A 54,416-nucleotide genomic window follows, 5' to 3' on the forward strand; every position below is an offset into this window, starting at 1 on the left:
CGAAACGGAACTTGCCCGCTGCTCGATGCCGCGTGCTTTTCGGCATATTCGACAATGCCCGCCGCGGCCTCTTCGCTGGCATCAAATTTGCCGAGCGTATATGCGAGCTTGCCCGGTGCCTGAATGGCGATGTTGCAACTGTGCGAGCACCCCATCAGACAGGACACGCGGCGCGTTTTCACATCGCTGCCAGCAGCCGCGGCCTCCACGGCAAGGGCGAGCAGCTCACCATCCGTTTGCGTGTCTGTTTCAGCGTTCCAATCATCGCGCTTGCAGGTGTCGCAAACTGTAATCCATGTGGTCATCGTGGATTTGCCCCTATGCAAAATTCTTATCCACAGCGTTCAAGCGGAAAGCCGCCCGAGCTGCAAGTGTTTCTATTTAAATTTAGGACAACCCTTCACTTCGCTGTCCAAAATTAACGGTTTGTTAAGGCTTACGGGAGAAACCCGAGAGTAATCAAAAAGAATACAAGCGGTTGTCAGTCATGGAAGTACTTATCGTCGAAAGCCAGCCGGAGCTGGGCTATTTGTGGCAGGCCTGTCTGGAGCGTCAGGGCATGAAAGTCACTGTGGCTGTTGATCATGACGAAGCGCTGGAAGCGCTGCGCAAGACGCCGTTCGAAATGATTATCCTCGACTTGATACTTGCGAAGGGGCAAGCATTGGTAATTGCTGATTATGCGAGTTACCGGCGTCCCGAGGCGCGGATCATTTTCGTGACCAACACTTCGTTTTTCTCGGATGGCTCGATTTTTCAACTTAGCCCCAACGCCTGCGCCTTCGTGCAAAGTGCGACGCCGCCAGAGGATTTGGCGGCGATGGTGCAACATTATGCAAGCGCAACTTAGCTGCGCCCGTGGGGCTGTGCGAAATCAAGCTCTGGATTGGTCGGGATGATCCTATTTGGGTTAATCGTGTCGTGACTGTAGTGATAATGGCGCACGATATGGTGCATATTGACCGTCTCTTCGACGCCCGGCACTTGAAATAGATCGCGCGTATAGGCCCAGAGGTTAGGGTAATCAACGATGCGGCTGCGATTACATTTAAAGTGCAAATGATAGACCGGATCAAAGCGCACGAGCGTGGTGAACAGGCGCCAATCCGCTTCGCTCAGGCGATCGCCCATCAGGTAGCGTTTCTCGCCAAGGCGCTCTTCGAGCCAGTCGAGACTGTAGAACAAAGGTGTGATCGCGGCGTCATAGGCCGCCTGCGTGGTCGCGAAACCCGCTTTGTAGACGCCATTATTAATAGTGTCGTAGATGCGCGCGTTGACCTCCTCGATGTCTGCCCGCATTTCTTCAGGCCAGTAGTCATCGGTATTGCCCGTGATCCCCTCAAAGGCGGAATTGAACATGCGGATGATCTCGGAGGATTCGTTGGACACGATGGTTTCGCGCTGTTTGTCCCACAGGATTGGCACAGTAACGCGCCCTGAAATCAAAGGGTCCGCCTTGGTGTAGATATCGCGTGCGAAGGGCAGACCATAGAGCGTGTCGCCGCTTGCGCCATGCGCGTCCGTCTGGAAAGTCCAGCCTTGTGAGAGCATGTCTGGATGCACGGCCGAAATGGTGATGTGCTCGGTGAGGCCCTTGAGCGCGCGAAAGATCAACGTGCGATGCGCCCAGGGACAAGCATAGCTGACGTAGAGATGATAGCGCCCGGATTGTGCGGCAAAGCCGCCTGCGCCGGAGGGTCCTGCGCTGCCATCGGTAGTGATCCAGTTGCGAAACTTGGCCGTGCTGCGTTTGAACGCGCCGCCCGAAGATTTCGTATCATACCATTGGTCCTTCCAGACCCCATCGACGAGCAAACCCATTTTTAATTCCTTCAGTGTCGCGTTGCCCAAGATGTACCCCGTCGATAAGCGCACAGAAACACCGGTTTGCGCGCAGCTGCCGTGCAAACCTGCACATGTTGAGCGCAAAGCTGATCTCCGTGGGCGGACCCCTGTGTTCCCCTGCAGTTTGCACGCGGCGCCGCACATGGGCCTTCAAAGGCCGCGAATCCGTTTGAACCTAATATTGTGCGCGCCTATACGGGGGCGAACGACGCCCCTGAGGGGCCGGATCGGTGTGACGCGGCGGTTGACCCAAACAGGGGGCTTATGCGTCAGTGGTGATAGGCTTGCGCAGGCTTGCCTGCTCTCCTGTTCGGCCCGCAACTATGCCTGCCGATATGAAGGAAACCCAGCTGATGAAACTGCTTTTGATTGCCTGCCTTGCCCTGCTTTGGACAAGTGCTGCATTTGCCCATCCCGGTCATTTGATCGAGGTCGCGGGACATGGTCACTGGCTGGGCGCAGCGGCGATCGGTGCGGCGATCGCGCTGGGGGCTTGGGCGGCGCTCAAGGGGAAGAAATCGGGTTCTGACGATGCCGAGGCGGCAGAGCAGGACGACGAAGAATTGCAGGAGGCATAGAGGCGATGAGCAAAATCGGTGTAATGATTTGCGGGCATGGCTCGCGTAGCCAGTCGGCGGTGGATGAATTTTCGACATTGGCGGAAAAACTGCCGCCCTATCTGCCCGAGGGATGGGAGATGGAGTATGGCTATCTGGAGTTCGCCAATCCGGTGATCCGCGATGGTCTCGACAAGCTGCGCGATGCGGGCTGCGACAAGATTTTGGCGGTGCCGGGCATGCTCTTTGCCGCGATGCACTCCAAGAACGACATCCCGACGGTCTTGAACACCTATGCGGCCAAGCACGACATCGAGATTTCCTATGGCCGCGAGCTTGGGGTTGATCCCAAAATGGTCGCAGCGGCTGGGGGTCGTATCAAAGAGGCGGTTGAGCGCGCGAACGCGGAGCATGGCGAGGTGGCTTTGCAAGACACCTGCCTTGTAGTGATCGGGCGCGGCGCGTCTGACCCTGACGCAAACGGCAACGTCGCCAAGATCGCGCGCATGTTGCAAGAGGGCATGGGCTTTGGCTGGCTTGAAGTCGGTTACTCCGGCGTGACCTTCCCGCTGGTTGAACCCTGCCTGCAACACGCCTCCAAGCTGGGTTACAAGCGGGTCATCGTGTTCCCGTATTTCCTGTTCAGCGGCATTTTGATCGACCGTATTTACGGCTTTACCGATCAGGTCGCGGCAGAGCATCCTGAGATTGATTTCGTCAAAGCAGGTTACCTTGGCGATCACCCGCAGGTTTTGCAGACCTTCGCAGAGCGCGTTACGGAGCAAATGAGCGAAACGCCCCCGCCGAACTGCGGAATTTGCGCGTACCGCGAGCAGGTTCTCGCCTTCGACGATGGCCGCCATCACCACATCAAACCTGAAGATCGCACGCATCCTGCGTTTGGATCGGTTCCACCGCCCACCTGCGTGATGTGCAAATACCGCACGCAAGTCTTGGGCTTTGAGAGCGAAGTGGGCGCGGTCCAAGAAAGCCATCATCATCATGTGGAGGGGCAGGGTGCCTCTGCGCCCGGCTCCAACGTCGCGGACTGCACGCTTTGCGATACGTTCTGCACGGGCATGTGCCGCCTTGAGATGCAGGACAAGCACGATCACCATCACGCGCACGGCCATGATCACGAGCATGATCACCACCACCATGCAGAATACCCCCATGCGAAACACCCTCACGGCCCCGAAAGCGCACGGAAACGCTCGTGAGACCCTACGAGCGCGACCCGATGGCGATTTATGCGCAGAGCTTTGCGACCGTGCGGGCCGAGGCTAATCTGGATCGATTCGATACGGGGATGCAAAGCCTTGCGGTACGCCTGATCCATGCTTGCGGTATGGTCGAAGTGGCGGACAGGATCGCGTTTTCACAAGGGGCATATCTGGCTGGACACCGCGCCTTGCAGGCTGGCGCGCCGGTGCTCTGCGACTGTGAAATGGTCGGAGCAGGGATTATCAGGCGCTACCTGCCAAGCGAGAACGAGGTGATCGTCACGCTGAATGATCCGCGTGTGCCGGATCATGCGAAAGCGATTGGCAACACGCGCTCAGCGGCGGCAGTTGAATTGTGGGAGCCGCATCTCGAGGGCGCAGTCGTGGCCATCGGCAATGCCCCGACGGCGCTGTTTCATCTTTTGGAATTGCTCGATGCAGGCGCGCCGAAGCCTGCGGTGATCCTTGGATTCCCTGTTGGTTTTGTCGGTGCGGCGGAAAGCAAAGCGGAATTGGCGGATCGCCCGCGTGGCTGTGATTTCGTGGCGCTGCGCGGTCGGCGCGGCGGCTCGGCGATTGCTTCGGCAGCGGTGAACGCCCTGGCCGCGGGACTTCCCGAGGAGAGATGAGCGATTTTTCAAGAAAAATCGGATGCCTCCGGCGGAGATATTTAGAAAGAGAGGAAGACCATGTCTGAACCTTGGTTGCATATTGTTGGCATTGGCGAGGACGGTCTGGACGGGCTTGTCCCCGCGACACGCGGGGTTGTTGAAGCGGCGGAGGTGATCATTGGCGGTGATCGCCACCATCGTCTTAGCGAGAACGTGAGTGCAGAGCGCGTGGCATGGCCTTCGCCGTTTGATGCGTTGATTGACGTGTTGACCGGTTATCGCGGCAAGCGTGTTGTCGTGCTCGCCACGGGCGATCCTTTGTGGTTTTCCGTTGGCGCGCGGATTGGCCGTGCGATTGATGCGCGCGAAATCACCTATCATCCGCAGCTTAGCGCGTTTCAACTCGCGGCGGCGCGCATGGGCTGGTCGATGCCAGATGTGGAAACACTGACGGTGCATGGACGCCCTGTGGAGCAGATGATCGCATTCATTCAGCCCGATGTTAAGCTGTTGATCCTGACGACTGGTGCCGAGACTCCTGCGCAAATCGCGCGGTTTTTGAGCGAGCGTGGCTTTGGTCAAAGTAAAGTGAGCGTTTTGGCTGCGATGGGCGGCAAGGACGAGCAGCGTTTCGACGGGATTGCGAGCGATTGGTCACATATTGTGCCCGCGTTTAATACGATGGCGGTGGAGTGCCTTGCCGCGCCCGACGCGGCACTTTTGCCGCGCGTGCCGGGCCTTGCGGACGAGTTGTTTCAAAGCGACGGAACGATGACCAAACAGGAAGTGCGCGCGGCGACTTTAGCCAAGTTGATGCCCATGCGCGGGGCGCTCTTGTGGGATATCGGCACGGGCTGCGGGTCAGTTGCGGTGGAGTGGATGCGTGCTGCCCGTTATGCGCGCGCCATCGGGATCGAGCCGCGCGCGGATCGGCGCGCGATGGCGGCGGCGAATGCTTTGGCGCTCGGTGCGCCGAAGTTGGAACTGATCGACGGCAAGGTGCCTGAGGCCTTGAGCGGGCTTGAGGCACCGGACGCGGTGTTCATTGGCGGCGGCTTGTCCGAAGCGGTGTTCGAGGCGGCTTGGCAGGCCTTGCGTCCGCTTGGGCGATTGGTGGCGAATGCGGTCACGCTTGAAAGCGAAGCGGTGTTGTTCGCGCTGCACAAGCGCCATGGCGGCCAGCTTGTTAAGTTGCAAATCAACCGCGCGGAGCCTGTGGGCACGCTAACGGGGTGGCGTCCGCTGATGCCGGTGACGCAGTGGAGTTTGATCAAGCGATGAGCGGTAAACTTTATGGTGTCGGCCTTGGGCCGGGCGATCCTGAATTGATGACTTTGCGCGCGCATCGCCTAATCAAAGGTGCGCGTGTCGTGGCCTATCCGGCGCTTGCGGGGGCTGCGAGTTTCGCGCGTTCGATCGCGGCGGATGTGATCCCTGATGGTGCGCGCGAGATCGTTATGGACGTGCCGATGAGCGTGGAGCGCGCCCCTGCGCAAGCCGCCTATGACAAAGGCGCGGCGGAAATTGCGCTGGCGCTTGAGGCAGGGGACGATGTGATTTGCCTCTGCGAGGGCGATCCGTTTTTCTACGGCTCCTTCATGTATCTTTTCGCGCGCCTCTCGGAGCGGTTCCAAGTCGAAGTTGTGCCCGGCGTTACGTCGATCACCACCTGCGCGGCGCGCGCGGGCATGCCGCTGGCGGCGCGTAACGAGCGTTTGACGGTTCTGCCGGGGCCCTTGCCTGAGGACGAATTGCGTATGCGCATCGAGGGTGCGGAAAGCGTCGCGATTATGAAGGTAGGACGGCATTTGACCAAGATTCGCGGTGTGATTGAGGCCCTCGGCCTGACTTCGCACGCGGTCTATGTAGAGCGTGCGAGCCTGCCGGAAGAAGTGGTTCTCCCGCTTGCGAACGCGCCTGAAAAAGCCCCGTATTTTTCGATGATTTTGCTTACCAAAGGAGCCGATCCATGGCTGTGAGACCCGTAGTGATGGCGCTGTCGCGCTCTGGTGAAGCAACTGCGCACAAGGTGGCACAGGCGCTGGGCGCGCAGGTGCATGGGCGCGAGGGGCGCGTTGATGCCGCCGATGCTTTCTTTGGCAATGCGCTTGATCATGCGCGCGATTTGTTTGCTGCTGGTACGCCGCTCATCGGGGTTTGTGCGAGCGGGATTTTGATCCGCGGCGTAGCGCCACTGCTGAGCGATAAGCGCGCGGAGCCGCCTGTGATTTCCGTCAGTGATGATGGGGGCGTTGTGGTGCCGTTGCTAGGGGGGCATCGCGGTGCAAACCGTTTGGCGCATCAGATTTCCGAGGCTCTTGGGGGGGTCGCTGCAGTCACGACGGCGGGCGATGTGGCAATGGGCGTAGCGCTGGACGAGCCGCCTGCCGGTTATGCGCTTGCTAACCCTGAGGATGCCAAGGGTGCGATGGCAGCGATGCTGGGCGGCGCAGGAGTGCAGGTTCAGGGCAAGAATATTTTTGAGATTGAGAGCACGGGCAGCGGCGTTGATTTGATCGTGACGGAAGCACCAGTGGCGGGCTCAGAGGCGGCGCTGGTCTACCATCCGCAGCGTTTCGTTCTGGGCCTTGGCTGTGCGCGCAATGCGGATCCTGCAGAAATGTGGACGCAGGTTGAGGCGGTTCTGGCGGAGGCTGGCGTTGCGCAGGGGGCTGTCGCGGCAGTCGCCTCGATTGATTTGAAAGGCGATGAGCCTGCGATGATCGAAGTGGCCAAGCGCCTCGGCGTGCCTTTGCGGCTGTTCATAGCGGCTGAACTGGAGGCAGAAACAGCGCGTTTGGAAAACCCGTCCGAGGTGGTTTTTGCCGAAGTTGGCTGTCACGGGGTCAGCGAAGGCGCGGCTTTGGCGATGGTCGGCAGTGACGGGTCTTTGCGCGTGGCGAAGCGCAAAACTTTGAACGTGACAGTGGCTTTGGGCGAGGCTGTTGCGCCTTTGGTGGTGCTCAAAGGACGCGCGCGCGGAACGCTGTCGATTGTGGGCATTGGACCCGGTCAGGCGAGTTGGCGCACGCCCGAGGTCTCACGCCTAGTGGCACAGGCGGAAGAACTTGTGGGCTACGGGCTTTACATCGATTTGCTCGGACCACTAGCGATTGGCAAAGAGCGCTCTGATTTCCCGCTGGGCGGGGAAGAGGCGCGCTGCCGTTATGCGCTGGAGCAAGCGGGGCAGGGCAAGAATGTTGCGCTGGTTTGTTCGGGCGATGCGGGCATTTACGCCATGGGCGCGCTTGTGTTCGAATTGATGGATCGCGGCGCAGATGAGATGGGCGTATCGGACGCGGCCCGGCGTGTGGATGTCGTTTGTTCGCCCGGTGTGTCCGCTTTGCAAGGTGCGGCAGCGCGCGCTGGCGCGCCTTTAGGGCATGATTTCTGCGCGATTTCGCTGTCGGATTTACTGACGCCGCGCGATGATATTTTGCGCCGGTTGAAAGCAGCAGCTGAGGGTGATTTCGTGATTGCCTTCTATAATCCTGTATCCAAAACGCGTCGCACTTTGCTGGCCGAAGCGCGCGATATCCTCTTGAAACACCGCCCGAGTGATACGCCTGTGATGCTTGCGTCTTCTTTGGGGCGGCCCGAAGAGCACGTGCGCTATCGACGTTTGGATGCGCTGGAAGTGGATGAGGTGGATATGTTGACGGTTGTTCTGGTTGGCTCGTCCAACTCGAAACTGGCGCATTTGGGAACTGGCCCGCGCATGTATACCCCGCGCGGATATGCACGCAAAATTGACGGCGATTTGAGCAAGCAAGCGTCGTAACTTAAGTTTATTTAGGAAGATGAAGATATGACCGTTTACTTTATTGGCGCAGGGCCGGGCGATCCTGAATTGCTGACCTTGAAGGCGCAGCGTTTGATCGCGGCTTGCCCAGTGTGTTTGTATGCCGGGTCTTTGGTTCCTGAAGAGGTCGTCGCGGGCGCGCCCGAGGGTGCGATTGTGATGGATACGGCAGCAATGACGCTGGACGAAACTCACGGCGAGATTGTTGCCGCGCAGGGGCGCGGTGAGGATGTTGCGCGAGTGCATTCGGGCGATCCGTCATTGTATGGCGCGATTGCAGAACAAATCCGGCGACTTCGCGTGGATGGGATCGACTATCAGATCATCCCGGGCGTGCCTGCCTATGCGGCTGCCGCGGCTGCACTGGGTCAAGAATTGACTGTGCCAGAGATTGCGCAGTCAATTGTTTTGACGCGGGTTTCGATGAAAAGCACGTCGATGCCGCCGAAAGAGACTTTGGAGAATTTCGCAGCCACGGGTGCGACTTTGGCGATCCATTTGGGGGTGCGCAACCTGCGCGAAATCGTGCGTGTTTTAGGGCCACATTACGGGGAGGATTGCCCTGTGGTCGTGGCCTATCGCGTCGGTTGGCCGGATCAGATGTTCATTCGCGGCACGCTGAGCGACATTCACAAGAAGGTGCGTAAGGAAAAGATCACGCGCACGGCACTGACGCTGGTGGGGCCTGTGCTGGGCAACATTCGTGACTTCAAGGACTCGGCGCTGTATGATCCGAGCATGCCGCATGTGTTGCGCCCTGTTGAGGGCGCTGTGCTGGAAGAGCCGATTGATTAACCCGAAGGTGCTATGGCGGATCTGCTTTTACTTGTCTTGGGCGGAGCATGGGCACTTTTCTGTCTTTGGCTTTTGTTTTTGTTGGTTGTCACGGTGCCTTCGGACATGGCCAAGGAGCGTAACCGCGACCCGTTCGCTTGGGTGTTGATATCGCTTCCTGGTACGCCATTTCTGGCGATTTTTCTGCTTTGGCTGCTTGGTGACATCTCCGAGTAACCAATGCAAAGGATGCGCTACTGCAAATCCCCAAATGCCGCTTGCAAACGCTCGACTGCCTCAATGATCCGCGACCGTGGGGTCGCAAAGTTAAAACGCAGGAAGTTTTCACCGCCCTTGCCAAAGGTCGGTCCATGGTTGGCGGCGATGCGCGCATCTTGCTCGACGCGGCGCGTGAAATCTTCGCGCGACATACCAGTCCCCTCGAAGTCGACCCAAGCGAGATAGGTCGACGCCATATCCATAGATTTCAGGCCGGGAATTGCATTGACGCCCGCATCAAAAATCTTGCGATTTCCGTCAAGATATTGAACCAATTCATCGACCCAGATCGCGCCATCAGGGCTGTAGGCTGCTTCAGCCATGAACAGACCGAACGAGTTGGGGCTGAGCCCCATTGCCATCATCCTGGCACCAAAACGTGCGCGCAGATCAGGATCCGCGATGATGACATTGCCAGAATGAGACCCCGCGATATTAAAGGTTTTCGTCGTCGCGCTCATCATCACGAGGCGATCTTCGATGCCTGCGATATTGGCCATGGGGATATGATTGTGCCCGCCGAAGACCAGATCGTGATGGATTTCGTCCGAAACCAGAATAAGGTCATGGCGCTTGGCGAAGGCGGCGACGGCCTGCAATTCGCCCTTGCTCCAGACGCGCCCTGACGGGTTATGCGGGGAGCAAAAGACCAGCATCGTCTCATTGCCTGTCATCTGCGCGTCGTAAGCGTCGAAATCCAGTTCGTAACGGCCATTGGTGTTGACCATCTCGCACTCGACCACCTTGCGCTCGGCCGCCGCGATCACCTTGGCGAAGGCATGATAAACGGGGGTGAACAGCACGACACCATCCCCCGGTTGGGTGAAAGCATCGACGCACATCGAGGTACCGTTAACGAGGCCATGGGTGGTGAAAATGCTCGCGGGCTCAACGTTCCAGCCATGGCGCGTCTTCATCCACCAGCAAATCGCCTCGCGGTAGGGGGTGTCATCGCCATAATAGCCGTAAATTCCATGATCGAGCATTTTGCGCACCGCATCGGAAATGCACTGCGGCGGGCGGAAATCCATATCTGCGACCCACATCGAGATACCATCGTTTGCCGGGACGCTGTAGATGGCTTCCATCGCGTCCCATTTGACGGAATGTGTGCCGCGCCGCTCGATGATCTCGTCGAAACTCATGTGTGCTCTCCTATTTTGTTGCGCAGACGCTAACGAATTGACGCAAATCTGCAAGGCCCGTTGCAGCGCAGGCGCGTTGGCCTTAAATGCACAGGCATGAAGCGTAATATCCTGATCCACCCCGACCCGCGCCTGAAGAAACTCTGCGCTGCCGTGCCCGATATATCGGACGATTTGCGCGTGCTTGCTGCCGATATGCTCGAGACGATGTATGCTGCCCCCGGCATCGGCCTTGCCGCGCCGCAGGTGGGTGTGCTCGAGCGGATGATCGTGCTCGATTGCGTCAAAGAGGACGGCGCCAAGCCGGAGCCTTTGGTTATGGTGAACCCGCGTGTAATTGCCGCCTCCGAGGAAACGAACGTCTATGACGAGGGCTGCCTTTCGATTCCGGACCAATACGCCGAAGTCACGCGACCAGCGGATGTGCGCATCGAGTGGCTTGACCTCGATGGCACTTTGCAAGAGCGCGACATGGACGGGCTTTGGGCGACCTGCGTGCAGCATGAGATCGATCACCTTGATGGCAAGCTGTTCATCGACTACCTCAAGCCGCTAAAGCGCCAGATGATCACCCGCAAGATGCAGAAATTGAAACGCGAAATGGCGCGCGCATGAGTGTGTTGCCGATCGTGGCCTGGCCTGATCCGCGTTTGAAACGAATCTGCTCGCCGGTTGATCGGATAGACGATGCCGAGCGGCGCTTGATTAATGATATGTTCGAGACGATGTACGCCGCGCCCGGCCGTGGCCTTGCGGCGCCGCAGGTCGGCGTGATGCAGCGACTTTTCGTGATGGATGCGACGTGGAAAGAGGGCGTGAAAACGCCGCTTGCCTGCATCAATCCGAAGATCACGGTGCTGGGCGAGGCGATGAGCACAAACGAGGAGGCCTGCCTGTCGATCGTCGGGGTCGCCGGCGTTGTGACGCGGCCCGATCAGATCGAATTGAGCTACACTGATATCGAGGGCGCGCGCGGCGCGGTGGTGCTTACGGGATTTGCGGCGATCTGCGCGCAGCACGAAATGGATCACTTGGATGGGCGTGTGATCTTTGATCATCTGGACGTCGATGCGCGCGCAGCGCTGGAAGCAGAATATAGAGGCCTGGCACAATGAGCGTTCGAAAATGTATCCCATGGCCCGACAAACGCCTGCGCAGCCGCGCGGCAGACGTCAGCGAAATCACCGATGAGGTGCGCGCCGTTTGGGCCGATCTGATCGACACGATGGAAGCGATGCCGGGTGTCGGCATGGGCGCGACACAGATTGGCGTGATGCTGCGCCTTGCCGTGGTCGATGCCTCCAAGGAGCTTGGCAAGGCCATTCTTATGGCGAACCCCGAAATCCTGCATGCCTCTGTGGAACTGCGCGAGCATGACGAGGCAAGCCCGAACCTGCCGGGCGTCTCCGCGATCATCAAACGCCCTCGCGCGGTGACGGTCAAATATCTGAACGCGCAGGGCATTATTGATCGGCGCGATTTTATCGGGCTCGAGGCGACTTCGGTTCAGCACCAGATCGATCACTTGAACGGCAAGATGTATTTCGACCATCTCAGCCGCGTGAAACGCGAGATGCTGATCAAAAAGGCGGGCAAGCTATGAGAGTGATTTTCATGGGCACTCCGGATTTCTCAGTGCCTGTTCTGGAGGCTTTGGTCGCGGCGGGTCACGAGATTGCAGCTGTCTACTGCCAACCTCCGCGCCCTGCGGGGCGCGGTAAGAAAGAACGCCCCACGCCAGTTCATGCGCGCGCGTTGGAGTTGGGGTTGGATGTGCGCCATCCTGTATCTTTGAAAAGTGCTGAGCAAACGGATGCATTCGCTGCGCTGAACGCGGATGTTGCGGTCGTCGTTGCCTATGGTTTGATCTTGCCGCAGGCTATTCTGGATGCACCTGCCAAGGGCTGCCTGAACATTCACGCGTCGCTTTTGCCGCGCTGGCGCGGGGCTGCGCCGATCCACCGCGCGATTATGGCAGGGGATGCGCGGACCGGCATTTGCATCATGCAGATGGATGCGGGGCTGGATACAGGCGATGTGCTCTTGCGCGAGGGCACCCTGATAGGGGTGGAGGAGACCACAGGTGCCTTGCATGACAGGTTGAGCGCCATCGGCGCAAACCTGATTTGTGAGGCTTTGGAGCGCTTGGATCAATTGACGCCCGACGCGCAGCCGGAGGCGGGCGTGAACTATGCTGCCAAAATCGACAAGGTTGAGGCGCAAATCGACTGGAATGCGCCTGCGATAGCTGTTGATCGCCAGATCAGAGGCCTGTCGCCCTTTCCCGGCGCTTGGAGCATGCTTGAAGGCGCGCGTGTCAAACTGCTTGCGAGCCGCGCCGCAGCAGGGGATGGCCTTGCGGGGCAGGCGCTTGATGACGCGTTAACTATCGCCTGCGGCACAGGCGCGGTGCAAATCCTGCGCGCGCAGAAGGCTGGTAAAGGCGCGCAAGATGCGCAAGAGTTTCTGCGCGGCACGCCCGTGCCCAAGGGCACCCGTTTCGGGGAAGGATAACGCGATGTTTCTGGCACTTTTCGGCACGGTGGTGATCGCGGGGATGGTCGGATATATTTCCGAGCGCAGCGAATTTACCCATAACGGCTATCTGCCCTCGATCATCATCTGCGTCGGCGGTGCGTTTCTGTTCTACTTCGTCACGATCATGTTTCGCGTCGGTTTCGGCTCGCCCGGCATCGATGCGATCGTCGCGTCCATTGGCGCGCTGATCATCGTGCCGACCCATTGGCGCAAGTGATTTATCTGCGCGGCGGTGCACTTCTGTAAACCGGCAAGCGCCAGCCGAAGGCCAGCGATCCCGCGCGCAGGATCACGGTCACGACAATCGCGGCGCTTAGCACGGCAAGGCTTGGCAGCCCAAATGCGGCGGCAATCACCCCTGCGCTTGCGCCCGCAAAGGCGGCGCTGACGTATAGCTCGCCCTGTTTCAAAACCAGCGGCACCTCGTTGCAGACCACATCCCGCATCAATCCGCCCATGCAGCCTGTCACGATGCCCATCAAAACAGCGATGATCGCGGGTTGCCCGGCGGCCAAAGCGATGCCGATGCCTGCTGCAACCGCGACGCCCAAGGCCAGTGCATCCAGCCACAACAAAAGGCGATAGCGGCTTTCCACCAGATGTGCGGTGAAAAACACCAGTAAAGCTGCTGCGCTGGTGACAGCCAGATAGGCCGGTTGTTCGATCCAGAAAACCGGATTGCGATCCAGAAGAACGTCGCGCACCGTGCCGCCGCCGACGCCTGTAAGCGCCGCAAGGAAGGCAAAGCCGACCAGATCAAGCTGCGCGCGGCTTGCCGTCAGCGCGCCTGTGAGGGCGAAAATCAGAACAGCAGCAAAATCGAAAAAGCTGAGCAGGCTCATGCGCTTTTCTTGAACGGGGCCATGCCTGCGCGCGCAAGTTCGTCAGCGCGCTCGTTCTCGGGATGGCCCGCGTGGCCTTTGACCCATTCCCATATCACGCTGTGACGCGCCTGCGCCGTATCGAGGCGCTGCCAAAGCTCGACGTTTTTCACAGGCTTCTTGGCGGCCGTTTTCCAGCCATTCTTCTTCCAGCCATGAATCCAGCCCGTCACCCCATTCTTGACGTAGGTGCTATCGGTGATAATGGTCAATTCTGCCGGACGCTCAAGCGCCTCGAGCGCAGAAATCGCCGCCATAAGTTCCATCTGGTTGTTGGTGGTCAACTGCGCGCCGCCGCTAAGTTCGCGCTGCTTGACGATTGCGCCGCCCGCATCCTTGGCACGCATCAGAACGCCCCAACCACCGGGGCCGGGGTTGCCGCTACAGGCACCATCGGTATAGGCGTAAAGTCTTGGCATAATTATAGTTTCCTGCTTTGTAGAACGACCCAATCGGCGATTTCGCCGCTTAGACCGATGCCTGCGCCATGATTGCGGCGGATCACGTCCAGACCATTCATGGTGATCATTTCCTCTAACTCGGCTTCGCAGAAGTAGCTATAGCGCCGCCCGATCCCATCGCGCGATTGGCCGATACCTGTCTTCATCGCAATGTGGAAAATACCGCCCTGTTTAAGCGCCTGCGCAATCTGGGCGATGTGGCGCGGCACATCCTTGCGGGCGGCATGAAGCAGGCTGAAATTGGCGAATACGCCATCAAATCGATTGACGGCATCCAGATCATCGAAAACTTCACAGCGCGCACAAACCCCGCGATGCGCGCTGGCGAGAGCGATCATTTCCGGTGAGGCATCTGTGGCCTCGACCCTGCAGCCATGCTGCGCCATATGGGCTGCACACTGGCCCGGGCCGCAGCCAAGATCGAGCACGTGTGCGCCCTGCGGTAAGAAAGCCAAAAAGGCCGCGAGGTCCGGGCTATCGGCGTCGGTTCTCGTCAGTTTGGCATAGTCGTGGGCCTGTGCGGCGTAGATTCTCAGCGTCTCTTCATCGCTCATTACACCAGCACTCCGATGGCAAGGCAGGTCACGACAATTGCCGTCAGCAATATGCGTAGCGGCATCCACCAAGGTGGCGTCAGGCCCCATTGCGAGAACATATAATCGAGCGCCAGCAGCCCGAGGAAGCCCGCGATCAGATAAATACCCGCGCTGGTCGGTCCGCCCCCCGTCATGAAGAAGGCCCAGAGCGCGGGCAGAACCGAGAGCGCATATCCCGTCGCCGCCTGGCCGCCCTCTGCCTTGGTCGCAAAGCCCCAAAGCACGCCTGACATGAACGACAGGATGACCGCACCGTAAAAAAGTTGCACGTAGGGGCCGACAAAACGCGGCCCGATTGTTTGCGCACCCCAAAGGCCAAGATCGGGAAGCACGGTTGTGATCGCGCCCCAGACGAAAGGGATAAGGCCCGCAAGCCCGAGCATAAACGGCGCGCGCGGGATCATGTGGGCGCGCGCAACACGCGCGGAACTTTGAATTCGACGTTTTCTTTGGCGGTCTCGACGACTTCCACCGTGACATCATAGCGGGCGCGAAAGGCGTCGATGACTTCGGTGATCAGCACATCCGGCGCTGAGGCTCCGGCGGTGATGCCGATGCTTTTGATGCCCTCCAGTGCGCGCCAGTCGATATCGCGCGCGCGCTGGACCAGCTGCGCATAAGAGCAGCCTGCCTTGGCCCCGACCTCGACCAAACGGCGCGAGTTTGATGAATTGGGCGCGCCCACGACCAGCATAGCATCGGTCTTGGCGGCCATGGCTTTTACCGATTCCTGACGGTTGGTGGTGGCGTAGCAAATGTCTTCCTTGTGCGGGCCTTGGATGCTCGGGAAGCGCGCTTGCAGTGCTGCGACCACATCGGCGGTGTCGTCGACGGAGAGGGTAGTTTGGGTCACGAAGGCCAGTTTGCTCTCGTCGCGCACGCGCAGGTCTGCGACGTCGCTTGGCTCTTCGACCAACAAAACCTCGCCCTCGGGCAGCTGGCCCATGGTGCCGACGGTTTCGGGGTGGCCCTCATGGCCGATCATCACCAGTTGCAAACCGTTGGCGTGGTGGCGCTCGGCCTCGATGTGGACCTTGCTGACCAGCGGGCAGGTGGCATCCACGAAAACCATCTCGCGTTTAGCGGCGCTGGCGGGGACAGATTTGGGAACGCCGTGAGCCGAGAAGATCACAGGGCGATCACCGGGGCATTCATCAAGCTCCTCGACAAACACCGCACCTTGTTCGCGTAGCGCATCGACGACAAATTTGTTGTGCACGATTTCATGGCGCACATAGACGGGTGCGCCCCATTTTTCCAAAGCCAGTTCCACGATCTTGATCGCGCGGTCCACGCCTGCGCAAAAGCCGCGCGGTGCGGCAAGATAGAGGGTGAGGGGGGCATTGGTCATCAGCGGCTCCATCATAAAATGCACGAATAGCTTTGCGCGCTAGAGGTAGCGTGATGCGGCGCGGTGGTCCAGTGGGGGAGACATGCAAGACGTGCAATAGCCGGGGCGGTTATCCTCGCCCCGGCTATTGAGCGCGCTACTTCGCAGCGACGAAATCTTGCTCGCGCTCGGGCATCGGCTCGCGCGGCGGGCGTCCGATGACGTCCTTAAGTTCTTCAAGCTCGATGAAGTTGTCGGCCTGACGGCGCAGCTCGTCGGCAATCATTGGCGGCTGGCTTCGGATTGTGGAAACCACGGAAACGCGCACACCTTGACGCTGAAGGCTTTCCACGAGCGGGCGAAAATCGCCATCGCCTGAAAACAGCACAATGTGATCAACGCGCGGCGCAAGCTCCATGGCATCGACCGCAAGCTCGATATCCATATTACCCTTTACCTTACGGCGACCCTGACTGTCGGTATATTCTTTGGCCTGTTTGGTCACCATGGTGAAGCCATTGTAGTTCAACCAGTCCACAAGGGGGCGGATGGGGGAGTACTCGTCATTTTCCAGCAGAGCGGTGTAGTAAAACGCACGCAACATTTTGCCGCGACGCATGAATTCCGTCCGCAAAAGTTTGTAATCAATGTCGAACCCAAGCGCTTTGGCTGCGGCGTACAGGTTTGATCCATCGATGAACAGCGCGAGCCGTTCGTCTTTGTAAAACATCAAATGTCCTTTCAAATGGATGGACCGAACCGTGAGCGTGTGAGTGGTAGATTAACTGGATAAAATAAATTTGCGGCGCATCCGTGCGATACGTTATGAGAAAAGCCAATGGCGAAGCAAGGAAGTTTTACGTGAGAAATGAGGGAGTGGGGGTTAAAGCCGGTACTTTGCAAATGGTTGCGCTTGGGGCTAACCTTTCGTCATCCGGTTGTACTTTGGAGCAAGTGCTGGCGCGCGCGGTGATTGCTCTGGCCCAGCATGGGTTTGCGATTCGTGCGGTAAGCCGGTTTTTTCGCACACCTTGCTTCCCCAAAGGCGCTGGACCTGACTATATCAACGCCGCTGTGGTGCTGCGCAGTCTATGGACGCCGGTGCAGGTTTTGGAGCGGCTTCACCTGATTGAGGCGGATTTTGGACGTGAACGAGTCCAGCGTTGGGGGCAGCGCACGCTTGATCTGGATTTGATCGCCGCAGGGCAGAACGTGCTTCCGGATCGCGCCACCTATCAGCATTGGGCATCGCTGGACCCTGCATTGCAAGCGCAGGCGGCCCCCGGAGGGTTAGTTTTGCCGCATCCGCGGGTGCAGGACCGCGCTTTTGTCCTGGTCCCTTTGGCGGATGTCGCGCCCGATTGGGTGCATCCCGTCCTGCGCAAAAGCGTGCGCGAGATGTTGTCGGATCTCCCCGAAGCCGAGCGCGCTGGTGTCACCGCAATCTGATCCGGCGCGCGTCTTGAATATCTGCTTGTCAAGCATAGTTTTGAGCACTAGAAGGCAGGCTTCCACGCCCGCACTAATTGGAGGTCACCATGGCCCGCGTTACAGTAGAAGATTGCGTCGACAAAGTACCGAACCGTTTTGATCTGGTCATGCTCGCCGCTCATCGTGCTCGCGAAATTTCTGCTGGCGGAGCGATTACGGTCGATCGTGACAACGACAAGAATCCTGTCGTTTCCCTGCGCGAGATTGCGGAAGAAACCCAATTGGCCGACGATCTGCGCGAGCGCCTGATCGAGAGCAACCAGACCCAGATCGAAGTCGACGAGCCCGAAGAAGACACGATGGCGCTTTTGATGGGTGCCGAAGCGGATAAGCCGGCAGAGGACGACATGTCCGAAGAAAAGCTGCTGCGCGCATTGATGGAAGCGCAAGGTCAGGGCTAAGCCCGACCGATAGCGGCGCGATAGGCGACATATGGATGACACTGCTGATCTAATGTCCCCGAACGCGCTGCTTGCTATCGTTCAAAGCTACAATCCCAAGACCAACGAAGCGCTCATTCGGGCAGCTTTCGAGTATGGGGAACGTATGCACGAGGGGCAGTTTCGCCACTCGGGCGAGCCCTATTTCACCCACCCCATCGCTGTTGCTGGCATTTTGGCCGAGCAAAAGCTGGACGATGCAACGCTGATCACGGCGTTGTTGCATGACACCATTGAAGATACGAAATCCACCTATGGCGAAGTCGCGCGCATTTTTGGCGACGAAACGGCGGTTCTCGTGGATGGTGTCACGAAACTGACGAACCTCCAGCTTAGCTCTACCGAAACCAAACAGGCGGAAAACTTTCGCAAATTGTTCATGGCGATGGCCAAGGATTTGCGGGTGATTCTCGTTAAGCTGGCCGATCGGCTGCACAATATGCGCACGATCAAGGCGATGCGCCCGGACAAACAGGTCCAAAAGGCGCGCGAAACCATGGATATCTATGCGCCCCTCGCTGGGCGAATGGGGATGCAGTGGATGCGGGAGGAGCTTGAGGATCTTGCGTTTCGCGTTCTCAATCCCGACGGGCGTGCGTCGATCATGCGCCGTTTTATCACGCTCCAGAAAGAGACAGGAGATGTGATCCAGAAGATCACGGGTGATATGCGTGCAGAGCTGGGCGAGCACGACATCGAAGCGCAAATCATCGGGCGTGCCAAAAAACCCTATTCAATCTGGCGCAAGATGGAAGAGAAGGAGCAAGGCTTTTCGCGGCTCTCCGATATCTACGGCTTTCGCGCGATCACCACGTCGGAAGAGGATTGCTACCGCGCGCTTGGCGTGATCCATCGCCGCTGGCGCGCGGTGCCGGGGCGGTTCAAGGATTACATCAGCCAGCCTAAAAGCAACGGTTACCGCTCGATCCACACGACAGTGTCGGGGCGCGATGGCAAGAGGGTCGAAGTGCAGATCCGCACGCAGCAAATGCACGATGTCGCTGAATCCGGTGTTGCGGCGCATTGGTCATACCGCGATGGAATCCGCTCGCAAAACCCCTTTGCGGTGGATCCGGTAAAATGGGTTGCGACCCTGAACGAGCAATTCGGTGGCGAGGACGATCACGAGGATTTCCTCGAAGCGGTCAAGTTGGAGATGTACTCCGATCAGGTCTTTTGCTTCACGCCCAAAGGCGAGGTGGTCAAGCTGCCGCGCGGTGCCACACCGCTGGATTTCGCCTATGCGATTCACACACGGATCGGTGCGGGTTGCGTCGGGGCAAAGGTGGACGGGCTACGTGTGCCGCTCTGGACGCGGCTCAAGAACGGCCAGTCGGTAGAGATCGTGACGGCGGAGGGCCAACAGCCCCAAGCCACTTGGCTTGATATCGCTGCCACAGGCAAAGCCAAAAGTGCCATCCGGCGCGCGCTGCGCGAGCAGGATCGCGAAAGGTTCATCAAATTCGGGGCTGAACTGGCACGTTCCGCTTTTGAAGGTGTTGGCAAGAAAGCGACTGACAAAGCGCTGACAAGCGCGGCAAAGACCCTGAGGCTTGGCAATGCAGAAACCGTTCTTGCGCGCCTTGGCAGCAGTGAGTTGACCAGTTCCGATGTGGTCAATGCCGTCTACCCCGAGCTGGTCCAGAAGGCGGATACGAGTATCGACAGCAAGCGTGCGGTGATCGGCCTTGCCCATGGTCAGGTCCATCAGCGTGCCCTGTGCTGCCAGCCGCTTCCGGGCGAGCGTATTGTCGGAATCACCCAGCGCGGACGCGGCGTTGTGGTGCATGCGATTGATTGCCGCGCGCTCAGTCGGTTCGAGGACGAACCAAAGCGCTGGGTTGACCTACATTGGCTGTCGGGCACGCACCCGCCTATCCATACGGCGCGCCTTGACGTTACGATAGGTAACGATGCCGGTGTCCTTGGGCGGATTTGCACATTGATTGGCGAGCAAGGAGCCAATATCTCGGATCTGACGTTCATGGATCGCAAACCTGATTTTTTCAGTTTGATCCTGAGCGTGGATTTGCGGGACGCCGAGCATTTGCATTCGATCATTTCGGCACTGAACGCCGAGGACGATGTTGCAAAGGTGGCGCGCCATCAAGACCCAGCAGACGCGAACGAGCGCGTCTCCGAGATAGGAAACAAACTTGGTATTCAAGCGCCGGGATAAGCGAAGCTGGCTCAGAGTGATCTGGGAAATCATCTACCCCAAGGGTGGATGGGCGCGCGCGTTCCACTACGTCAAACATCGTGTGCGCCGGCTGCCCGATTCGCCCGAGCGCATTGCTCGTGGTATCTTTGCGGGCGTGTTTACCTCGTTCACGCCGTTTTACGGTATTCACTTTCTGATCGCGTTTTTGCTGGCGCGCATCATGAACGGCAATGTTCTGGCCTCGCTGCTAGCGACGTTCTTCGGCAATCCGCTCACCTATGTGCCCATCGCCTATGCTTCGCTCAAGACGGGCTATCTGTTGACAGGGCTGCCCAAAGACGTGGATGGTGTGCGCCACGGCTTTGGCGAAATGTTCTACGGTGCCAGCCGCGATCTCTGGGTCAATCTCAAGGCGCTCTACACGGGACAAGAGGCTGATTGGGTTGGCCTGCGCGAATTTTACGACGACGTGTTCTTTCCCTATATGATCGGTGGACTTATCCCCGGAATCGTCGCTGGCTTGGTCTGCTATTATCTTTCTGTCCCGGTAATTCGCGCCTATCAGAAACGCCGCAATAAGGGGGTGCTGAAAGCGCGCTTGCGCCGCTTGAAGGAAAAAGCGACGGAGACCGTCGAGAAAAAGGTCGAGAAGAAGGCGGAAAAGAAAGCGCTGAAAAAAGGCTAGTTGCCTCTGGCATTGCCTGCGCAGCGCTTTAGTCTTGAGCATGAAAATATATCACTGGAGCACCAATCTATGCCGCAGCAGCATCCTTTGCGCCTTGGCGTGAACATCGATCATGTCGCCACTTTGCGCAATGCGCGTGGCGGAGGTTTGCCCGATCCTGTACGCGCTGCGCTTGTGGCGCAGGAGGCGGGGGCTGACGGGATCACGGCGCATTTGCGCGAAGATCGCCGTCACATCCGCGACGCGGATGTCGACGCGCTGATGGAGGCGTTGGAAATCCCCCTTAACTTCGAGATGGCTGCGACAGATGAAATGCAAGCCATCGCGCTGCGCCATACACCTCATGCGGTCTGCCTCGTGCCTGAAAAGCGCGAAGAGCGCACAACCGAGGGCGGGCTCAACGTAGCTCAGGACGAAAACAAGATGGCGCATTTCATTGCACCCTTGCGCGGTGCGGGCTGCCGCGTGTCGATCTTCATCGCCGCAGACGAGCGCCAGATCGTTGCAGCGCATCGCATTGGCGCGGATGTAATCGAGCTTCATACAGGCGCTTACTGCGATGCGTTCGCGGTAGGTGATCTGGAAGCACGTGATCGCGAATTGGCCGCGCTGCGTGAAATGGCCGCCTTTGCCCATGATCTCGGGCTTGAGGTGCACGCGGGTCATGGCCTCACCTATGAAGATGTTACGCCCATCGCCGCTTTGCCGCAGGTGCAGGAGGTCAACATTGGCCACTTTATCATCGGCGAAGCGGTGTTTCGTGGCCTTGGCCCTGCGATTCAAAAGATGCGCGAAATCCTCGATAAGGCGCGTCCGTGACAGGCTGGAAGCTTGCCGCGCTTTTTCTTGCAGGGGCGCGCGGGCGCATGGCTGGCGCGCTGTTGGGCTTTGGCCTTCTCTTTTTTGCAGCAAGCGTAAAAATTGCAACGAAACAGGCGGTGTGAGCAATGATCCTTGGTATTGGCACCGACCTTGCGAACATCGAGCGGATCGCAGGCACGCTCGCGCGTTTCGGGGATCGCTTCAAAAACCGCGTGTTCACAGAAGTCGAGCAAGCTAAAGCAGAGCGGCGCAAGGACGTGGCCGGCACCTATGCGAAACGCTGGGCCGCCAAGGAAGCCTGCTCCAAGGCGCTGGGCACTGGCCTTGCCATGGGCATCGCGTGGAAGGATATGTCCGTCACAAATCTGCGCTCTGGACAGCCGGTCATGCACGTTTCGGGCTGGGCGGCAGAGCGCCTCGCGCAAATGACGCCCGAGGGGCATAAAGCGATCATTCACGTCACGCTGACGGACGATCATCCTTGGGCGCAAGCCTTCGTCGTGATCGAGGCACGGCCCATTGCACCCCAGCAAACCACTTGAAAACAGACACGCCGCGCGGTTGACACGCGCGGGCAGGCGGCTCATGTAGCCTGCTAACTGCGAAACGGAGAAAAGCACATGGCCGAGGCCACCAAAAAAGGCAATGCCGTCATTGAGACGATTAAAACCATCGTCTATGCGCTGCTGATTGCGGGCGTGTTTCGCACGCTGTTTTTCCAGCCGTTCTGGATCCCGTCAGGGTCGATGAAAGACACGCTTTTGATCGGGGATTTCCTGTTCGTTAACAAGATGGCCTATGGCTATTCCTACTCTTCCTGCCCATCGGTGATTATCCCGCGTTTTGGTATCAATCTGGACGCGAGCAAATTCTGCGGTTTTGCGGATGGTGACAACACGCGCCTGTTTGGCGGTGAGCCGGAGCAGGGCGATGTTGTCGTATTCCGCCACCCGGTCTCGGGCCGCGATTTCGTCAAGCGCCTGATCGGCATGCCGGGAGACAAGATCCAAGTCAAAAATGGCGTCGTCTTCTTGAACGGCGTCGCTGCCCCGCAAGAGGCGAATGGCGTGTTCGAGGAAGTAGCGGCCGCCCAAGGCCCCCATCGTTTGCGCCCGCGCTGCGCCAATGGCCCCGTGGGCGAGGGCGGTACCTGCAACAAGGAGCGTTTCACCGAAACGCTCCCCAATGGTGTTAAGCATGATGTGCTGAATATCGGCATGCAATCGTCCGACAACACCCCCGTTTATTCCGTGCCCGAAGGGCATTATTTCTTTATGGGTGACAACCGGGACAATTCCTCTGACAGCCGCGTCCCGAACGCTGCGGGCGGCGTTGGTTTCGTGCCCTACGAGAACCTGATTGGCCGCGCGGATCGCGTGATGTTCTCTTCTGCGGGTAGCTCTATGCTGTTCTTCTGGACGTGGCGCTCGGATCGCTTTTTCAAGGCTGTGAACTAGCGTCATGAAACTGTCCGCTGATCTTGTCGCGCTGCAAAATCGCATTGGCTACCGCTTTGAACAGGGCGAATTGCTGACCGAAGCTGTGACGCATTCCTCGATGTCCTCGGCTTCGCGCAGCGATAATCAGCGCCTTGAATTCCTTGGCGATCGCGTGCTCGGCCTGGTCATGGCAGAAGCGCTGCTTGGCGCGGATGTGAACGCGGCTGAGGGCCTGCTTGCGCCGCGCTATAACGCATTGGTGCGCAAGGAAACCTGCGCTGACGTTGCTCGCGAAATTGAGCTGGGCGATGTGCTGCGCCTTGGCCGCTCCGAGATGAAAAGCGGTGGACGGCGCAAGCTGGCGCTGCTGGGCGATGCGATGGAAGCACTGATTGCAGCGGTTTATGTGGATGGTGGTTTTGACGCTGCCCAAACCCTGATCCTGCGCTTGTGGGGCGGCCGCATCAACGCGGTAGAGGACGATGCGCGCGATCCCAAAACCAGCCTTCAGGAATGGGCGCAGTCACGCGGATTCACGCCCCCCGCCTACGTTGAGACGGCGCGCTCCGGGCCGGATCACGCCCCGATGTTTACGATAGAAGCCCGCCTTGATAATGGCGAGACACAGACAGCTGAGGCCGGTTCCAAGCGCCTCGCGGAACAGGCGGCGGCTAAGGCCCTGCTGGCAAGGATGACAACCCATGACTGACACGCAAACACGCGCGGGCTTTGTTGCCCTGATCGGTGAGCCGAATGCGGGCAAATCGACGCTGACCAACCGGATGGTGGGCGCGAAAGTGTCGATCGTCACCCACAAGGTGCAAACCACGCGCGCGCGCATTCGCGGCGTTGCGCTTGAGGGGGCATCGCAGCTTGTGTTCGTGGACACGCCCGGCCTTTTCAAGCCGACCCGCCGCCTTGACCGCGCCATGGTCGCGGCAGCCTGGGGCGGCGCGGCGGATGCGGATGTGGTCGTTCTGATGGTCGAGGCGAACCGCGGCGTGAGCGAGGGCGTCGAGGCGATCATGGAAGGTCTGCTAGGCTTTGAGGGCGAGCGTAAAATCGCATTGGCGATCAACAAGATCGACCGCGTTAAATCCGAAGTGCTGCTGGCGCTGTCCGAAAAACTGAATGCCGCCTATCCGTTCATGGCGACCTTCATGATCTCTGCCGAGCGCGGCCACGGCGTTGATGCGCTCAAGGAATGGCTCGCAGGCGAAGTGCCCCAGGGGCCTTGGCTCTACCCCGAAGACCAGATCGCGGACCTGCCTTTGCGGATGATCGCGGCGGAAATGACCCGCGAGAAACTGACGCTGCGCCTGCATCAGGAATTGCCCTACCAGTTGACCGTCGAGACGGAAAACTGGGAAGAGCGCAAGGATGGTTCGTGCAAGATTGACCAGCTGATTTACGTCATGCGCGACGGCCATAAAGGCATCGTGCTTGGTAATAAAGGTGAGACGATCAAAGCCGTCGGCAAAGCCTCGCGCGAGGAACTCGAGGAGTTTTTGGGCCGCAAGGTGCATCTGTTCTTGCAGGTCAAAGTACGCGCCAACTGGCTAGAGGACAGCGAGCGCTACGAGAACATGGGGCTCAATTTCAAAGACGGGAACGCATGATCCGGCTGACCTCCCGGTTTTGGGTGGACGCCTATCTTGCGCGTTTGCGCGTCTTTGATATTCCTGCATTTGTCGTGGCGCATGGTGATGATACCGCGGGCGCGGTTCTAGTGAAATCATCTACGCTGGATGGCTGGGCCAAGCTCTATCAACGCAGCTACGACCTGCTCGAGGACACGCGTCGCTGGGATGTGTTTGTTGAGGGCGCAGAGGCCGATGTGGACGCGTCCATCGCAAAGCAGCGCAAGTTCGACAGTGATGTCTGGGTGATCGAAGTTGAGGACAGGGCAGGGCGCACCTTGCTGGGCGAGCAAGGGCTGACCTAGATGGACTGGCGTGACGAGGGCATATTGCTGAACGTGCGCCGCCATGGGGAAACCAGCGCGATCATTGATGTGTTCACCGCCTTGCATGGCCGGCACGCTGGTATCGTGCGGGGCGGCGTTTCGCGCAAGATCGCACCGATCTTGCAGCCCGGTGCGCAGCTTGACGTCAGCTGGCGCGCGCGGCTTGAGGATCACCTTGGCACCTATACCGTTGAACCCCTACGCTCGCGTGCGGCAGCTGCACTGGCGGACCGTCTTTCGCTCGCGGGGCTTAATGCGGTGACGGCGCTGCTTGGATTTGCCTTGCCAGAGCGTGAAGCCAATCCACAACTTTATAAGATAAGCGAGCAATTGTTGGACCTGCTGGGTCAAAACGAGGTCTGGCCACTGGCTTACTTGCGTTTCGAGATTGCATTGCTGGAGGCGACGGGCATGGGCCTTGATCTGCGTGCCTGCGCCGTCACGGGCACCAATGAAAACCTGTGCTACATTTCCCCCCGCACGGGCTGCGCTGTGAGCGAGCAGGCGGCGGGGCCTTGGGTGAGCAAGCTGCTGCCCCTGCCGCCCATCCTGAAGGGGGAAGGGCCTGGCAGCGACGCGGAAATCGCACAGGCCTTGCAAACCACAGGCTATTTTCTGAATGAAAAGCTTGCGCCTAATATTGGAAACAGAAAATTACCCGGCGCGCGCGGGCGTTATGTGGACCTGTTCGAGCGCGGAATTATTCGGCCTTGAAGACCATCGTGCGATCAGCGTCGTTACTAAGGATCAGAGTGGTGCCAGAGACTTCGGACAGGGTCATTTCACCGAGAGCTCTAAAAAACTGGTTTTCACTATCCAAATCGGGGCAGGCCATCTTGGTCGCCATTGTTGGGCCTACCTTGAACCACGGATAGGGCGCGCTTTGTTTGACGGAGTAGCGATTGCAGGGCGCTTGGCCTGTGATCCAGCCGGCTTTGTCGAATTCCATTGTGGCGCGCAGATTAAAGGCTTGGCCGTCCACTTCGCTCAGCGTCCAGACCTGTCCTGCACCGCCATATTTTGCAACGCTCTCGTCGCCCGCGCAGGCGGCCGCCGCGAGGAGCAGCGGTAACGCGGCGAGGAAGCGTTTCATGCGAGGCTGGCGCGGATCGCGCGGATGTTCTCGCCGTAGGGCGCAGGGTTGCTGACAGAGCCGCCCTTGAACACGGCAGAGCCTGCGACAAGCACATCGGCGCCCGCGTCTACGCAGCCTTTGGCGGTATCTGGCGTTACGCCGCCATCAATCTCGATATGTACAGGGCGATCACCAATCATGGTGCGCAGCTCTGAAATTTTCGAATGCAGTGGGATGAATTTTTGGCCGCCAAACCCGGGGTTCACGGTCATCACGCAGACCAGATCGCAGATATCCAGCAGATCTTTCACCGCACTTGCGGGCGTGCCGGGGTTCAGCGCAACGCCTGCCTTTGCCCCCGCGCCGCGAATGGCCTGAAGCGTGCGGTGGATATGCGGACCTGCTTCCACATGCGCGGTGATGAAGTCTGCGCCTGCGGCAGCAAAACCATCGATGTAGGCGTCTACGGGCGAGATCATCAAATGCACGTCCATCACGGTTTTGATGTGTGGGCGAATGGCGGCGCAGGTTGTCGCGCCAAAGCTGAGATTGGGTACGAAATGCCCGTCCATCACATCGACGTGAATCCAATCTGCGCCCTGCGCTTCCACAGCGTCGATTTCAGCGCCGAAGTTGGCGAAATCAGCGGAAAGAATGGAGGGGGCAATTTTGACGGAGCGATTGAAGGACATGGCGCAACTTTCCAGTAGGTTTCCAGATTTGCCCGTCTCTTACCGTGCAGCGCGCGCTTGCGATAGGGGGTTTTCCAAACGCGCGCGCCGAGGTTACTCTCGGGGCATCCATTTTTCAAACCTACGGATTTTATTGATGCGCCTTTTCCTGCTTCTCATCACGCTTTTGCTCCCTGCCGTGGGCCTTGCCCAAACGAATGATCAACCTGCTGGCGAAATCTCGGTCGAGGACAGCGCGGTTCAGGACGCAGCCATCGCGGTGCGCATTCGCGATATCCTAGGCGAGCTTGAGGGTTATGAAGATGTGACCGTCACGGTAACCTCGGGGATCGTCACCCTGCGCGGCACCACGCTTGATAGTGAACGCATAGCGCGTCTGAACGCTTTGACAGGGCGAGTGAAAGGCGTCGTTGCGATCGAGAACGAGGTGACGGAAACCACGGATGTTGTGAAGCGCCTGAACCCCGCGGTCGAGCGGTTTCGCGCGCGTATGGGGCAGGTGATCGCGTTCATTCCTCTGGCCTCGGTCGCGCTCTTGGCGTTCATTCTGATCGTCTTGCTGGGCTTTTTCGTCGCGCGCCTGCGCCAGCCATGGAACCGGCTCGCACCGAACGCCTTCATTGCCGATATCTACCGTCAAATCCTGCGCCTTGCTTTCATGGTCGCCGGTTTGGTTGTGGCGCTCGATATTATGGGAGCGAGCGCGCTGCTGTCGACCATTCTGGGCGCGGCGGGGATCATCGGCCTTGCGATCGGTTTTGCGGTAAAGGACACTGTGGAGAATTTCATCGCGTCCATCATGCTCTCGATTCGCCAGCCGTTTCGTCCAAACGACACGATCGAGATCGGCGGTGACACGGGCAAAGTGATCCGCCTGACCAGCCGTGCCACGATTTTGTTGAGTTTTGACGGCAATCACATTCGCATTCCCAACGCGACCGTGTTCAAAAGCCGGATCGTAAATTTCAGCCGCAATGACGAGCGCCGTTTCAAGTTCTCATTGGGCCTCGCACCGGATACGGATTTTGTTGATGCGCAGCGTATCGCATTGGACAAGCTGCAAGAACTGCCTTTCGTGTTGCAAGCACCCGCACCCGCCGTCTGGATAGACGAGATCGGCGATAGTACGATTTCCATCACCTGCACGGGATGGATCGAGCAACATAAATCATCGCTCGTCGCGGCGCGCGGTGAGGCGATTCGCTTGGTCAAGCTGGCGCTGGAGCATGCTGGGGTGCAAATGCCCGAACCTACCTACCGCGTATTGTCGCCCGCGCTTGCCAAAATGGCCTCGGGCGAGGAAAACGCTGCATCGAACACGCGTGAAAATATCGCGCGCGAGGCGGATATTACCGCCGAATCCCAAGTTACAATGGACGTTCAGCCCAGCACCGACGCCGCTTTGGAGCAAATCGTCGATGCAGAACGCAAGGTGACCGAGGCCGATGATTTACTGCGTCGCGAAGCCCCCGAAGAATAAGCGGCATTTTTTGCAAATATGCCCTTGAACGCCGCGCCGCTTCTCAGTAAATAGCGCGACACTGATGGGGTGTAGCCAAGTGGTAAGGCAACGCTTTTTGGTAGCGTGTACCGTAGGTTCGAATCCTACCACCCCAGCCAGTATCTTCCTTTAAAATCCGCAGTTTCGGGCAGGCTTCAAGCGCTGATAGCCAGCGGTGTTCCCCATGGATTCACGTTGACCGGCTTGCTGTAGAGCGATTCCAAGCGATGGTCTTGGTTGCAGTGATAGCCACGGCGACGGTGCTTGGCCTGTCTATCGATTTTGATCCTGGTCACGGTGCAGCCGATGTAATGTCTTGCGAGCTGGCTTTTTTTTGCATTGAGACAAAGGCTGGGGATTTTGCTTATCTGGAATTCTTTGCGAGATTGTGTCGATAGGGGAGTGGGCGTGTCTGGTTTCCTGCCTGCAACAGCGCAGTTACTCAATCTGACAAAATCAGTCGGACTTGATGGATCATGGCGCAGGGATCGTGTAGAGGAGTTCGGGATTAGGCCTCGCAGGTAGGAAGCAGGGAAGATGACACCAAAACTCGCGCGTTTCACCATTCTTGGCACCGTGATCTTCGTCGCGGCCCTGTGCACTTTGCCCTATCTCGCGGTTCTGCTTGCAGCACTGAGCGGATCAACGGAAACGCTGGCGCACCTGATGGAAACCGTACTGTGGCGATATACTTGGGACACGCTCATTCTGGTGAGCTGCACCATGTTCTTCAGCGCGCTGATCGGCACTGGCGCGGCTTGGTTGGTCACGATGACCGAGTTTTTCGGGCGACGCTGGCTAGAGATTGCGCTGGCGCTGCCGCTGGCCTTTCCCGCCTATGTGCTGGCCTATGGCTACACGCATATTCTGGATCATCCGGGCATTGTGCAATCGGGTCTGCGCAGCCTGGCTGGCTGGGGCCCGCGTGACTATTGGTTCCCTGAAATCCGCTCGCTTGGCGGGGCGGCTGCGATGCTGACGCTGGTGCTTTATCCCTATGTCTATCTCTTGGCGCGTGCCGCTTTCGCCACGCAGAGCGGATCGGCATTTCTGGCTGCGCGCATGCTGGGCAAGACGCCGATGCAGGCCTATTTCTCAGTTTCGCTGCCCATGGCGCGCCCCGCGATCGCGGCGGGTGTGCTGCTGGTCGCTATGGAGACGATTGCCGATTTCGGCACGGTTGCCTATTTCGGGGTGCAGACGTTTTCCGTGGGTATCTACACCAGCTGGTTCGCCATGGCGGACCGCGCAGCCGCTGCGCAGCTTTCGCTCGGGCTGCTGGCTTTTGCGCTGCTTCTGGCCTTTCTGGAGCGGTTCAGCCGGGGCAATGCGTCCTATGTGGATAACCAGCGGCAACCGCCGATGGAGCGTATCCGCCTAGGTGGCAGCAGCGAAATACTGGTCTTCACGCTGTGTTTCATTCCGGTCCTGCTAGGTGTGATTATTCCGGTGATCACGCTGTTTACCATGGCGCTCGGCTCTGAGCAGGATCTGCTCAGCCCGCGCTACCTTGGCTTTATCCGCAATTCTGTGGTGCTTGCGAGTGTGGCTGCGGCGGTGACGGTGGGGGCGGCGATGCTGCTGGGCACGTTCAATCGGGTGCAGGGCACGCGCGGCGCGGCGCTTGCGCTTTACTTCGGGCGGATTGGCTATGCGGTGCCGGGGGGCGTGATCGCCGTCGGCCTTCTGGTGCCCTTCGCCTATTTCGACAATACGCTGGATGCCTGGATGCGCGCCACGTTTGACATATCGACAGGGCTATTGTTCACCGGCTCGATCTGGCTGTTGGTGATCGCCTATATGATCCGGTTCATGGCGGCGGCGATCGGCGCATATGAGGGGGGCATCGCCAGCGTTGGCCCCAATATTGATGCTGTCGCGCGCACGCTTGGCGCACGTTTGCCACGGCTGGTGCGCCGCGTTCACATCCCCATGCTGCGCTCGAGCCTGCTGACGGCGGGGTTGATCGTTTTCGTGGACGTGATGAAAGAACTGCCTGCGACGCTGATCATGCGTCCATTCAATTACGACACGCTGGCGGTGCAGGCCTATCGCCTTGCTTCGGACGAGCGGCTGAGCGGTGCGGCTGTGCCCAGTCTGGTGATTGCCGCAATCGGCCTTGTTCCTGTGATCCTGCTGTGCCGCCAAATGCGCCGTGGCATGGCCTGACGCAAACGGGCGCCCCTTCGTGCGAAGAGGCGCCCTTAAGATGCGATCATCTGGGGTCGTCTACTCCCAGCCGACCTGATTGAAGATTTCCTGCGCTGCCGGCACGTTCTTGGCCACTTTGCTCAGGTCCACTGCGTCGGGGCGGAACAGGCCAAGCGCGGCCACAGAGGGCGAGAGGCCAACGCCGGGAACAGCGGGATATTCGTCGTTACCTGCACTGAAATACTGCTGTGCTTGATCGGACACGAGGTATTCCATGAATTTTATCGCGTTGTCCTTGTTTGGAGCGTTCGCCGCGATGCCGCCGCCAGAGAGGTTCATATGCGCGCCTTCGGCGTTTTGCGCTGGAAAGACCCAGCCAATGTTGCTCATTGCGTCCTTGTCGAGACCGTCAACGTCGCGGCGCAGCGCGCGCGAGAAGTAGTAGGTGTTGGAAATCGAGATGTCGCATTCGCCCGATACCAAGCCACGCAGTTGGTCCGTGTCGCCGCCCTGAGGCGCGCGCGCGAAGTTGTCAACAAAGCCCTGCGCCCATGCTTTCGCTGCTTCTGCGCCATGGTTTTGGATCACGGCAGAGAGCAAGGTCTGCGAGTAAACGTTGCTGGACGAGCGGTGGCAGACCATGCCCTTATAGGCCGGATCCGCCAGCGAGACATAGTCCATCGGCGGATTGCTCACGTCGGTCTTGTCGTAGAAAATGATTCGTGCGCGCTGGCTGAAGCCAAACCACTGGTTGTCGGCGTCCTGCAAGGCTGAAGGTACGCGCGCTTCGAGCACGTCGCTGTCGATCGATTGCAACACGCCCGCGTTTTTAGCACGCTCGAGGCGAGAGGTATCAACGGTCAGCAAGATATCCGCAGGCGAATTAGCGCCCTCGGCCTGCATGCGTGCGATCAATTCGTCTGCTTTGCCTTCAATGCGGTTGATGGTAATGCCGGTCTTTTCTGTGAAATCGGAATAGAGGCGCTCATCTGTGTCATAATGGCGTGAGGAATAGAGGTTCAACTCGCCCTCGGCATAGGCGCTACCTGCGATGACAGCCGCGATCGCAGCTAGCACGAAACGGCTTTTCTTTAGTGTCGATGTCATTGTGATACCCTTTCATGAGTCTTTTACTCGGAAAAGGATATAACGATTTTTTTGCACCGGTCAACATTCCCGATAAAAATAGTCAGAAAGGAGTTTGAGGTGCACAGCTCGTTTGAAAATCTGCGGTAACCCTTGGTAGGATTTGGCCGCTGCATTGCTGAGAATGCCAAAGGTGGCATCAAAAAAACAGATGTGGAAAGCGGGCATCCAACTGCCTGTCACAATTTGACGCGGTGGCTTTACCATCCGCCTTTGCGTCATAAATCATTGTCTATAAACGAACTCTAGATGAAAGAAAGTCAGTGGACACACTCCTCCTCTCGCGCATCCAGTTTGGTGCAAACATCTCCTTTCACATTCTGTTCCCAACAATAACTATTGCGTTGGGTTGGATGCTTTTGTTTTTCAAACTCCGGTTTAGCGTAACCGGCGATCAAAAGTGGATGGACGCCTATATGTTCTGGGTGAAAGTGTTCGCGCTCTCGTTTGCGATGGGCGTTGTGTCGGGCATCACCATGTCGTTCCAATTTGGCACTAACTGGCCGGGGTTCATGGAAACTGTCGGCAATGTTGCGGGCCCCCTTCTTGCGTATGAAATTATGACTGCCTTTTTTCTAGAGGCTGTGTTTCTGGGCATTATGCTTTTTGGTGCGTCTCGGGTAAAATCATGGGTTCATACCTTGGCTACTTTCCTTGTCGCTTTTGGCACAACGATGTCGACCTTCTGGATTATCGTTCTCAACTCCTGGATGCACACGCCACAAGGCTATGAGCTGGTTGATGGCGTGGTCTTTGCAACCAACTGGTGGGAAATCGTGTTCAACCCGTCCATGCCCTACAGATTTGTGCACATGATGTTGGCATCTGGCCTGACAGTCGCCTTTTTGATCGCAGGCATATCCGCTTTGCGCATGTTGTGGGGTGATCGCGGCGAAGATGTGAAAACGGCGCTGCGCGTGGGCATCTTTGCTGGTGCAACCCTTATTCCACTACAAATTCTGGCAGGTGATTTTCACGGTCTGAACACGCTTGAATACCAGCCCGCCAAAGTTGCTGCTATGGAAGGGAATTGGGAAACAGGGCCGAATGTTCCGCTGGTTCTATTCGCCATTCCTGATGAAACAGCGCGTGAAAACCGCTTTGAGATCGCCATCCCTAACGGCGCATCTCTGATCCTGACGCACAAGGCCGATGGCATCGTACCCGGCCTGAACGATTTTGTTACCGAAGACGGAGAGATCCTGCACCCGCGCGTGGCGCCTGTGTTCTTCAGCTTTCGCATTATGGTCGGAACCGGCATGGCGATGCTGTTGTTGTCATGGGCGGGTCTCGTTCTGTTGCGCAAGTATGGTGCAGGCGGCATGCCCAAACTCCCGCTCTATGTGTTCTGCGCCATGAGCTTTAGCGGCTGGATCGCAACCCTTGCAGGCTGGTACACCACAGAAATCGGCCGCCAGCCTTGGCTTGTGCAGGGCGTTCTCACAACTAAAGACGCGGTAAGCGATGTGCCCGCAGGCATGGTTCTGGGCACCTTGATCGGCTACCTTGTGGTCTACGGAGTTCTGGTCATCGCCTACATCGGTGTGGTCACTTACCTTGCTCGCAAAGCTTCGGTAGGCGTTCACGATACCGCGCGAAGCTACCCTCGCAGCGGTGAAGCCAATGTCACCGCTCTGCACGCAGGAGAATAACCATGGAGTATTTTGGGGATCCTGCCATTTGGCTGCCTTGGACATTCGCGGCCCTCATGGGGCTGTCCATCCTGATCTACGTTGTGCTGGACGGGTTTGATCTAGGTGTCGGCTTGCTCATGCCGCTGGCTGACGATGCTCAAAAGGATCGGCTGGTCGCCTCTATAGGCCCGTTCTGGGACGCTAACGAAACTTGGCTGGTGCTTGCGGTTGGCTTGCTGCTGGTCGCTTTCCCGCCGGCACATGGCATTATCCTGACAGCGTTGTATCTGCCAGTGTTTGTTATGCTGATCGGGCTGATCTTGCGGGGTGTCTCGTTTGAAATGCGCGCCAAAGCACCGATGGCGCAAAAGCGGCTGTGGAACAACGCCTTCTTTGCTGGCTCGTTCATGGCGTCCTTTAGTCAGGGGTTTATGTTGGGCATGTATATCATGGGCCTTACATGGACGTTGCCAAATGTCGCCTTTGCCGTGCTGACCGCAATATTTCTGACCGTAGGGTATGGCTTTATCGGTGCAGCATGGTTGATCTGGAAAACCGAAGGCCAATTGCAAATCCGCGCGATAGCTTGGGCGAAAGTCGGGATTTGGGGGCTGGTCCTGGGCATCCTCGCCATTTCTATTGCAACGCCATTTGTTAGTACCCGCATTTTCGACAAATGGTTCAGTTGGCCATCCATGCTCTACCTCTCGCCCCTCCCGATCGTGTCCGTGCTTCTGGTGGCCTACCTCTGGTGGCAATTGGCGCGCCTTCACTTGATCGGAGACCGCCAGTCATGGACACCGTTCGCAGTAGCCACAGCGCTGTTCAGCTTGGCCTATGGCGGCTTGGCGTATTCCTTCTACCCCTATGTCGTGCCCGAGAAGGTCACGATTTATGAGGGGGCATCTGCGCCAGAGAGCCTGTTCATCATCTTGATCGGCACGCTGTTCGTGTTGCCTGCGATCGTGGGATACACCGCGCTCTCGTATTATATCTTTCGCGGGAAAGCGACGGCGCTTCGATATGACTAAGCGCCTGCGAACCTAGGGCAGGTTATTTCGCGATGCGTCGAGGTCAGTCGATTTAAGCGCGCATCGCGGAACACCTGCCACGATCACGTCGACGTCATCATGGGACTAAGCAGCAAACGCAGTGGGTTGGCGGGGTCGCGTAAGCCATTGGTTTATCCACCAGACCTTTGCGCAAACCGCAGCGATTCTCTGCTCTTAGCGTCCAAAACGTAGCCCCATGGTAGATGCTTGACTGCGTCTTGATCGTTAAGAGCATACCAGCGCAGTGCATCATTTGTTTCAGCTCTCGTATATTCTCATACATTTAATATCTCTTGCGATTGTTTGAGATGTCTTTGGTTAGGTTTTTGTCGGGTTGAACTACTTATTTCGCCGACGTTGCGATTTTTTCTCGAGAGGAATGCGGCCGCTACACAAGTGTTTGAGTCTCGTACATTATTGTTAATATTCCAGAAAATTTGATTTTATAGATTTGTCTTCCGGATTTGATGGTGATGTTTAGGGGGCAAATAGAGCCGGGTTTCCAAAATTTGAGTTTACGGGCGTTATATTCTACGCGGCTGGCTGAACTCTTATGTTGGGGACTTACATGCTACACCGCTACACCACTCTCGCAGCTCAAAATTGCGGCCAGTTTTTAAAATTACTCGCGCTCGTTGGACTGCTTTTTGTGGCGTTTGCCCCAACAAAAGCGCAGGCTGGTCACCTGTTTACTCAGGCGACTTCGAACACCCCAACCTGGATTCAAGCAGGGCAGGGCATCTCTATCGACCAATAGGGCAGGGCATCTCTATCGACCAATATGGTGTAGAGAGTGGTTCTACGGGGGGGACTATCTCACTCGATTTTTTGGCGCCTTCTTCCACACCGGCAGGCGCTGACACGACCAATAGTAACTGGTCTAATTGGAGCGCAGGCGACGTGCTCGAGATTAATCTCCCGCTTACCAGCGGGACCTACAATTATACGATCGCGTATGATGCAGCGCCATCTGGCGGGGTATGCGCATACGATATCTGTGGATCTACGAGCGGGAACGTGACGGCAGCAGATCTCGCCAGCTCGGTTGTGCTTCCTGCCTATTCTGGCGAGAAAACATCATACACCAGCTCGGACACCTCCTTTGCATGGTCTATTGTCGCCAAAGCTGGCGAGTTTTCGTTGGCAGGATACCGTATCTACACTAGCGCAGGCACGATCGATGGTACAGGCGCAGGGCCTTTGGACCAATCCAGCGTAGTCTCTGCTGAGCAAGCTCAGAGCGGCGGTTCAGGCCCGAGTGCCATTAGCCAAGCGGGGAGCGCTATTTCTGACCTGGCAGATGCTGGTGGCAATGGGTTATCCAGCGTTTTTGAGGGTGGTGAGCTTGTCATTGATCAAAATCTTGCCACGACTGATGTGGCGAGCTTTGCGATCAAGGCGGGATCCGGCAACGCACGTCTTAATGTTGCAAGCAGCAATTCCCAGTCTGTCGGCTCCCAGTTCACGGATGACAGTGGTTCAGCGGGTGTTCTTGAGAAAGTCGGCGCTGGCACATTGCGTTTAACCAATACGGGCAATGATTATACTGGCGGCACTGTCGTGTCCGCGGGTACGTTGGAAATTGCGTCCGATAGCGTTCTTGGCGCTGCGGGCGCGGGGCTCACGCTCGATGGCGGCACTTTGGCGACCACGGCTGACACGAGCAGTGCGCGCGCTGTCGTTTTGGGGGCCAGCAATGGTGCTGTGGATACGGCGTCAGGTACAACACTGACGCTCGCCGGCACCGTCTCTGGCACGGGCGCTCTTGCTAAAACGGGCGCTGGCGTTTTGACCGTGACGGGCACGAACACTTACACGGGCGGCACGACGGTTTCTGCGGGTACGCTGCGCGGCGCGGTGGGCGGCCTTCAGGGCGATATCGTGAACAACGCCGCTGTTGAGTTCGCTCAGGCGACGGATGCGGCTTTCGCGAACACGGTCTCTGGCACGGGCGCTTTGGCTAAAACGGGCGCTGGTGTTTTGACTGTGACGGGCACGAACACTTACACGGGCGGCACGACGGTTTCTGCGGGCTCTCTGGATCTGGATGGGTCTCTGACCTCTGATGTTGTTGTGGCATCTGCGGGCAAAATCGAGGGTGTCGGCTTTACTAGTGGAACGCTGACGGCTTCCGGTGTTGTTGCTCCGGGCAATTCACCGGGTACGCTTTCGGTTGCCGGTGATGTCACGCTCACTGCGAGCAATACCTTTATTGCCGAGTTGGACGGCTTGACCTATTCCACGTCTGGCGGCGCGGGGTCCTATGACCGCCTTGCTGTGACAGGGGCAACGGCAACCTTTGAAGCCGGGGGCACCCTATCTCCGGTGCTGCGTGGAATTTCTGCGCCTGCCAATAACACTCTGGTCCCGGTCATCGGCGATGCGTTCCGGATTGTTACGATGGCGAATGCCTCTGGCGTAAGCGGCGCGTTTGCAAGCGTAGCTGATCCGAACGCAGGCATGCCGACCAACGCCCGCTTTGATGTTTTGTATGGCGGGAACTACGTTGATCTGGTGTTGACGCCTGCTGATCTTTCAACCTTTGCAGCGGCTTACGGCATTCAAAATATGGTGAATGCGGCTGATGCGTTCGATGGTATCCGGCCCGCCCAAGGCACCAACGGTACCACAAACAAGGACAAGTTCTTTAACGGGCTGTATGGGCTTTCTGCGCCCGAGATGTCAGTGGCATTGCTGCAAGCGTCGGGCGAGATTCACGCCTTTGCTCTTTCTGATGCCCGTGAAGGCTGGAAATCAGCCTTAGGCACCGTCCGTTCATCGTCCGCAAATGCGAGCCGCAACTTCTGGTTCGATGCGTCGGGCTACGATCTTGCAGTAGACGAGGACGCTATTGGATCGGCATACGATGGCCAATCCAGAAGCCTTTGGGTTGGCGTGGACCTCGTGAAAGACCGATCCTACACCCTTGGCGTGGCCGCTGGAGCATCTTCATCAAAAGTGACGACGATGAGTTCGGGCAGCTCCGAGACAAAGACAACCTCGCTGGCTGCGTATTTGAGAGGCAAGCACGGTGCATTTGAGTATGACGGCATCTTGTCGATCAACCGCTCTGAGATCGACACGAGCCGTGCGGTCGCTCTTTCGACGGCTCGCTTTGACAACATCAGCTCTTCAAACGCTGACGGCGTCGCCCTGTCTGCGCAGATCGGGTATCGCTACGACCTCATCCCGTCCTCTGTCAGCAGTCTGCTGTGGCTCCGCGGTAACCTGGACCAGACCCGAACCAACACATTCACTGAAGACGGCAGCGCCCTCACGGCCTTGTCAATTGCCGGACAGAAAGTGAAGTCGACAGACTTTTCTCTTGGCTACACGGTGAGCGGGAATGTTACAAAAGGTGCTGTCAAAGGCCCAAGCTGGAACTTTGGGGCAGGCGTGTCAAAGCGCATGGACAGCGGCATGAAAGACATCTCTCGCATGGCGTCGCTGCACGGTGCGACCTGGGAGGTCTCGGTTCCTAAAGCTGGCGATGTTACAACGTTTGCCTTTGCCGGCCTAGATGTCCCGATGGGCGACAATGCAAGCATGTCGCTTAACCTGTCTGTTGCCGAAAGAGATGGTGCACTGTCCAAAAGCGCATCGTTTGGTTTGCTCTTTCAATGGTAGGTCTTCGCCAAACAATAACGCTGGCTGCCTTCCTAGCTGCCAGCGCCCTCCATTCGGCTGTGATTGCTCAAGAGCAGGCCAGCCCCTGGGGAACGAGCTGCATCTCGCTAGGGCGCGATACGGCCCCTCAGTGCAGTATGAATCACGCTGTCTTCATTGAGCAGACAGGGCAGGTGTTGTTTAATGTAACGGTCAGAATCCCGATTGACGCGGGGCAAGAACCTTATCTTGATATTGTTGCTCCGCTTGGCTTTTACTTGGTTGGCGGTCTGACAATGACGGTTGCAACAGCGCCCTTTGCAAAGCTTCCGATCGTGCGCTGTGATGCTAATGGATGCTATGCTGGCGTGGTGCTGAGCAAAGACCAGCTTAACCAGCTGAAGCAAGGCGAGACTTTGAGCATCATGTTTGCCCCCAAGGCGGGGCAATCAGCTCAAGTCGATGTTCCGCTTAAAGGTTTCACAACTTCATTTGATGTCATAAATCATTGAGCTGATGATCTCTGGGTGGTCTCTTCTCAGGTTACCGATAGCTGTTGTAGAATAACGAGCCCCTGTTGCATTTTGAATTCTTCTGCGACAGGGGCTGTGATCACATCTATGAACTTTCCGAGAAGTGCAGCGCAAGAACGGATAACACAAGTGGTGGTTTGTTGCCGTTGTTACGCAATAAAGTACGGTCGATTTCTTTCGTCTATTTACTCAAAATACTGGCGATGTGCAGCGTGGACATATAGTCAGGAACATCGCGCATGATTGAATGATGGCGTGTTTCGCCGGTTGGATCACAAAAAATGCGAGCAATACATCTAAAAATGAAATCTATGAGTCTTGAATCTCGGATCTGTAAGAGATTATGGAAAATATAATGGCGACAATAAAGACCGGTCTCGTCAGAAGGAATAGTGAAAAATACGGAGATTCTGAGAAGTTTAACATGTTGGAGAATACAAAAAAGATATCAATCGTACTGTTTGAAACATATACCAGACAGCACACCGCTACGATACGAAAACCCAAATTAAAATATAGTGAAATATTCATGGCCGCCAATAGCCAAAATATGACGTAAGCTCGACCATTGAATACTGCTAAAAAGCTCTCATTCAGAAGATCTTGGTTAGACACATTTAGTAGACGCTCTTTCAAAAGAATATATAGAAGTACGAATAAAATTGCGTAGATATTGAGGAAAGCCAGACTTATTTTGAACTTGATGCTTTGGGCAGTGCCGCTCGTCCTGCTTTCACGAATATCATTAAACGCTTCCAGGAGTGCGTTTACTTCTTCTTCAGTTACTTTATTTTTACTCATAATATCACCGGTTGACCGAAGGCTTCATGGTTAATTCAAAGCTCATCCAAAGAAGGGATATAATTAGTATGGGCCTTATGGCCTGAAGAAGTGCCACTATGCCTCTCTCGGGGTATTCGATTATTCTATATAGCACTAGATGGTCGTCAATATACATCGCTACTGCCCATGCAGTCACAGCGATAGCAAAATATTTACTCCAATTAAGTGACGTATAGAGTAAAATTGGATACACGATCATGCTTAATGCGATAAACAAAACACGGATTTTTGAAAGTTTGAATGCAATCATACCTTCGCTACTGTGTTCCGCATTGAATACGCCTTCGGGGACGCTGATCATTCCATATATTGCTAGAAATGAAATTGAGTAGGCCACACAGAAAGATACCCAAAAAGGGCGTGTCATTCTTGGTTTCTTCGCGTCCAAAAACATAAATATTCTTCACCAGTCTGTGGGGTGGTATGCCTGCGGCACAACGATTTTTAGTAAGATATGGCATGACTATCGGATGGCATGTTGCTTGCCCATGCTATCTTTCGGGGTATCGGATGGCGTGGCTTCATCACATTGTCAAAGACCATAATTGGCCTGTTCAAAAAATGGAGGTTCTTCACCGGATTGGTTCTTGGAGCCGCTTTTGAGCCACCGAATATATGGCCCTCAAATGGGTTGATTGTTTCAGTAACTGTCGCGTGCTGAAGCCGAAGCCAGTTTTTACGCTGGTGTGGAAAGACTGAGCATAGCCGCGTCACTCGGGCAGATCAACCTTTGGTAAACTGGGTGCAGTTCAGGTTGCTTTTCACCAAAATTCATAAGGCACCCGTCTCATGTTCTGGCGTTTTAAGTTGTGACGTGCCCAGCCAGCTAAGACCAATCATGACCGCAGCGGTGCCGAGGCACAGTGCCAGCCCACCGATCTGGTATGTGAAGCCGGACATGACTGTGCCAACCAACCGGCCCGCAGCATTTGCCATGTAATAAAAACCGACATCCATCGTGACCCGTTTTGCATCTGTAAAGCTAAGGATGAGAAACGAATGTAGGGTCGAGTTCACAGCAAAGATGCCGCCAAAGACCAAGAGGCCCAGCACAACCGCGGCGGTCATTACATTGGAGGGTTCGGGAACCAGCCAGACCAGCCATGCAAGAAGTGCAGGCACAACGACGAGCAGACCAACCCAGCGTTTTGCCAGTGCCAGAATTTCTGCATTTGTCCGCGACGCTGCCTTAAGGATACGCGGCGCTGCGCCTTGGACAATGCCATAGAGGATCGTCCAGACGGCCATGAACGTTCCGATCATGAAGAAGGCGGTGCGATTGCCCTCCGTGCTGCCGTCCGACAGCACAGCGTAGAAGTAGATCGGAATGCCGACTACGAACCAGACATCCCGCGCGCCGAACAGGAACAGCCGTGCAGCACTGAGCCAGTTGATGTTGCGGTTCTTGGAAAACACTTCCGCAAACTTTGCGTCCTTGCGCCCCACTGGCAGGCCTGATGGCATCCCAATCACGATCCCGATCAGGATGATAAACAGGACCGCCGCCATCGTCAGCACCGAAGGAACAAACCCGAAGACGGCCAGCAATACTGCTCCCAAAAGAAAGCCACCGCCTTTCACGGCATTCTTTGATCCGGTCAGAAGGGCCACCCAGCGGAACAGCCCACCGTCCGTCTTAGGCGCAAGGATTTTTACAGCACTCTTGGAGCTCATCTTTGCCAAATCCTTTGCTACGCCGGACAGTCCTTGCACCAACATCACAAACACCACAGAGGCAGTGATGCTCCACGCCGGATCAAGCTGAGTTAGCGCCAAGAGCGCTGCAACCTGCAAAGACAGACCTGCATAAAGCGTCGAAGTCAGTCCAAAGCGCGCGGCAATCCATCCCGCGGACAGGTTCGTGAGAACGCCCGCGATCTCATAGAGGACGAACAGATAAGCCAATTGCACTGGTGAAAAGCCGAGTGTGTGAAAATGCAGCAGAACAAGCATCCGCAGCGCACCATCAGTCAGCATGAACGCCCAATAGGCGGCCGTCACCGTAATGTAGGCCGTAAATCCTGCGGCCCGTTCTGGTGGCTGTGTCACAGCTTGGCTCCAACCATTAGCGCCACATCGACCAAGCGATGCGCATAGCCATATTCGTTGTCATACCACGCGTAGATTTTGAGCTGGGTGCCATTCACCACCATCGTAGAAGGTGCATCAATGATGCCGCTGCGCTGATCATTGGTGTAGTCTGAAGAAACAAGGGGCCTCGTCTCATATCCAAGGATACCTTTCAGCGGGCCCTCGGCTGCGGCTTTGAACAACCCGTTCACCTCTTCCACAGTTGTTTCACGCGCCATTTCAAACACGCAATCCGTGATCGACGCGTTCAAAAGCGGCACCCGCACGGCATGGCCGTTCAACTTACCCGTCAACTCGGGATAGATCAGCGTGATCGCCGTGGCCGAGCCCGTGGTGGTCGGGATCAGATTGGTCAGCGCAGACCGCGCACGGCGCAAATCCTTTGCAGGGCGATCCACAATCGTTTGCGTGTTGGTTACGTCGTGGATTGTCGTGATCGACCCGTGCTTGATGCCGATCCCTTCGAGCAAGACCTTCACCACAGGCGCGAGGCAGTTTGTCGTGCAGCTTGCTGCGGTTACAATCTGATGGGTGTCCGCGTTGTAGATGTCATCGTTGACGCCATAGACGATATTGGCGGTTGGCCCGTCTTTGACGGGTGCCGAGACGACAACTTTTTTGACGCCCGCCGTAAAATACGGGGCCAGCTTGGCCTCTGTCTTGAACGCGCCTGTGCAATCAATGACCACATCCACGCCGTCCAGCGGCAGGTCTTCCAGATTAACGGTGCTGGTGACAGGAATGCGCGTGCCATCAATGCTGATCGAACTCTCGTCCGCCTCAAACGCTGCAGGCCAGCGCCCATGGATCGAATCAAATTCCAACAGATGCGCGTGCATCGCAGCATCGCCAACGGCGTCGTTTATGAACGCGACCTTTGCACCGCGTTCCAAAAGTGGGCGGAGGGCGAGCTTGCCGATGCGGCCAAGGCCGTTGAGAGCGTATGTGGTCATATCCGGTTATTCCTGTTTGGTAGCTTTTTGCCGATTTCATCGACATGTTTTTGTAGCGATCCACGGTCCAAATTCCCGAACGACAGGGCGGAAAATGCCATGATCCGGTTGTGCAGCGCCCCGTAGGTCTGTTGTAACGCGAGCCGCTTTTCTGCGTCGGTTCCCTCTGCCTTCACAGGGTCCGGCATACCCCAATGACCCGATACGGGCTGACCCGGCCAAGCGGGGCATTCCTCATTGGCGGCGCGGTCACAGACGGTAAATACAAAATCCATGCGCGGAGCGTCGACACCTTGGAATTCCTCAATGTTCTTGGGCCGTAAAAGTGACACGTCATGTCCCTCTGACTTGAGCATCTCTACTGCAAGGGGGTTCAACTCTGAGCGATGTGCCGTGCCTGCCGAATAGGCGGTGAACTTGTCTCCAACCCTATCGCGCAAAATAGTCTCGGCAATAACCGAGCGGGCAGAGTTTCTAGTGCAGACAAAGAGGACGTTGAACGTCTTGTCAGTTATGGGAGAGATACTCCTGAGAAGATCAGAAAATTGTGGTGGGCAAAGATCTGCCCGCCCGCGACAACAATCGACAAACAGGCCCGCGACGACTTCACGAGCTGCATCAAGATTGATGGCATAAAGCAGACGCGTTCCGTCTCGGCGCTGCGAGATCAGACCCGCTTGGGTTAGAGCTGACAGGTAGACCGATGCTGTACTGGCCTTGAGTTGCAGTGCTTCGACAATTTCGCCAGCTGGAAGTTGATCTGGGCAGCGTCGCATGAGCAACCGGAATACGGCCATCCGCTGGGGATGGCTGAGGGTTGCAAGTCGATCAATAAGTAATGATTCCATACTTCATAAATATTGGAAATAATAAAGCGCAGTCAAGTCGATTTATGCGTTCGTAAAGATACCATCTTCATGAAAGCAGCTATTGGCATAGGTGCGGCGGATGGTCGATTTATCTAAGGTTTGTGGCTGCTGTCAGCATGTGCTGCAGCGGCGACAAATCTAACAAGAAGGAAAGTACAGGCGGCGTTCGGTGCTTTGGGCGATGTCGGTCACGCCACGGGTTGTTGGCGATATGCTCACGATCGCACTTTCGATGGTGGACACCGCGCCCTTCCACTTTCTCCGCCATCAGAATGCCGTGCCCAAGGGCACGGGTAGCACGGCACAGGTGCTGCCTTTGGCACAACGACCACCCGTAGATTTGCTCAAGTACTGAAAACAAACCATCCGCCGCGTTGGTTCACATATCGCCTATGAGAATAGAACGGCGCAGCTCAAAGGTACTGCTCAGCGGCTAAGCCGCTCCACATTTAACACCGCTAAGCGGAATTCGCTGAGGAGTTGCTTGCTCACCTTGCTGTGAGCAGAGCGCGACTAGCCCTCGCGCTCTGCCTTTTTACGAGCCAATTTGCGCTGACGGCTAATGGCTTCTTTCTTCTCGCGGGCTTTGCGTACTGAAGGCTTCTCAAAGTGTTCCTTGAGACGCATCTCACGGAAGACACCTTCACGTTGGAGTTTTTTCTTCAGCGCACGAAGCGCTTGATCGACGTTGTTGTCGCGAACACTGACTTCCATTTTGCTCTTCTATCTTGTTATGCAAATTCGGGTGCATATTGTCCGGTGACGCAGCAATATCAAGTGCAAATATGCACAATAAGCGCATGTATGTGCTTTCCTTTGCTGAGCGGGGCAAGGGTTTCGTAGGTAAAGCGCAGACTATTCCAGAGTTTTCAACAAAACATCCTCACTGGACCTGTCTTCTTTGTAGGCAGGGTGTGGTTTCTGCACGCCGCTCATAGCAACCACTGCGTTTGAGGCCTGCGCTTAAATCACAGTGTTTTGGCTGCTAACAAACGAAAAAAAACTGTGCGATGAGTGGATTATACATTTCGTAGGAATGTATGATAGGTAGGTCATTTCTTTTATTGGTAAAAATGGTGCCCAGGGGCGGAATCGAACCACCGACACGAGGATTTTAAATGGAGGCGGTGTAAATTAAATATTTATAATCAATGACTTAAATTGAAATAATTTTGGTGTGCGCAGTAGTGTGTTTTTGGTGACTTTTTCGGATAGGGCGGAATTACTGTGTTAAACACGGTAATCGCAGGCATTAAATTCTAACACACTGTTCAACACTCCAAAAGACGCAAGACTGGACACGGACTAAATGAAGTGGACGTTCACTCTAACTATTGTTTATGGTCGCTATGCGGACTTTCCGGACTTTTGCAGGCGCAGCTATTGCTCACGCAGAAAAGCCTCGCATCTGCGGCATGGCTGTTGCTGCGTTGCAGTCCATGCCACCGAAGCAGTCATCGAACCCCGCCAAGAAACACCGAATCCAATCGGCCCTTTTCGCTGTTATTAGTTCCAACAACCGGGGCGCGGACGAAGTATAGATCAGTTGCCTGTGCGCCAATGGTCGGTTTCGTTAGTACTGCTCAATTGTTCCATGCACGCAGAATACACGCCTTAGCGTCAACGGTAGATCCGCGGGTTACGGATACCCCAGTCAGAAAAGAGATCGGGGAGGATGGTTCCGAATTGGCCCTTTGCTTGTTCAGTATCGGTCCGAAATGCCGTCGCAATATCACCAATCTGGACATTGGGAATCTCAGTCACATCAGCGACGATGGAATTCATTGAAATCTTTCCTAGAACAGGAGCCAGCTTATCGCAGATCAGGACGTTACCACGACCCTTCGCAATTCGGCTGTACCCTGCGGCGTACCCGATTGAAATACATGCGAGACGGCGGTCTGAATCTAAGCGGCTATCGCGGTCATAACCCACGGTAGCCCCCTTGGGGTAAACGCCCACGTGAACCACATTTGCCTTCAACTCCATGGTCGGACGAAATCCCAATTCAGAGTTCAGAATGCCGTAAAGGATAGCGCCACATCGATACATATCCGTTTCAACCCGTTCTCCCGACAGGAGTGTGAGAGTGCTTCCTGCATGGACCAGAAGTTCTGAACGGTTCAGGTCACTGTTGTCACAGACCCACTCTACTTCCTGCTTGAACAGGTCCGAACTGTGCTTAAGGCCTGCAGGTTCATTTGTGGGGAAATGGGTAGAAATACCAACGATATTCTGGCCAATTTCATCAAGGATTTCCCGGCAGTTTTGCTGACCGACAGTCGTTGAAATATCAAGCCCGTCGCGCGACATGCCACCTGCGTTTAAGGCGAGGTGAACACCGGAACATCCGCGCCCGCTCTCAAGCAGCTTGCGTAACTGCTTTGCAGCCCAAAGCGAGCCCACCTGCTCTTCAACACGGTCGGGCAATGCGGCTTCTATTTCCTGTGGCGTAGCCGCGCGAAGGCGGATCAATGTGCCCGAGAATCCACTATCCCGTACGGAGCGCGCCTCCGCGTTAGAGGTAATGCCAACGCAGGTTACTTTTTGTTCCGAAAGCAACGGCACAATGCGACTGATGCCATGCCCATAGGCATCAGCCTTCATAACTGCGCAGAAGGCAGCGCCTTTGGGCAGAAGTCCAAGGGTCAGCTCCAGGTTCTTTGAAACGCGGTCAAGGTGGATTTCACACCATGAGCTTGGGATGGGATCTACTGACATCGTCAGGCCGACGGGCCAAGGATGTCTTCAATAATGCCCGAGAACAGATCTGTTACCAGCGGGATCAAAGCATCGGGAAAATCATAGTCGGGATTGTGCAGTTGCGGGTGGGTTTCGCCAGCACCGACATATAGCAACGTCGCTTTGGCTCCGTCGCCGCCATAGCGACCGAAATCTTCGGACCAACGCATGGGCGTCGGCATGTCGTGACGCAAATGGCCCTGACGCGCTGCCACCTGCCCTGCGATATCTGTTGCTTCGCCATCATTTGTTACCGACAGAAAGATGTCGTGCCAGAGAACCTTGATCGCAAGATCAGCAGTATGCGTCGCGACCAGCGCTTTGGCATCGGAAACCAACGCCTCCATTCTTTCGTCGGTCATGCAGCGCAAGGTCACGCGCAGCTCACCGTGTCCCGGCGCGATACCATAAGTTGGCTCACCCAGCTTGGCATGTGTCAGGGTGCTCAGCGCAAAGGTATTATCCCCGATTGTTCCAGTGCTGAGCTCTGGCAAGGCCTGCATCAACGCCGCCATTGCCGCACTTGGCGAGAGCCCATCTTCAGGCGCAGCAGCATGGGAACTTTTGCCCTCCAGCAGGATTTGCATGCCCCGCGATGCACAATTGCCCGGCCCCGGCCGCAGGCCGATCTCACCAAGCGGGCGGCCTGGTACGTTATGATAGGCAAAGGCAAAATCGGGCCGAAGCTCAGGCCAGCGACTGTCCTCAATCACTGCTCTGGCGCCTGCACCAGTTTCTTCGGCAGGCTGAAAGAGTAAGATGACCCGACCGCGTGCAGGCCGTTGAGCAAGCCCCATGGCGACACCTAACATGGACACCATATGTCCGTCATGACCACATAGATGCCCTTTACCGTCAGTCTCTGAGCGGTACGAAATATCGGAAAACTCATGGATTGGCAGACCGTCCAGCTCACACCGCAACAGAACGGTTGGGCCATCCTGCGCACCTTTGAATTCGGCGGCAACTCCATGTCCACCGAGGTCCCTCCAGATACGATCTGCTCCTAGGGCTGTCAGCTCCTTTGTCATGCGGTTTGCAGTTTCGGACTCGTCTCCCGATAGTTCCGGACGTCGGTGCAACGCTTGGCGAAGATCCACAAGCGCTGTGATTTGTTCTTGGGTCAGAACTGCCATTGAAACACCCCTTCAAAAAGTTACGAACAGTCCAGAAGCACCCTGTCGAGCCTATTGGTCTTCGGTGCCGCACCAATCAGCAATGAACAGGGCAGTCGCCTTGGTGACGCGGCGCATGCTTTCCAAATCGACCCGCTCGTTGAAGCCGTGGATCGCCTCTGCGCGCGGACCGTAAACCAGTGCGGGCGTATCCGCATAAAGGCCAAAGAAACGCGCATCGGTTGTGGCGGTGATCGCCTCATGCACAAGGTCTTCTCCGGTCGTGATCCTATGGGCCTGATCCAGCGCGTTGATGGCTGATGCGGCCTTGGCCGAGCTGTCTTGTGACAGGGCGTAACCTTCAGCGTGAAAGCCATGATAGACAATCTCGGGTAGGGAATTGCGCAAGAAATCATTGTCGCGGGCAGCATCCAGAATGACCTGTTCGATTTCAGCCTTGGCGGCGTCGATGGATTGGCCCGGAAAGATCGCCATACGCACATCGAAGACGCTCCACGCGGGCACAGAACTGGTCCAGTCTCCACCCTCGAACTTGCCCACATTAAGGTTCAGCGCGTGGTCCATGTGGGCGTAGTCGGCGGGGCGGTTTTCAGTCGCGTTCCAGCGGTGCTCCATCGCGTGCAAGGCCGAGATAAGCGGGATCGCCGCCTCGATCGCATTGGCACCCGTGCCGGCATAGGCGACGTGGGTGGGCAGGCCCTTGAGGTAAACCTGAAACCAGATCACGCCAAGCTGTGCGGTTACCAGATGTTCGGCAAAGGGTTCGGGAATGAGGGCCGCATCCGCCTTATACCCCCGCGCAAGACAGGCCAGCGCGCCATTGCCTGTGCATTCTTCCTCAACCACGGATTGATAAAACACATCCGCCGCAGGGGCGAGGCCACAGGCGGCGAGCGCATCCAGCGCAAAGAGGTTGGAGGCGAGGCCTGCCTTCATGTCGCCCCCGCCGCGTCCGTAGAGCCAGCCATCAGCAACGGTCGGTTCAAACGGCGGGCTGTCCCACATGTCCAACGGCCCTGCGGGCACCACATCAATGTGACCATTCAGGATCAATGACCGGCCTTGGTTGGTCTTCGAGCGATGTGTGCCGACTACATTCACTGCGTCATCATAGGTGGCAAGGACAGGGGAGAATCCGGGCAGGTGCTGAATGTCGGCCACGTCGATCTGCCAGCGATCCAGCGCGTAGCCGCGCTTTGTCAGCTCAGCCGCCATGAAGTCTTGCGCTGATTGTTCCTGACCACGGATGGAAGGGTGCGAGGTCAGCTCTAACAGGAAGGCAATCTGGGTGTCGAATGCGGCATCTACGGCGGCAGCCAAGCGGTGTTGTAGGGTATCTGACATGAAAGACCTCAAAAAATCGGGAGCTGTGTATCGGGGACGTGCAGCGGAGCGTCTGTGGCATCAATGACTTCGGCCACTGTCACGCCTTGGGCAATCTCAACGAGCGTGAAGCCATTCGGCCCTACGTCAATCACTGCCATGTCCGTGAATATCCGCACCACACAGGCCTGAGCCGTCAAGGGAAGCGTGCACTGCGCCTTGAGCTTGGAATTGCCCGCGCGATCCGTGTGTGTGGTCAGCACCGCCACGCGCCGCGCCTTTTGCGCAAGCTCGATGCCGCCGCCTACCCCAGGAGAGAACTTGCCGGGGATTTTCCAATTCGCCAAATCACCATTGGCCGCAACTTCAAACGCGCCGAGCATGGTGAGATCAAGGCGACCGGAGCGGACAAGGGCAAAGCTGGTGGCGCTGTCGAAAAAAGCCGAGCCGGGGATGGTCGAGACATAGGCACCGCCAGCGTCAATCAGATTCCGGTCTGCCTCATCCGGTGGCAGGGTTGGCCCGATTCCCGCCAAGCCGTTTTCGGTGTGCAGACAGACGGGGAAATTGGCGGGCAGATGGTTGACGACCTTGGTCGGAAGGCCAATGCCAAGGTTGACCACCATACCGGGCTGGATTTCACGGGCCGCGCGCGCGACCATCCTGTCTCTAGCGTTGGACAACGGCATATTCCTTTGACAATGCACCCAGTGCTGCGACGTGATCGACAAAGACGCCTGTGGTGTGGACATCATCGGGCGCAAGCCCGCCCAGAGGCAGCACCGCTTCGGCTTCGGCAATCACACAATCGGCGGCCATCGCCATCAACGGGTTGAAGTTCCGCGCGGTGGCAACATAGGCCAGATTGCCAAAACTGTCGGCGCGGGCGGCATGCAGCAGCGCCACATTGGCACGCAAGGCAGGCTCCACGATGTAGGTCTTGCTGCCCTGCTCGATCACCTGTTTGCCCTCGGCCAGCTCAGTCCCGATCCCGATGTCGCTGAGGAAACCGCCAAGCCCGGCACCACCTGCGCGAATGCGCTCGGCCAAAATGCCCTGCGCGTTGAACTCTACCTTGATCTGGCCGCTGTTCATCAGCTCTATTGCATGAGCATTGAGGCCCAGATGGGTGGTGATGAGACGCGACACCAGCCCGCTTTGCAGCAGATGGTCGACCCCCATGTTCGGCTCGTTGGCGTCGTTTTTTACAATCGTGAGGTTGCGCGCCCCGTGGTGCACCAATGCGTGGATGAGCGTAAAAGGCGTGCCCGGCACACCGAAGCCGCCCAGCATCACCGTATCGCCATCTTTGACATGGGCGATGGCGGCCTCAACGCTGGTTTGCTTGTCGGGAAGTTTCACACCGCATCCTCCAGAACCGGCAAACCCACTTGTTCAGCAAAAGCGTCTAGAGCGTCGCGCAGGATGGCCATCATCTCGACAATCTGGGCCTCGGTGATGATCAGCGGCGGGGCCAACAGGAAATGATCGCCTGCGGTGCCACCACGGGTGCGGCGCGAATAGATGATCAGGCCGCGGGCATAAGCGAGTTCGACCAGACGGTCATAGGCGTTCAACGTAGGCGGTAACGGCTCCATCGTCTCGCGATCAGCGACAAACTCGAAGGCGGTTAACAGCCCCTTGCCGCGCACATCTCCGATGAAGGGGTAGCGGTCCATCAGCGCTTGCAACTGGGCCATCAACACGTCGCCCATGCGGGCGGCGTTCTCGATCAGGTTCTGGTTTTCCATTTCTTCAAGAACAGCGAGCCCTGCGGCGCAGGCCATTGGGTTCCCAGCGTAGGTGAACCCATGCAGAAAACCGCCCCCGTCAAGGACCGGTTCCACCAGCCGTGCACCTGCGACGATGGCCCCCAGCGGCGCATAGCCTGCGCCGAACCCTTTGGACAGGGCAACAATATCAGGCGTGATGCCCCAGTGTTCCGCCGCGAGGAATTTTCCCGTGCGGCCCGCACCCGTCATGACCTCATCATAGATCAACAGCACGCCAAATTCGTCACATATCTCGCGGATGCGCCCATAGTAACTGTCTGGGGCCACCAAAGCGCCAGTGGATGCACCGCCGACAGGTTCCATGATAAAGGCCAGGACCGTGTCCGGACCTTCCTCGATGATCTTGTCGCGCAACAGCTCAGCATATTTCAGGCCACGTTGTTCTTCGGTCAGGTTATCGCGGTCAAGATAGGTCGCGGGGGCCGCGATCTTGGGCATGCCCTCCATCATGGGTGCAAAAGGTTCGCGCAGCGGGTCATATCCGGTCAGATCAAGCGCGCCAAACGTGCAGCCGTGATAGGAGGGAAACCGCGAGATGACTTTGTAGCGGGAGCCTTCGCCTTGGGTCAGGGCGTACTGCCGCGCCAGTTTCATCGCACTTTCCACAGCCTCGGACCCGCCGGAGACAAAAAACACACGGTCCAGCCCCTCTGGCATGAGTGACACTGTCTTTGCTGCCAGATCCTCGGAGGGATGGGTGCGGAAATGCAGACGGTAACCAAAGGTGGCTTTGTCCATCTGGGCCTTGATCTTGGCCAGAACACGCGGGTTTGAATGGCCAATGTTCGATACCATAGCCCCCGACGATCCGTCGATGTAGCGCTTTCCGCTTTCGTCGATCAGATAAATCCCCTCGCCGTAATCCAGAAAGGGGCGTGGATTGCGGGTTTGGTAGAAGAGATGGGAAGCGGTGTCGTTCATTTTGCACTTTCCAGATGCTTGCGCAGAAATTCGCGGGTTCGGGGTTGTGAGGGTGTCTTGAACAGGATTTCTGGCGGGCCTTCCTCGACCACCACACCCTGATCCATGAATAGAACGCGGTCACAGACCGAGGCGGCAAAATCCATTTCATGGGTGACGATGATCATGGTCATATGTTGCTCGGCCAGCTTGCGCATGACCTGATTGACCTCTTCGACAAGTTCGGGATCAAGCGCAGAAGTCGCCTCATCGAAAAGCATCAGCTTGGGCTGCATGGCCAATGCGCGGGCGATAGCGACACGCTGTTTTTGCCCGCCTGAAAGCTGGGAGGGATAATAGTCAATCCGCTCCAGCATTCCGACATGGTCAAGCTGGGCTTCGGCCAAGGCATTGGCCTCGTCCTTGGAGATGCCTTTGAGCATGATTGGAGCCATGCTCACGTTCTCACGCGCGGTCATATGGGGGAAAAGATTGAAGTGCTGGAACACCATGCCCACCTGCTGGCGCATCTGGTTGATGTGCTTTTCATAAGCGCGGTGCGGCAAGGTCTGGTTGACCCGCACACCATCCAGCCAGACTTCGCCGCCGGTCAGCGGATCGAGATCGTTGATGGCCCTGAGCAGGGTGGATTTACCCGATCCCGACGATCCGATGATGCCGACGATCTGGCCCCGGTCCACACTCAGGCTGATGTCCTTGAGCACCTCCAGCTTCCCGAAGGATTTCTGGGCATGCCGGATTTCAACAAAGCTTTTTCCATCTGTCATGTCTGGCTCCAATGCTCAGCGGGAAATCGAAATGCGGCGTTCAATCCTGCGCTGCACCCATTCCATCCCGAGGTTGATAACGTAGTAGAAGGCGGCGGCGAGCAAATAGAACTCGAACGGACGGTAGGTCGCGCCAATGGCCCGTTGCGCCGACAGGGTCAGCTCGCTCACCCCGATCACCGAGACCAGCGCGCTGTCTTTGAGCAGTGCGATCATGTTATTGCTGATGGGCGGGATGACGGCGCGGACGGCCTGCGGGATGACCACCTTGCGCAGGGCCTCGCTGCGGCTCAGGCCCAGCGTGCGCGCAGCTTCCATCTGGCCTTTGTCGACAGACAGGATAGCGGTTTGGATCAACTCAGAATTATAGACCGCAAAATGTAGGCCCAACCCGATGATACCCGCAACAACTGCTGGAAGGTCGATGCCGACCTGCACGAGGCCAAAATAGATCAGGAAGAGCTGTAGCAACAGGGGCGTCCCCATGAACATCCAAGCGACCATACGGAAAGGCTGGCGGATGATCCAAGGCGCATAAAGTGCGATCACGGCGAAGACGATACCGCCAAAGAAGCTCAGGATTGCGGCGGCGACTGTAATCCCGATCGTATAGGCGCAGCCCAACAGGATAATGTCGAAATATTTGGGGATCACTGTGAAATCGAGGCCCATCGGCTTATCCTTCCAACATCACGTGATCTGCACTTTGCGATCAAGCCAGGCAACGCCGCGGCCAGTCACATAGATGATGATCATGTAGAGAATACCTGCGAGCAGGAACATCTCGAACGGCTTGTAGGTGGAGCCAATGTAGCGCTGCGCGGTATAGGTCAGCTCAACCACGGAAATGGCCGCGACCAGTGCAGTAGCCTTGATCAACATGTTCAGGTTTACCCCCAACGGACGCACCATCAGGCGGGCGGCTTGGGGTAGGATTACTTTGTACATGGCCTGCCACTGACTGAGGCCCAATGTGCGGGCGGCTTCGCGTTGACCTTTGTCGATCGAGATGACCGCACCGCGGATCGTCTCGGTCATATAGGCGCCTGCGTTGATGCCAAGGCCGATCACACCAGCCTCAAAAGCGTCCAGCTGAATACCTATTTGAGGTCCGCCGAAGTATAAAATGAAAAGTTGGATCAGTGCAGGCGTCCCACGAAAGACGCTGACATATGCAGCACCAAGAAACCGCAGAACGGCAAAACGTGACAGGCGTGCAAAGGCACCAAGTGTGCCGCAGATCAATCCCAGAATTGCTGTCAGAACCGACAGCACAATCGTGATCCAAGCGGCCTCCAGAAAGAAGGGATAGACCTTGAGCATGAGTTCGAAGTCCATGGTCCCCCCTTTGGACGCTAATCATAGGCTGGCACCCGAACGGGTGCGGGCAATCGATTTTGGTAATGTAAAACGGGCCCCTGCCGCGCAAGAGGTGAGCGGCAGGGGCGCGTTGATTTAGCGGATGTCTGCGCCGATCCACTCTTTGGCAAGAGCGAGATAGGTGCCATCATCCATCATGGATTGCAGAGCGGCTTGCATCTCGGCGGCCAGCTTTGGGCTGCCTTCACGAATGGCGATGCCTGCGCCGAAAGGCTCGGTTGTCGGATCACCGAACATCTCGAATTCCTGCCCTTTGGCACCCATCGCCAGAATGGCGGCGATTGAATCGTTCACAATCGCGTCCACGCGACCATTTTCCAGCTCAAGCAGAAGCTCTGGCAGGCCCTTGTACGTATTGATGTCATACCCTTTTTCGCGGGCCCATGCTTCATGGGTCTCTCCAAGGGTCAGGCCGACCTTCTTGCCTTCCAGATCTTCGAGGCTGCCAATGCCAGAGCCCTTCTGGGTAAAGATCGCACGCTTGTCTGAATAGTAGGGGCCGACAAAATCCACAACTTCGTCGCGCTCGGCTGTGATGGTCATGGATCCGACAATGGCATCATATTTGTTAGCCAGTAGGCCGCCAATGATACCGTCCCAAGCCGTTGTCACAATCTCGGCTTCCATGCCCATACGCTTGGCAATTTCGGTGCCAATGGCTGGGTCGAAACCGACAACTTTATTTTCATCATTCACAAAGTTGAACGGAGGATAGGCACCCGACATGGCGATGCGGATCACACCTTTTTCTTTCAGCGCGTCTAGTTCTTCGGCGGCAACATTTGTGCCCAGCATCGCCAAGGTTGCGACGGCGAATGCAGATTTCAAAATAGTTCGGCGAACAGTCATTTTGGTTCTCCCTGATATGACTTAAGTCGAAGCCGGTTTCGGCTTCGCTGTGGCGGGTATTCCGCTCTCGATAAAAGCCTTGCATGTAGGACCTGTATTGCGCAAATAGATATCAGGTATCTTCAATATAGATTTGATCAATGACAGAGCCGTACAAACAGCGTTTTCCCTGGAACCTTGACTGGAACCTGTTGCGGACCTTTATGGTCGTGGTCGAGCAACAGGGCATCTCCAAGGCGGCGCATTTTCTGGGACTGAAGCAGCCCACTATTTCTGCCGCGCTTAAACGGCTTGAAGAGCATACAGGTCGGAC

Annotated in this window: 61 protein-coding genes and 1 tRNA gene (2 of these 62 cut by a window edge); 36 read left to right on the forward strand and 26 right to left on the reverse strand. The window is 57.0% G+C overall.

Annotation, left to right across the window (positions count from 1 at the left end):
- A protein-coding gene (locus B9P63_RS02565) for a DUF1636 family protein (protein ID WP_085306958.1) crosses the window boundary here: on the reverse strand, positions 1-305 show its 5' portion. 67 nt of this gene lie to the left of the window's left edge; 305 of the gene's 372 nt are visible here — the first part of the coding sequence; its start codon is at positions 303-305; its stop codon lies beyond the left edge, outside the window.
- Positions 306-487: 182 nt separating this feature from the next.
- Here B9P63_RS02565 and B9P63_RS02570 point away from each other — a divergent pair, with 182 nt between their 5' ends.
- Complete coding sequence (locus tag B9P63_RS02570) at positions 488-850, forward strand: response regulator (RefSeq protein ID WP_085306959.1); 363 nt, start codon at positions 488-490, stop codon at positions 848-850.
- Here B9P63_RS02570 and B9P63_RS02575 read toward each other — a convergent pair.
- Complete coding sequence (locus B9P63_RS02575) at positions 847-1,821, reverse strand: glutathione S-transferase family protein (protein ID WP_085307072.1); 975 nt, start codon at positions 1,819-1,821, stop codon at positions 847-849. The two genes, B9P63_RS02570 and B9P63_RS02575, sit on opposite strands and share 4 nt — an antisense overlap.
- A 377-nt stretch (positions 1,822-2,198) precedes the next feature.
- Here B9P63_RS02575 and B9P63_RS02580 point away from each other — a divergent pair, with 377 nt between their 5' ends.
- From B9P63_RS02580 to B9P63_RS02615, 8 genes are read left to right on the forward strand one after another with little or no spacing between them, the layout of a single operon-like run.
- Positions 2,199-2,423 (forward strand): DUF6732 family protein, encoded by a 225-nt coding sequence (locus B9P63_RS02580; RefSeq protein ID WP_085307073.1) that lies wholly within the window; start codon positions 2,199-2,201, stop codon positions 2,421-2,423.
- A 5-nt stretch (positions 2,424-2,428) separates the two neighbouring features.
- Positions 2,429-3,622 (forward strand): sirohydrochlorin chelatase, encoded by a 1,194-nt coding sequence (locus tag B9P63_RS02585; RefSeq protein WP_085306960.1) that lies wholly within the window; start codon positions 2,429-2,431, stop codon positions 3,620-3,622.
- On the forward strand, positions 3,619-4,254 hold the full coding sequence (locus B9P63_RS02590; RefSeq protein WP_085306961.1) for a precorrin-8X methylmutase: 636 nt from the start codon (positions 3,619-3,621) through the stop codon (positions 4,252-4,254). The genes B9P63_RS02585 and B9P63_RS02590 overlap by 4 nt, the downstream gene beginning before the upstream one ends.
- 60 nt (positions 4,255-4,314) lie before the next feature.
- Positions 4,315-5,517: a precorrin-6y C5,15-methyltransferase (decarboxylating) subunit CbiE gene (gene cbiE, locus B9P63_RS02595; RefSeq protein WP_085306962.1), complete on the forward strand. Its 1,203-nt coding sequence runs from the start codon at positions 4,315-4,317 to the stop codon at positions 5,515-5,517.
- Positions 5,514-6,215 (forward strand): precorrin-2 C(20)-methyltransferase, encoded by a 702-nt coding sequence (cobI, locus tag B9P63_RS02600; protein ID WP_085306963.1) that lies wholly within the window; start codon positions 5,514-5,516, stop codon positions 6,213-6,215. The genes cbiE and cobI overlap by 4 nt, the downstream gene beginning before the upstream one ends.
- Complete coding sequence (gene cobJ / locus B9P63_RS02605) at positions 6,206-8,017, forward strand: precorrin-3B C(17)-methyltransferase (protein WP_085306964.1); 1,812 nt, start codon at positions 6,206-6,208, stop codon at positions 8,015-8,017. The genes cobI and cobJ overlap by 10 nt, the downstream gene beginning before the upstream one ends.
- 27 nt (positions 8,018-8,044) lie before the next feature.
- Entirely contained in the window at positions 8,045-8,833 is a 789-nt protein-coding gene (gene cobM / locus B9P63_RS02610) for a precorrin-4 C(11)-methyltransferase (RefSeq protein WP_085306965.1), read from the forward strand.
- Positions 8,834-8,845: 12 nt separating this feature from the next.
- Complete coding sequence (locus B9P63_RS02615; RefSeq protein WP_085306966.1) at positions 8,846-9,049, forward strand: hypothetical protein; 204 nt, start codon at positions 8,846-8,848, stop codon at positions 9,047-9,049.
- 17 nt (positions 9,050-9,066) lie between these two features.
- On the opposite strand, the gene B9P63_RS02620 is transcribed toward B9P63_RS02615, so the two are convergent.
- Positions 9,067-10,236 carry a MalY/PatB family protein gene (locus B9P63_RS02620; protein WP_085306967.1) on the reverse strand — a complete coding sequence of 390 codons (1,170 nt, stop codon included), beginning with the start codon at positions 10,234-10,236 and terminating at the stop codon, positions 9,067-9,069.
- Positions 10,237-10,332: 96 nt separating this feature from the next.
- On the opposite strand from B9P63_RS02620, the gene def (B9P63_RS02625) reads away from it, so the two are divergent.
- The 5 genes from def (B9P63_RS02625) to B9P63_RS02645 are packed head-to-tail and all read left to right on the forward strand — an operon-like array spanning position 10,333 to position 12,991.
- Positions 10,333-10,851, forward strand: a complete 519-nt coding sequence (gene def / locus B9P63_RS02625) for a peptide deformylase (protein WP_085306968.1) — start codon at positions 10,333-10,335, stop codon at positions 10,849-10,851.
- A complete protein-coding gene (gene def / locus B9P63_RS02630) occupies positions 10,848-11,351 on the forward strand; it encodes a peptide deformylase (RefSeq protein WP_085306969.1) in 504 nt (167 codons plus the stop codon). Before def (B9P63_RS02625) ends, def (B9P63_RS02630) begins: the two co-directional genes overlap by 4 nt.
- Positions 11,348-11,839, forward strand: coding sequence for a peptide deformylase (def, locus tag B9P63_RS02635; RefSeq protein WP_085306970.1), 492 nt, complete (start codon positions 11,348-11,350; stop codon positions 11,837-11,839). Before def (B9P63_RS02630) ends, def (B9P63_RS02635) begins: the two co-directional genes overlap by 4 nt.
- Positions 11,836-12,750, forward strand: a complete 915-nt coding sequence (fmt, locus tag B9P63_RS02640) for a methionyl-tRNA formyltransferase (RefSeq protein WP_085306971.1) — start codon at positions 11,836-11,838, stop codon at positions 12,748-12,750. Before def (B9P63_RS02635) ends, fmt begins: the two co-directional genes overlap by 4 nt.
- Before the next feature lie 4 nt (positions 12,751-12,754).
- Positions 12,755-12,991, forward strand: a complete 237-nt coding sequence (locus B9P63_RS02645; protein ID WP_085306972.1) for a hypothetical protein — start codon at positions 12,755-12,757, stop codon at positions 12,989-12,991.
- 1 nt (position 12,992) lies between these two features.
- Here B9P63_RS02645 and B9P63_RS02650 read toward each other — a convergent pair whose 3' ends face one another.
- From B9P63_RS02650 to B9P63_RS02675, 6 genes are all read right to left on the reverse strand, one after another.
- Positions 12,993-13,616, reverse strand: a complete 624-nt coding sequence (locus B9P63_RS02650; RefSeq protein WP_085306973.1) for a trimeric intracellular cation channel family protein — start codon at positions 13,614-13,616, stop codon at positions 12,993-12,995.
- On the reverse strand, positions 13,613-14,074 hold the full coding sequence (rnhA, locus tag B9P63_RS02655) for a ribonuclease HI (RefSeq protein ID WP_085306974.1): 462 nt from the start codon (positions 14,072-14,074) through the stop codon (positions 13,613-13,615). Before rnhA ends, B9P63_RS02650 begins: the two co-directional genes overlap by 4 nt.
- 2 nt (positions 14,075-14,076) lie before the next feature.
- Positions 14,077-14,670 carry a class I SAM-dependent methyltransferase gene (locus tag B9P63_RS02660; protein WP_085306975.1) on the reverse strand — a complete coding sequence of 198 codons (594 nt, stop codon included), beginning with the start codon at positions 14,668-14,670 and terminating at the stop codon, positions 14,077-14,079.
- On the reverse strand, positions 14,670-15,116 hold the full coding sequence (locus B9P63_RS02665; protein WP_085306976.1) for a DUF3429 domain-containing protein: 447 nt from the start codon (positions 15,114-15,116) through the stop codon (positions 14,670-14,672). The genes B9P63_RS02660 and B9P63_RS02665 overlap by 1 nt, the downstream gene beginning before the upstream one ends.
- Positions 15,113-16,063, reverse strand: a complete 951-nt coding sequence (gene ispH, locus B9P63_RS02670; RefSeq protein ID WP_085307074.1) for a 4-hydroxy-3-methylbut-2-enyl diphosphate reductase — start codon at positions 16,061-16,063, stop codon at positions 15,113-15,115. The genes B9P63_RS02665 and ispH overlap by 4 nt, the downstream gene beginning before the upstream one ends.
- A 136-nt stretch (positions 16,064-16,199) precedes the next feature.
- A complete protein-coding gene (locus tag B9P63_RS02675) occupies positions 16,200-16,772 on the reverse strand; it encodes a LabA-like NYN domain-containing protein (RefSeq protein ID WP_085306977.1) in 573 nt (190 codons plus the stop codon).
- A gap of 131 nt (positions 16,773-16,903) precedes the next feature.
- Between B9P63_RS02675 and folK the strand changes: the two genes are divergently transcribed.
- From folK to recO, 12 genes are all read left to right on the forward strand, one after another.
- Positions 16,904-17,491: a 2-amino-4-hydroxy-6-hydroxymethyldihydropteridine diphosphokinase gene (folK, locus tag B9P63_RS02680; RefSeq protein WP_245830528.1), complete on the forward strand. Its 588-nt coding sequence runs from the start codon at positions 16,904-16,906 to the stop codon at positions 17,489-17,491.
- An 89-nt stretch (positions 17,492-17,580) separates the two neighbouring features.
- On the forward strand, positions 17,581-17,934 hold the full coding sequence (rpoZ, locus tag B9P63_RS02685) for a DNA-directed RNA polymerase subunit omega (protein ID WP_085306979.1): 354 nt from the start codon (positions 17,581-17,583) through the stop codon (positions 17,932-17,934).
- 31 nt (positions 17,935-17,965) lie between these two features.
- Positions 17,966-20,152, forward strand: coding sequence for a RelA/SpoT family protein (locus tag B9P63_RS02690; protein WP_085306980.1), 2,187 nt, complete (start codon positions 17,966-17,968; stop codon positions 20,150-20,152).
- Positions 20,130-20,819 (forward strand): DUF2062 domain-containing protein, encoded by a 690-nt coding sequence (locus B9P63_RS02695; protein ID WP_085306981.1) that lies wholly within the window; start codon positions 20,130-20,132, stop codon positions 20,817-20,819. Before B9P63_RS02690 ends, B9P63_RS02695 begins: the two co-directional genes overlap by 23 nt.
- A 69-nt stretch (positions 20,820-20,888) precedes the next feature.
- Positions 20,889-21,638 carry a pyridoxine 5'-phosphate synthase gene (locus B9P63_RS02700; protein ID WP_085306982.1) on the forward strand — a complete coding sequence of 250 codons (750 nt, stop codon included), beginning with the start codon at positions 20,889-20,891 and terminating at the stop codon, positions 21,636-21,638.
- Positions 21,635-21,763 (forward strand): hypothetical protein, encoded by a 129-nt coding sequence (locus B9P63_RS19520; protein ID WP_281252287.1) that lies wholly within the window; start codon positions 21,635-21,637, stop codon positions 21,761-21,763. The genes B9P63_RS02700 and B9P63_RS19520 overlap by 4 nt, the downstream gene beginning before the upstream one ends.
- Positions 21,764-21,766: 3 nt before the next feature.
- A complete protein-coding gene (acpS, locus tag B9P63_RS02705; RefSeq protein WP_085306983.1) occupies positions 21,767-22,183 on the forward strand; it encodes a holo-ACP synthase in 417 nt (138 codons plus the stop codon).
- Between the two features lie 78 nt (positions 22,184-22,261).
- Complete coding sequence (lepB, locus tag B9P63_RS02710) at positions 22,262-23,098, forward strand: signal peptidase I (RefSeq protein WP_085306984.1); 837 nt, start codon at positions 22,262-22,264, stop codon at positions 23,096-23,098.
- A 4-nt stretch (positions 23,099-23,102) separates the two neighbouring features.
- On the forward strand, positions 23,103-23,789 hold the full coding sequence (gene rnc, locus B9P63_RS02715; RefSeq protein ID WP_085306985.1) for a ribonuclease III: 687 nt from the start codon (positions 23,103-23,105) through the stop codon (positions 23,787-23,789).
- Positions 23,782-24,699, forward strand: a complete 918-nt coding sequence (gene era / locus B9P63_RS02720; RefSeq protein ID WP_085306986.1) for a GTPase Era — start codon at positions 23,782-23,784, stop codon at positions 24,697-24,699. The genes rnc and era overlap by 8 nt, the downstream gene beginning before the upstream one ends.
- Entirely contained in the window at positions 24,696-25,025 is a 330-nt protein-coding gene (locus B9P63_RS02725; protein WP_085306987.1) for a DUF1491 family protein, read from the forward strand. The genes era and B9P63_RS02725 overlap by 4 nt, the downstream gene beginning before the upstream one ends.
- The gene (recO, locus tag B9P63_RS02730; RefSeq protein ID WP_085306988.1) at positions 25,026-25,760 is read left to right on the forward strand and encodes a DNA repair protein RecO; all 735 of its coding nucleotides are present in this window, start codon (positions 25,026-25,028) and stop codon (positions 25,758-25,760) included.
- Here the strand turns inward: recO and B9P63_RS02735 are convergent.
- Positions 25,747-26,139: an META domain-containing protein gene (locus B9P63_RS02735; RefSeq protein WP_085306989.1), complete on the reverse strand. Its 393-nt coding sequence runs from the start codon at positions 26,137-26,139 to the stop codon at positions 25,747-25,749. The two genes, recO and B9P63_RS02735, sit on opposite strands and share 14 nt — an antisense overlap.
- Positions 26,136-26,813, reverse strand: a complete 678-nt coding sequence (gene rpe, locus B9P63_RS02740; RefSeq protein WP_085306990.1) for a ribulose-phosphate 3-epimerase — start codon at positions 26,811-26,813, stop codon at positions 26,136-26,138. The genes B9P63_RS02735 and rpe overlap by 4 nt, the downstream gene beginning before the upstream one ends.
- Before the next feature lie 136 nt (positions 26,814-26,949).
- Between rpe and B9P63_RS02745 the strand changes: the two genes are divergently transcribed.
- From B9P63_RS02745 to B9P63_RS02755, 3 genes are all read left to right on the forward strand, one after another.
- Positions 26,950-28,293, forward strand: coding sequence for a mechanosensitive ion channel family protein (locus B9P63_RS02745; RefSeq protein ID WP_085306991.1), 1,344 nt, complete (start codon positions 26,950-26,952; stop codon positions 28,291-28,293).
- A 65-nt stretch (positions 28,294-28,358) separates the two neighbouring features.
- Positions 28,359-28,433: transfer RNA gene (locus B9P63_RS02750), tRNA-Gln, on the forward strand.
- Between the two features lie 418 nt (positions 28,434-28,851).
- Positions 28,852-30,483, forward strand: a complete 1,632-nt coding sequence (locus B9P63_RS02755; protein ID WP_085306992.1) for an ABC transporter permease — start codon at positions 28,852-28,854, stop codon at positions 30,481-30,483.
- A 60-nt stretch (positions 30,484-30,543) separates the two neighbouring features.
- Here B9P63_RS02755 and B9P63_RS02760 read toward each other — a convergent pair whose 3' ends face one another.
- Positions 30,544-31,572 (reverse strand): extracellular solute-binding protein, encoded by a 1,029-nt coding sequence (locus B9P63_RS02760; protein WP_085306993.1) that lies wholly within the window; start codon positions 31,570-31,572, stop codon positions 30,544-30,546.
- A 302-nt stretch (positions 31,573-31,874) separates the two neighbouring features.
- Here B9P63_RS02760 and B9P63_RS02770 point away from each other — a divergent pair, with 302 nt between their 5' ends.
- The 5 genes from B9P63_RS02770 to B9P63_RS02785 all read left to right on the forward strand — a co-directional run bounded on the left by B9P63_RS02770 (position 31,875) and on the right by B9P63_RS02785 (position 38,415).
- A complete protein-coding gene (locus tag B9P63_RS02770) occupies positions 31,875-33,263 on the forward strand; it encodes a cytochrome ubiquinol oxidase subunit I (RefSeq protein WP_085306995.1) in 1,389 nt (462 codons plus the stop codon).
- Between the two features lie 2 nt (positions 33,264-33,265).
- Complete coding sequence (locus B9P63_RS02775; RefSeq protein ID WP_085306996.1) at positions 33,266-34,276, forward strand: cytochrome d ubiquinol oxidase subunit II; 1,011 nt, start codon at positions 33,266-33,268, stop codon at positions 34,274-34,276.
- A 589-nt stretch (positions 34,277-34,865) separates the two neighbouring features.
- Positions 34,866-35,054: a hypothetical protein gene (locus tag B9P63_RS19110; RefSeq protein ID WP_176219082.1), complete on the forward strand. Its 189-nt coding sequence runs from the start codon at positions 34,866-34,868 to the stop codon at positions 35,052-35,054.
- A 260-nt stretch (positions 35,055-35,314) separates the two neighbouring features.
- Positions 35,315-37,924 (forward strand): autotransporter outer membrane beta-barrel domain-containing protein, encoded by a 2,610-nt coding sequence (locus B9P63_RS02780; RefSeq protein WP_139816187.1) that lies wholly within the window; start codon positions 35,315-35,317, stop codon positions 37,922-37,924.
- Positions 37,918-38,415: an invasion associated locus B family protein gene (locus B9P63_RS02785; RefSeq protein ID WP_085306998.1), complete on the forward strand. Its 498-nt coding sequence runs from the start codon at positions 37,918-37,920 to the stop codon at positions 38,413-38,415. The genes B9P63_RS02780 and B9P63_RS02785 overlap by 7 nt, the downstream gene beginning before the upstream one ends.
- 1,635 nt (positions 38,416-40,050) lie before the next feature.
- Here B9P63_RS02785 and arsJ read toward each other — a convergent pair.
- Genes arsJ through B9P63_RS02810 form a run of 3 tightly spaced genes read right to left on the reverse strand, consistent with a single transcriptional unit; the run spans position 40,051 to position 43,171 of the window.
- A complete protein-coding gene (gene arsJ, locus B9P63_RS02800) occupies positions 40,051-41,328 on the reverse strand; it encodes an organoarsenical effux MFS transporter ArsJ (RefSeq protein WP_139816188.1) in 1,278 nt (425 codons plus the stop codon).
- Positions 41,325-42,323: an ArsJ-associated glyceraldehyde-3-phosphate dehydrogenase gene (locus B9P63_RS02805; RefSeq protein ID WP_085307001.1), complete on the reverse strand. Its 999-nt coding sequence runs from the start codon at positions 42,321-42,323 to the stop codon at positions 41,325-41,327. Before B9P63_RS02805 ends, arsJ begins: the two co-directional genes overlap by 4 nt.
- On the reverse strand, positions 42,320-43,171 hold the full coding sequence (locus tag B9P63_RS02810) for an arsenate reductase/protein-tyrosine-phosphatase family protein (RefSeq protein WP_085307002.1): 852 nt from the start codon (positions 43,169-43,171) through the stop codon (positions 42,320-42,322). Before B9P63_RS02810 ends, B9P63_RS02805 begins: the two co-directional genes overlap by 4 nt.
- A gap of 202 nt (positions 43,172-43,373) precedes the next feature.
- Between B9P63_RS02810 and B9P63_RS19115 the strand changes: the two genes are divergently transcribed.
- Positions 43,374-43,547, forward strand: a complete 174-nt coding sequence (locus B9P63_RS19115) for a hypothetical protein (protein WP_176219083.1) — start codon at positions 43,374-43,376, stop codon at positions 43,545-43,547.
- Positions 43,548-43,705: 158 nt separating this feature from the next.
- Here B9P63_RS19115 and rpsU read toward each other — a convergent pair whose 3' ends face one another.
- The 11 genes from rpsU to B9P63_RS02865 all read right to left on the reverse strand — a co-directional run bounded on the left by rpsU (position 43,706) and on the right by B9P63_RS02865 (position 54,103).
- On the reverse strand, positions 43,706-43,906 hold the full coding sequence (gene rpsU, locus B9P63_RS02815; RefSeq protein WP_085307003.1) for a 30S ribosomal protein S21: 201 nt from the start codon (positions 43,904-43,906) through the stop codon (positions 43,706-43,708).
- 906 nt (positions 43,907-44,812) lie between these two features.
- Positions 44,813-45,913, reverse strand: a complete 1,101-nt coding sequence (locus B9P63_RS02820; RefSeq protein ID WP_085307004.1) for an alanine racemase — start codon at positions 45,911-45,913, stop codon at positions 44,813-44,815.
- A gap of 2 nt (positions 45,914-45,915) precedes the next feature.
- Complete coding sequence (locus B9P63_RS02825; protein WP_085307005.1) at positions 45,916-47,070, reverse strand: amidohydrolase; 1,155 nt, start codon at positions 47,068-47,070, stop codon at positions 45,916-45,918.
- Between the two features lie 51 nt (positions 47,071-47,121).
- Positions 47,122-48,414, reverse strand: a complete 1,293-nt coding sequence (locus B9P63_RS02830) for an ArgE/DapE family deacylase (RefSeq protein WP_085307006.1) — start codon at positions 48,412-48,414, stop codon at positions 47,122-47,124.
- A gap of 8 nt (positions 48,415-48,422) precedes the next feature.
- Positions 48,423-49,076 (reverse strand): 3-oxoacid CoA-transferase subunit B, encoded by a 654-nt coding sequence (locus B9P63_RS02835; RefSeq protein WP_425439726.1) that lies wholly within the window; start codon positions 49,074-49,076, stop codon positions 48,423-48,425.
- Entirely contained in the window at positions 49,063-49,755 is a 693-nt protein-coding gene (locus B9P63_RS02840; RefSeq protein ID WP_085307008.1) for a CoA transferase subunit A, read from the reverse strand. The genes B9P63_RS02835 and B9P63_RS02840 overlap by 14 nt, the downstream gene beginning before the upstream one ends.
- Complete coding sequence (locus B9P63_RS02845) at positions 49,752-51,107, reverse strand: aminotransferase family protein (RefSeq protein WP_085307009.1); 1,356 nt, start codon at positions 51,105-51,107, stop codon at positions 49,752-49,754. Before B9P63_RS02845 ends, B9P63_RS02840 begins: the two co-directional genes overlap by 4 nt.
- Positions 51,104-51,874: an amino acid ABC transporter ATP-binding protein gene (locus B9P63_RS02850; protein WP_085307010.1), complete on the reverse strand. Its 771-nt coding sequence runs from the start codon at positions 51,872-51,874 to the stop codon at positions 51,104-51,106. Before B9P63_RS02850 ends, B9P63_RS02845 begins: the two co-directional genes overlap by 4 nt.
- 15 nt (positions 51,875-51,889) lie before the next feature.
- The gene (locus B9P63_RS02855) at positions 51,890-52,546 is read right to left on the reverse strand and encodes an amino acid ABC transporter permease (protein ID WP_085307011.1); all 657 of its coding nucleotides are present in this window, start codon (positions 52,544-52,546) and stop codon (positions 51,890-51,892) included.
- 18 nt (positions 52,547-52,564) lie between these two features.
- A complete protein-coding gene (locus tag B9P63_RS02860) occupies positions 52,565-53,212 on the reverse strand; it encodes an amino acid ABC transporter permease (RefSeq protein WP_085307012.1) in 648 nt (215 codons plus the stop codon).
- Positions 53,213-53,329: 117 nt separating this feature from the next.
- Positions 53,330-54,103 (reverse strand): transporter substrate-binding domain-containing protein, encoded by a 774-nt coding sequence (locus B9P63_RS02865; RefSeq protein WP_085307013.1) that lies wholly within the window; start codon positions 54,101-54,103, stop codon positions 53,330-53,332.
- Positions 54,104-54,243: 140 nt separating this feature from the next.
- Here B9P63_RS02865 and B9P63_RS02870 point away from each other — a divergent pair, with 140 nt between their 5' ends.
- On the forward strand, positions 54,244-54,416 hold the beginning of the coding sequence (locus B9P63_RS02870) for a LysR family transcriptional regulator (protein WP_085307014.1). It continues 793 nt past the right edge of the window; 173 of the gene's 966 nt are visible here — the first part of the coding sequence; its start codon is at positions 54,244-54,246; its stop codon lies off the right edge, out of view.

This window comes from Planktotalea arctica (assembly GCF_002105285.1).
Classification (GTDB): Bacteria; Pseudomonadota; Alphaproteobacteria; order Rhodobacterales; family Rhodobacteraceae; genus Planktotalea; species Planktotalea arctica.

What these genes read in the sequence shown, in the direction of transcription:
- cbiE (WP_085306962.1), top strand. Translation starts at nt 4,315, where the DNA reads ATGTCTGAACCTTGGTTGCATATTGTTGGCATTGGCGAGGACGGTCTG.
- ispH (WP_085307074.1), bottom strand. Translation starts at nt 16,063, where the DNA reads ATGACCAATGCCCCCCTCACCCTCTATCTTGCCGCACCGCGCGGCTTT.
- lepB (WP_085306984.1), top strand. Translation starts at nt 22,262, where the DNA reads ATGGCCGAGGCCACCAAAAAAGGCAATGCCGTCATTGAGACGATTAAA.
- def (WP_085306968.1), top strand. Translation starts at nt 10,333, where the DNA reads ATGAAGCGTAATATCCTGATCCACCCCGACCCGCGCCTGAAGAAACTC.
- B9P63_RS02645 (WP_085306972.1), top strand. Translation starts at nt 12,755, where the DNA reads ATGTTTCTGGCACTTTTCGGCACGGTGGTGATCGCGGGGATGGTCGGA.
- def (WP_085306970.1), top strand. Translation starts at nt 11,348, where the DNA reads ATGAGCGTTCGAAAATGTATCCCATGGCCCGACAAACGCCTGCGCAGC.
- B9P63_RS02775 (WP_085306996.1), top strand. Translation starts at nt 33,266, where the DNA reads ATGGAGTATTTTGGGGATCCTGCCATTTGGCTGCCTTGGACATTCGCG.
- B9P63_RS02850 (WP_085307010.1), bottom strand. Translation starts at nt 51,874, where the DNA reads ATGACAGATGGAAAAAGCTTTGTTGAAATCCGGCATGCCCAGAAATCC.
- B9P63_RS02805 (WP_085307001.1), bottom strand. Translation starts at nt 42,323, where the DNA reads ATGACCACATACGCTCTCAACGGCCTTGGCCGCATCGGCAAGCTCGCC.
- B9P63_RS02810 (WP_085307002.1), bottom strand. Translation starts at nt 43,171, where the DNA reads ATGGAATCATTACTTATTGATCGACTTGCAACCCTCAGCCATCCCCAG.
- fmt (WP_085306971.1), top strand. Translation starts at nt 11,836, where the DNA reads ATGAGAGTGATTTTCATGGGCACTCCGGATTTCTCAGTGCCTGTTCTG.
- era (WP_085306986.1), top strand. Translation starts at nt 23,782, where the DNA reads ATGACTGACACGCAAACACGCGCGGGCTTTGTTGCCCTGATCGGTGAG.
- B9P63_RS02575 (WP_085307072.1), bottom strand. Translation starts at nt 1,821, where the DNA reads ATGGGTTTGCTCGTCGATGGGGTCTGGAAGGACCAATGGTATGATACG.
- cobI (WP_085306963.1), top strand. Translation starts at nt 5,514, where the DNA reads ATGAGCGGTAAACTTTATGGTGTCGGCCTTGGGCCGGGCGATCCTGAA.
- recO (WP_085306988.1), top strand. Translation starts at nt 25,026, where the DNA reads ATGGACTGGCGTGACGAGGGCATATTGCTGAACGTGCGCCGCCATGGG.
- rnc (WP_085306985.1), top strand. Translation starts at nt 23,103, where the DNA reads ATGAAACTGTCCGCTGATCTTGTCGCGCTGCAAAATCGCATTGGCTAC.
- B9P63_RS02570 (WP_085306959.1), top strand. Translation starts at nt 488, where the DNA reads ATGGAAGTACTTATCGTCGAAAGCCAGCCGGAGCTGGGCTATTTGTGG.
- B9P63_RS02665 (WP_085306976.1), bottom strand. Translation starts at nt 15,116, where the DNA reads ATGATCCCGCGCGCGCCGTTTATGCTCGGGCTTGCGGGCCTTATCCCT.
- cobJ (WP_085306964.1), top strand. Translation starts at nt 6,206, where the DNA reads ATGGCTGTGAGACCCGTAGTGATGGCGCTGTCGCGCTCTGGTGAAGCA.
- B9P63_RS02820 (WP_085307004.1), bottom strand. Translation starts at nt 45,913, where the DNA reads ATGTCAGTAGATCCCATCCCAAGCTCATGGTGTGAAATCCACCTTGAC.
- rpsU (WP_085307003.1), bottom strand. Translation starts at nt 43,906, where the DNA reads ATGGAAGTCAGTGTTCGCGACAACAACGTCGATCAAGCGCTTCGTGCG.
- B9P63_RS02855 (WP_085307011.1), bottom strand. Translation starts at nt 52,546, where the DNA reads ATGGGCCTCGATTTCACAGTGATCCCCAAATATTTCGACATTATCCTG.
- B9P63_RS02700 (WP_085306982.1), top strand. Translation starts at nt 20,889, where the DNA reads ATGCCGCAGCAGCATCCTTTGCGCCTTGGCGTGAACATCGATCATGTC.
- B9P63_RS02675 (WP_085306977.1), bottom strand. Translation starts at nt 16,772, where the DNA reads ATGTTTTACAAAGACGAACGGCTCGCGCTGTTCATCGATGGATCAAAC.
- B9P63_RS02585 (WP_085306960.1), top strand. Translation starts at nt 2,429, where the DNA reads ATGAGCAAAATCGGTGTAATGATTTGCGGGCATGGCTCGCGTAGCCAG.
- B9P63_RS02760 (WP_085306993.1), bottom strand. Translation starts at nt 31,572, where the DNA reads ATGACATCGACACTAAAGAAAAGCCGTTTCGTGCTAGCTGCGATCGCG.
- B9P63_RS02660 (WP_085306975.1), bottom strand. Translation starts at nt 14,670, where the DNA reads ATGAGCGATGAAGAGACGCTGAGAATCTACGCCGCACAGGCCCACGAC.
- B9P63_RS02620 (WP_085306967.1), bottom strand. Translation starts at nt 10,236, where the DNA reads ATGAGTTTCGACGAGATCATCGAGCGGCGCGGCACACATTCCGTCAAA.
- rnhA (WP_085306974.1), bottom strand. Translation starts at nt 14,074, where the DNA reads ATGCCAAGACTTTACGCCTATACCGATGGTGCCTGTAGCGGCAACCCC.
- B9P63_RS02580 (WP_085307073.1), top strand. Translation starts at nt 2,199, where the DNA reads ATGAAACTGCTTTTGATTGCCTGCCTTGCCCTGCTTTGGACAAGTGCT.
- B9P63_RS02825 (WP_085307005.1), bottom strand. Translation starts at nt 47,070, where the DNA reads ATGGCAGTTCTGACCCAAGAACAAATCACAGCGCTTGTGGATCTTCGC.
- B9P63_RS19110 (WP_176219082.1), top strand. Translation starts at nt 34,866, where the DNA reads ATGCTACACCGCTACACCACTCTCGCAGCTCAAAATTGCGGCCAGTTT.
- B9P63_RS02785 (WP_085306998.1), top strand. Translation starts at nt 37,918, where the DNA reads ATGGTAGGTCTTCGCCAAACAATAACGCTGGCTGCCTTCCTAGCTGCC.
- B9P63_RS02725 (WP_085306987.1), top strand. Translation starts at nt 24,696, where the DNA reads ATGATCCGGCTGACCTCCCGGTTTTGGGTGGACGCCTATCTTGCGCGT.
- B9P63_RS19115 (WP_176219083.1), top strand. Translation starts at nt 43,374, where the DNA reads ATGTCGGTCACGCCACGGGTTGTTGGCGATATGCTCACGATCGCACTT.
- cobM (WP_085306965.1), top strand. Translation starts at nt 8,045, where the DNA reads ATGACCGTTTACTTTATTGGCGCAGGGCCGGGCGATCCTGAATTGCTG.
- B9P63_RS02690 (WP_085306980.1), top strand. Translation starts at nt 17,966, where the DNA reads ATGGATGACACTGCTGATCTAATGTCCCCGAACGCGCTGCTTGCTATC.
- B9P63_RS02745 (WP_085306991.1), top strand. Translation starts at nt 26,950, where the DNA reads ATGCGCCTTTTCCTGCTTCTCATCACGCTTTTGCTCCCTGCCGTGGGC.
- def (WP_085306969.1), top strand. Translation starts at nt 10,848, where the DNA reads ATGAGTGTGTTGCCGATCGTGGCCTGGCCTGATCCGCGTTTGAAACGA.
- B9P63_RS02735 (WP_085306989.1), bottom strand. Translation starts at nt 26,139, where the DNA reads ATGAAACGCTTCCTCGCCGCGTTACCGCTGCTCCTCGCGGCGGCCGCC.
- B9P63_RS02830 (WP_085307006.1), bottom strand. Translation starts at nt 48,414, where the DNA reads ATGTCAGATACCCTACAACACCGCTTGGCTGCCGCCGTAGATGCCGCA.
- B9P63_RS02860 (WP_085307012.1), bottom strand. Translation starts at nt 53,212, where the DNA reads ATGGACTTCGAACTCATGCTCAAGGTCTATCCCTTCTTTCTGGAGGCC.
- acpS (WP_085306983.1), top strand. Translation starts at nt 21,767, where the DNA reads ATGATCCTTGGTATTGGCACCGACCTTGCGAACATCGAGCGGATCGCA.
- B9P63_RS02845 (WP_085307009.1), bottom strand. Translation starts at nt 51,107, where the DNA reads ATGAACGACACCGCTTCCCATCTCTTCTACCAAACCCGCAATCCACGC.
- rpoZ (WP_085306979.1), top strand. Translation starts at nt 17,581, where the DNA reads ATGGCCCGCGTTACAGTAGAAGATTGCGTCGACAAAGTACCGAACCGT.
- B9P63_RS02865 (WP_085307013.1), bottom strand. Translation starts at nt 54,103, where the DNA reads ATGACTGTTCGCCGAACTATTTTGAAATCTGCATTCGCCGTCGCAACC.
- rpe (WP_085306990.1), bottom strand. Translation starts at nt 26,813, where the DNA reads ATGTCCTTCAATCGCTCCGTCAAAATTGCCCCCTCCATTCTTTCCGCT.
- B9P63_RS02650 (WP_085306973.1), bottom strand. Translation starts at nt 13,616, where the DNA reads ATGAGCCTGCTCAGCTTTTTCGATTTTGCTGCTGTTCTGATTTTCGCC.
- B9P63_RS02615 (WP_085306966.1), top strand. Translation starts at nt 8,846, where the DNA reads ATGGCGGATCTGCTTTTACTTGTCTTGGGCGGAGCATGGGCACTTTTC.
- B9P63_RS02755 (WP_085306992.1), top strand. Translation starts at nt 28,852, where the DNA reads ATGACACCAAAACTCGCGCGTTTCACCATTCTTGGCACCGTGATCTTC.